60 protein-coding genes, 1 riboswitch and 1 other annotated feature (1 of these 62 only partly in view) are annotated in these 57,671 nt (G+C 37.3%); of the genes, 36 read left to right on the forward strand and 24 right to left on the reverse strand.

What is annotated here, in order from left to right; genetic code table 11:
- Nucleotides 1-1,492 carry the 5' portion of a phosphoenolpyruvate carboxykinase (ATP) gene (gene pckA, locus AAIE21_RS18635; RefSeq protein WP_343268146.1) on the reverse strand. 95 nt of this gene lie to the left of the window's left edge, so 1,492 of the gene's 1,587 nt are visible here — the first part of the coding sequence; its start codon is at nt 1,490-1,492; its stop codon lies beyond the left edge, outside the window.
- A 229-nt stretch (nt 1,493-1,721) separates the two neighbouring features.
- Nucleotides 1,722-1,844, forward strand: a riboswitch (SAM riboswitch).
- A gap of 165 nt (nt 1,845-2,009) precedes the next feature.
- On the opposite strand from pckA, the gene metK reads away from it, so the two are divergent.
- Complete coding sequence (gene metK, locus AAIE21_RS18640) at nt 2,010-3,209, forward strand: methionine adenosyltransferase (RefSeq protein ID WP_343268147.1); 1,200 nt, start codon at nt 2,010-2,012, stop codon at nt 3,207-3,209.
- Between the two features lie 177 nt (nt 3,210-3,386).
- Here the strand turns inward: metK and AAIE21_RS18645 are convergent, their stop codons facing one another.
- A complete protein-coding gene (locus AAIE21_RS18645) occupies nt 3,387-3,566 on the reverse strand; it encodes a hypothetical protein (protein WP_343268148.1) in 180 nt (59 codons plus the stop codon).
- A 418-nt stretch (nt 3,567-3,984) separates the two neighbouring features.
- Between AAIE21_RS18645 and AAIE21_RS18650 the strand changes: the two genes are divergently transcribed.
- Together AAIE21_RS18650 and AAIE21_RS18655 are read left to right on the forward strand one after the other, a co-directional pair.
- A complete protein-coding gene (locus tag AAIE21_RS18650; protein WP_343268149.1) occupies nt 3,985-4,494 on the forward strand; it encodes a MogA/MoaB family molybdenum cofactor biosynthesis protein in 510 nt (169 codons plus the stop codon).
- Nucleotides 4,491-5,099: a molybdenum cofactor guanylyltransferase gene (locus AAIE21_RS18655; protein WP_343268150.1), complete on the forward strand. Its 609-nt coding sequence runs from the start codon at nt 4,491-4,493 to the stop codon at nt 5,097-5,099. Before AAIE21_RS18650 ends, AAIE21_RS18655 begins: the two co-directional genes overlap by 4 nt.
- 82 nt (nt 5,100-5,181) lie before the next feature.
- Here the strand turns inward: AAIE21_RS18655 and AAIE21_RS18660 are convergent, their stop codons facing one another.
- The 3 genes from AAIE21_RS18660 to AAIE21_RS18670 form a co-directional block, all read right to left on the reverse strand.
- Complete coding sequence (locus AAIE21_RS18660) at nt 5,182-6,327, reverse strand: glycosyltransferase family 4 protein (protein WP_343268151.1); 1,146 nt, start codon at nt 6,325-6,327, stop codon at nt 5,182-5,184.
- A 12-nt stretch (nt 6,328-6,339) separates the two neighbouring features.
- Nucleotides 6,340-6,873 carry a phosphatase PAP2 family protein gene (locus tag AAIE21_RS18665; protein WP_343268152.1) on the reverse strand — a complete coding sequence of 178 codons (534 nt, stop codon included), beginning with the start codon at nt 6,871-6,873 and terminating at the stop codon, nt 6,340-6,342.
- 488 nt (nt 6,874-7,361) lie between these two features.
- Nucleotides 7,362-7,874: a gamma carbonic anhydrase gene (locus tag AAIE21_RS18670; protein ID WP_241815039.1), complete on the reverse strand. Its 513-nt coding sequence runs from the start codon at nt 7,872-7,874 to the stop codon at nt 7,362-7,364.
- 74 nt (nt 7,875-7,948) lie between these two features.
- On the opposite strand from AAIE21_RS18670, the gene AAIE21_RS18675 reads away from it, so the two are divergent.
- The 3 genes from AAIE21_RS18675 (at nt 7,949) to AAIE21_RS18685 (ending at nt 10,359) form a co-directional block, all read left to right on the forward strand.
- Nucleotides 7,949-8,752, forward strand: coding sequence for an alpha/beta hydrolase (locus AAIE21_RS18675; RefSeq protein WP_343268153.1), 804 nt, complete (start codon nt 7,949-7,951; stop codon nt 8,750-8,752).
- A gap of 36 nt (nt 8,753-8,788) precedes the next feature.
- The gene (locus AAIE21_RS18680; protein ID WP_343268154.1) at nt 8,789-9,850 is read left to right on the forward strand and encodes a tetraprenyl-beta-curcumene synthase family protein; all 1,062 of its coding nucleotides are present in this window, start codon (nt 8,789-8,791) and stop codon (nt 9,848-9,850) included.
- Between the two features lie 140 nt (nt 9,851-9,990).
- Nucleotides 9,991-10,359 (forward strand): PH domain-containing protein, encoded by a 369-nt coding sequence (locus tag AAIE21_RS18685; protein ID WP_343268155.1) that lies wholly within the window; start codon nt 9,991-9,993, stop codon nt 10,357-10,359.
- A gap of 133 nt (nt 10,360-10,492) precedes the next feature.
- On the opposite strand, the gene AAIE21_RS18690 is transcribed toward AAIE21_RS18685, so the two are convergent.
- From AAIE21_RS18690 to mnmL, 6 genes are all read right to left on the reverse strand, one after another.
- Nucleotides 10,493-11,800: a PepSY-associated TM helix domain-containing protein gene (locus AAIE21_RS18690; protein WP_343268156.1), complete on the reverse strand. Its 1,308-nt coding sequence runs from the start codon at nt 11,798-11,800 to the stop codon at nt 10,493-10,495.
- A 174-nt stretch (nt 11,801-11,974) separates the two neighbouring features.
- Complete coding sequence (locus AAIE21_RS18695; protein WP_343268157.1) at nt 11,975-12,655, reverse strand: aspartate/glutamate racemase family protein; 681 nt, start codon at nt 12,653-12,655, stop codon at nt 11,975-11,977.
- Between the two features lie 52 nt (nt 12,656-12,707).
- Nucleotides 12,708-13,400: an ABC transporter permease gene (locus tag AAIE21_RS18700; RefSeq protein ID WP_343268158.1), complete on the reverse strand. Its 693-nt coding sequence runs from the start codon at nt 13,398-13,400 to the stop codon at nt 12,708-12,710.
- On the reverse strand, nt 13,369-14,262 hold the full coding sequence (locus AAIE21_RS18705; protein ID WP_343268159.1) for an ABC transporter ATP-binding protein: 894 nt from the start codon (nt 14,260-14,262) through the stop codon (nt 13,369-13,371). The genes AAIE21_RS18700 and AAIE21_RS18705 overlap by 32 nt, the downstream gene beginning before the upstream one ends.
- 133 nt (nt 14,263-14,395) lie before the next feature.
- Nucleotides 14,396-14,968 carry a tRNA 5-(aminomethyl)-2-thiouridylate-methyltransferase MnmM gene (gene mnmM / locus AAIE21_RS18710; RefSeq protein WP_343268160.1) on the reverse strand — a complete coding sequence of 191 codons (573 nt, stop codon included), beginning with the start codon at nt 14,966-14,968 and terminating at the stop codon, nt 14,396-14,398.
- Nucleotides 14,965-15,924, reverse strand: coding sequence for a tRNA modification radical SAM protein MnmL/YtqA (mnmL, locus tag AAIE21_RS18715; RefSeq protein WP_343268161.1), 960 nt, complete (start codon nt 15,922-15,924; stop codon nt 14,965-14,967). The genes mnmM and mnmL overlap by 4 nt, the downstream gene beginning before the upstream one ends.
- A gap of 110 nt (nt 15,925-16,034) precedes the next feature.
- Here mnmL and AAIE21_RS18720 point away from each other — a divergent pair, with 110 nt between their 5' ends.
- The 13 genes from AAIE21_RS18720 to AAIE21_RS18780 all read left to right on the forward strand — a co-directional run bounded on the left by AAIE21_RS18720 (nt 16,035) and on the right by AAIE21_RS18780 (nt 29,817).
- Entirely contained in the window at nt 16,035-16,298 is a 264-nt protein-coding gene (locus AAIE21_RS18720) for a YtzC family protein (protein ID WP_000840862.1), read from the forward strand.
- A 15-nt stretch (nt 16,299-16,313) separates the two neighbouring features.
- Nucleotides 16,314-16,463 (forward strand): glycogen biosynthesis protein GlgD, encoded by a 150-nt coding sequence (locus tag AAIE21_RS18725; RefSeq protein ID WP_241815049.1) that lies wholly within the window; start codon nt 16,314-16,316, stop codon nt 16,461-16,463.
- A 136-nt stretch (nt 16,464-16,599) separates the two neighbouring features.
- Entirely contained in the window at nt 16,600-17,625 is a 1,026-nt protein-coding gene (locus AAIE21_RS18730) for a DUF418 domain-containing protein (RefSeq protein ID WP_343268162.1), read from the forward strand.
- 185 nt (nt 17,626-17,810) lie between these two features.
- Nucleotides 17,811-18,572 (forward strand): ABC transporter ATP-binding protein, encoded by a 762-nt coding sequence (locus AAIE21_RS18735; protein WP_343268163.1) that lies wholly within the window; start codon nt 17,811-17,813, stop codon nt 18,570-18,572.
- Between the two features lie 16 nt (nt 18,573-18,588).
- Nucleotides 18,589-20,451, forward strand: coding sequence for an FtsX-like permease family protein (locus tag AAIE21_RS18740; protein ID WP_343268164.1), 1,863 nt, complete (start codon nt 18,589-18,591; stop codon nt 20,449-20,451).
- 194 nt (nt 20,452-20,645) lie between these two features.
- Nucleotides 20,646-20,834 (forward strand): hypothetical protein, encoded by a 189-nt coding sequence (locus AAIE21_RS18745; RefSeq protein ID WP_343268165.1) that lies wholly within the window; start codon nt 20,646-20,648, stop codon nt 20,832-20,834.
- A gap of 133 nt (nt 20,835-20,967) precedes the next feature.
- Nucleotides 20,968-21,534 carry a tyrosine-type recombinase/integrase gene (locus tag AAIE21_RS18750; RefSeq protein WP_343268166.1) on the forward strand — a complete coding sequence of 189 codons (567 nt, stop codon included), beginning with the start codon at nt 20,968-20,970 and terminating at the stop codon, nt 21,532-21,534.
- Between the two features lie 43 nt (nt 21,535-21,577).
- Nucleotides 21,578-22,075 carry a cation:proton antiporter regulatory subunit gene (locus AAIE21_RS18755; RefSeq protein WP_343268167.1) on the forward strand — a complete coding sequence of 166 codons (498 nt, stop codon included), beginning with the start codon at nt 21,578-21,580 and terminating at the stop codon, nt 22,073-22,075.
- Between the two features lie 3 nt (nt 22,076-22,078).
- Nucleotides 22,079-23,302, forward strand: a complete 1,224-nt coding sequence (locus AAIE21_RS18760; protein WP_221783932.1) for a cation:proton antiporter — start codon at nt 22,079-22,081, stop codon at nt 23,300-23,302.
- Nucleotides 23,303-23,611: 309 nt separating this feature from the next.
- Nucleotides 23,612-24,763 (forward strand): MFS transporter, encoded by a 1,152-nt coding sequence (locus AAIE21_RS18765; protein ID WP_343268168.1) that lies wholly within the window; start codon nt 23,612-23,614, stop codon nt 24,761-24,763.
- A gap of 157 nt (nt 24,764-24,920) precedes the next feature.
- The gene (locus AAIE21_RS18770) at nt 24,921-26,114 is read left to right on the forward strand and encodes an MDR family MFS transporter (protein ID WP_343268169.1); all 1,194 of its coding nucleotides are present in this window, start codon (nt 24,921-24,923) and stop codon (nt 26,112-26,114) included.
- A gap of 52 nt (nt 26,115-26,166) precedes the next feature.
- Nucleotides 26,167-26,431 (forward strand) — a binding site (T-box leader).
- A 66-nt stretch (nt 26,432-26,497) separates the two neighbouring features.
- Nucleotides 26,498-28,906, forward strand: a complete 2,409-nt coding sequence (leuS, locus tag AAIE21_RS18775; protein WP_343268170.1) for a leucine--tRNA ligase — start codon at nt 26,498-26,500, stop codon at nt 28,904-28,906.
- Between the two features lie 146 nt (nt 28,907-29,052).
- Nucleotides 29,053-29,817: a hypothetical protein gene (locus tag AAIE21_RS18780; RefSeq protein WP_343268241.1), complete on the forward strand. Its 765-nt coding sequence runs from the start codon at nt 29,053-29,055 to the stop codon at nt 29,815-29,817.
- 308 nt (nt 29,818-30,125) lie between these two features.
- Here AAIE21_RS18780 and AAIE21_RS18785 read toward each other — a convergent pair whose 3' ends face one another.
- The 5 genes from AAIE21_RS18785 to AAIE21_RS18805 all read right to left on the reverse strand — a co-directional run bounded on the left by AAIE21_RS18785 (nt 30,126) and on the right by AAIE21_RS18805 (nt 34,930).
- Complete coding sequence (locus tag AAIE21_RS18785) at nt 30,126-30,554, reverse strand: pyrophosphohydrolase domain-containing protein (protein WP_336450477.1); 429 nt, start codon at nt 30,552-30,554, stop codon at nt 30,126-30,128.
- A 103-nt stretch (nt 30,555-30,657) separates the two neighbouring features.
- Complete coding sequence (locus tag AAIE21_RS18790) at nt 30,658-30,843, reverse strand: hypothetical protein (RefSeq protein ID WP_343268171.1); 186 nt, start codon at nt 30,841-30,843, stop codon at nt 30,658-30,660.
- Between the two features lie 124 nt (nt 30,844-30,967).
- Nucleotides 30,968-32,047, reverse strand: a complete 1,080-nt coding sequence (locus tag AAIE21_RS18795; RefSeq protein ID WP_343268172.1) for a Ger(x)C family spore germination protein — start codon at nt 32,045-32,047, stop codon at nt 30,968-30,970.
- Nucleotides 32,023-33,117, reverse strand: coding sequence for a spore germination protein (locus AAIE21_RS18800; RefSeq protein ID WP_343268173.1), 1,095 nt, complete (start codon nt 33,115-33,117; stop codon nt 32,023-32,025). The genes AAIE21_RS18795 and AAIE21_RS18800 overlap by 25 nt, the downstream gene beginning before the upstream one ends.
- 16 nt (nt 33,118-33,133) lie before the next feature.
- A complete protein-coding gene (locus AAIE21_RS18805) occupies nt 33,134-34,930 on the reverse strand; it encodes a spore germination protein (RefSeq protein ID WP_343268174.1) in 1,797 nt (598 codons plus the stop codon).
- Nucleotides 34,931-35,133: 203 nt separating this feature from the next.
- Here AAIE21_RS18805 and AAIE21_RS18810 point away from each other — a divergent pair, with 203 nt between their 5' ends.
- The 5 genes from AAIE21_RS18810 to AAIE21_RS18835 all read left to right on the forward strand — a co-directional run bounded on the left by AAIE21_RS18810 (nt 35,134) and on the right by AAIE21_RS18835 (nt 39,633).
- The gene (locus tag AAIE21_RS18810; protein WP_481858691.1) at nt 35,134-36,255 is read left to right on the forward strand and encodes a homoserine O-acetyltransferase family protein; all 1,122 of its coding nucleotides are present in this window, start codon (nt 35,134-35,136) and stop codon (nt 36,253-36,255) included.
- Nucleotides 36,256-37,027: 772 nt separating this feature from the next.
- Nucleotides 37,028-37,333, forward strand: coding sequence for a rhodanese-like domain-containing protein (locus AAIE21_RS18820; protein WP_000141217.1), 306 nt, complete (start codon nt 37,028-37,030; stop codon nt 37,331-37,333).
- Between the two features lie 93 nt (nt 37,334-37,426).
- Nucleotides 37,427-37,651 (forward strand): spore germination protein, encoded by a 225-nt coding sequence (locus tag AAIE21_RS18825; protein WP_343268176.1) that lies wholly within the window; start codon nt 37,427-37,429, stop codon nt 37,649-37,651.
- A 17-nt stretch (nt 37,652-37,668) separates the two neighbouring features.
- Entirely contained in the window at nt 37,669-37,983 is a 315-nt protein-coding gene (locus AAIE21_RS18830) for a hypothetical protein (RefSeq protein ID WP_343268177.1), read from the forward strand.
- Between the two features lie 432 nt (nt 37,984-38,415).
- A complete protein-coding gene (locus tag AAIE21_RS18835; RefSeq protein WP_343268178.1) occupies nt 38,416-39,633 on the forward strand; it encodes a YHYH domain-containing protein in 1,218 nt (405 codons plus the stop codon).
- A 56-nt stretch (nt 39,634-39,689) separates the two neighbouring features.
- Here the strand turns inward: AAIE21_RS18835 and narI are convergent, their stop codons facing one another.
- The 6 genes from narI to AAIE21_RS18865 form a co-directional block, all read right to left on the reverse strand.
- The gene (narI, locus tag AAIE21_RS18840; protein WP_343268179.1) at nt 39,690-40,388 is read right to left on the reverse strand and encodes a respiratory nitrate reductase subunit gamma; all 699 of its coding nucleotides are present in this window, start codon (nt 40,386-40,388) and stop codon (nt 39,690-39,692) included.
- Between the two features lie 17 nt (nt 40,389-40,405).
- Complete coding sequence (gene narJ / locus AAIE21_RS18845; RefSeq protein WP_343268180.1) at nt 40,406-40,936, reverse strand: nitrate reductase molybdenum cofactor assembly chaperone; 531 nt, start codon at nt 40,934-40,936, stop codon at nt 40,406-40,408.
- Between the two features lie 18 nt (nt 40,937-40,954).
- On the reverse strand, nt 40,955-42,430 hold the full coding sequence (gene narH, locus AAIE21_RS18850; RefSeq protein ID WP_343268181.1) for a nitrate reductase subunit beta: 1,476 nt from the start codon (nt 42,428-42,430) through the stop codon (nt 40,955-40,957).
- Nucleotides 42,420-46,103, reverse strand: coding sequence for a nitrate reductase subunit alpha (locus AAIE21_RS18855; protein WP_343268182.1), 3,684 nt, complete (start codon nt 46,101-46,103; stop codon nt 42,420-42,422). Before AAIE21_RS18855 ends, narH begins: the two co-directional genes overlap by 11 nt.
- Before the next feature lie 213 nt (nt 46,104-46,316).
- Nucleotides 46,317-47,009, reverse strand: a complete 693-nt coding sequence (locus AAIE21_RS18860; protein WP_336450461.1) for a Crp/Fnr family transcriptional regulator — start codon at nt 47,007-47,009, stop codon at nt 46,317-46,319.
- A 240-nt stretch (nt 47,010-47,249) separates the two neighbouring features.
- Nucleotides 47,250-47,921, reverse strand: coding sequence for an NAD(P)H-dependent oxidoreductase (locus tag AAIE21_RS18865; RefSeq protein ID WP_343268183.1), 672 nt, complete (start codon nt 47,919-47,921; stop codon nt 47,250-47,252).
- A 140-nt stretch (nt 47,922-48,061) separates the two neighbouring features.
- On the opposite strand from AAIE21_RS18865, the gene AAIE21_RS18870 reads away from it, so the two are divergent.
- From AAIE21_RS18870 to AAIE21_RS18880, 3 genes are all read left to right on the forward strand, one after another.
- Nucleotides 48,062-48,388 carry a winged helix-turn-helix transcriptional regulator gene (locus AAIE21_RS18870; protein WP_343268184.1) on the forward strand — a complete coding sequence of 109 codons (327 nt, stop codon included), beginning with the start codon at nt 48,062-48,064 and terminating at the stop codon, nt 48,386-48,388.
- A gap of 225 nt (nt 48,389-48,613) precedes the next feature.
- Entirely contained in the window at nt 48,614-49,627 is a 1,014-nt protein-coding gene (moaA, locus tag AAIE21_RS18875; protein ID WP_343268185.1) for a GTP 3',8-cyclase MoaA, read from the forward strand.
- Nucleotides 49,628-49,643: 16 nt separating this feature from the next.
- Complete coding sequence (locus tag AAIE21_RS18880; RefSeq protein ID WP_343268186.1) at nt 49,644-50,657, forward strand: molybdopterin-synthase adenylyltransferase MoeB; 1,014 nt, start codon at nt 49,644-49,646, stop codon at nt 50,655-50,657.
- A gap of 30 nt (nt 50,658-50,687) precedes the next feature.
- Here AAIE21_RS18880 and moaC read toward each other — a convergent pair whose 3' ends face one another.
- Nucleotides 50,688-51,179 (reverse strand): cyclic pyranopterin monophosphate synthase MoaC, encoded by a 492-nt coding sequence (moaC, locus tag AAIE21_RS18885; RefSeq protein WP_343268187.1) that lies wholly within the window; start codon nt 51,177-51,179, stop codon nt 50,688-50,690.
- 95 nt (nt 51,180-51,274) lie between these two features.
- Between moaC and AAIE21_RS18890 the strand changes: the two genes are divergently transcribed.
- The 5 genes from AAIE21_RS18890 (at nt 51,275) to AAIE21_RS18910 (ending at nt 55,007) form a co-directional block, all read left to right on the forward strand.
- Nucleotides 51,275-52,564: a molybdopterin molybdotransferase MoeA gene (locus AAIE21_RS18890; RefSeq protein ID WP_343268188.1), complete on the forward strand. Its 1,290-nt coding sequence runs from the start codon at nt 51,275-51,277 to the stop codon at nt 52,562-52,564.
- Complete coding sequence (gene mobB / locus AAIE21_RS18895) at nt 52,528-53,049, forward strand: molybdopterin-guanine dinucleotide biosynthesis protein B (protein WP_343268189.1); 522 nt, start codon at nt 52,528-52,530, stop codon at nt 53,047-53,049. Before AAIE21_RS18890 ends, mobB begins: the two co-directional genes overlap by 37 nt.
- Entirely contained in the window at nt 53,046-53,516 is a 471-nt protein-coding gene (locus AAIE21_RS18900) for a molybdenum cofactor biosynthesis protein MoaE (protein ID WP_343268190.1), read from the forward strand. Before mobB ends, AAIE21_RS18900 begins: the two co-directional genes overlap by 4 nt.
- A complete protein-coding gene (gene moaD, locus AAIE21_RS18905; protein WP_343268191.1) occupies nt 53,513-53,746 on the forward strand; it encodes a molybdopterin converting factor subunit 1 in 234 nt (77 codons plus the stop codon). Before AAIE21_RS18900 ends, moaD begins: the two co-directional genes overlap by 4 nt.
- 91 nt (nt 53,747-53,837) lie before the next feature.
- Entirely contained in the window at nt 53,838-55,007 is a 1,170-nt protein-coding gene (locus AAIE21_RS18910) for a nitrate/nitrite transporter (RefSeq protein WP_343268192.1), read from the forward strand.
- Between the two features lie 418 nt (nt 55,008-55,425).
- Here AAIE21_RS18910 and AAIE21_RS18915 read toward each other — a convergent pair whose 3' ends face one another.
- Entirely contained in the window at nt 55,426-55,920 is a 495-nt protein-coding gene (locus AAIE21_RS18915; protein ID WP_343268193.1) for a CarD family transcriptional regulator, read from the reverse strand.
- Between the two features lie 287 nt (nt 55,921-56,207).
- Between AAIE21_RS18915 and AAIE21_RS18920 the strand changes: the two genes are divergently transcribed.
- From AAIE21_RS18920 to AAIE21_RS18935, 4 genes are all read left to right on the forward strand, one after another.
- Nucleotides 56,208-56,444 (forward strand): DUF2553 family protein, encoded by a 237-nt coding sequence (locus AAIE21_RS18920; protein WP_343268194.1) that lies wholly within the window; start codon nt 56,208-56,210, stop codon nt 56,442-56,444.
- A 1-nt stretch (nt 56,445) separates the two neighbouring features.
- Complete coding sequence (locus AAIE21_RS18925) at nt 56,446-56,628, forward strand: sporulation protein Cse60 (RefSeq protein ID WP_343268195.1); 183 nt, start codon at nt 56,446-56,448, stop codon at nt 56,626-56,628.
- 137 nt (nt 56,629-56,765) lie between these two features.
- Nucleotides 56,766-57,194 (forward strand): SRPBCC family protein, encoded by a 429-nt coding sequence (locus AAIE21_RS18930; RefSeq protein WP_343268196.1) that lies wholly within the window; start codon nt 56,766-56,768, stop codon nt 57,192-57,194.
- On the forward strand, nt 57,195-57,518 hold the full coding sequence (locus AAIE21_RS18935; RefSeq protein ID WP_174100181.1) for an ArsR/SmtB family transcription factor: 324 nt from the start codon (nt 57,195-57,197) through the stop codon (nt 57,516-57,518). It abuts the gene before it with no gap.
- Nucleotides 57,519-57,671: the final 153 nt, after the last annotated feature.

Genomic DNA, 57,671 nt, shown 5'->3' on the forward strand with positions numbered 1-57,671 from the left:
TTGCTTTGTAAGCAGCTTGATCAGCCCATGTTTGTTCAGGCATTAATACTTCATCAGGTACACCTGGTACATGAAGTGGTACTTCAAGACCAAAGATGTCATGTTTCGCTGTTTCAGCGTTATCAAGCTCGCCGTTTAATGCTGATTGTACCATTGCACGAGTGTAACCTAAGTTCATACGCTTTCCAACGCCGTATTCGCCGCCAGTCCAGCCAGTGTTTACTAAGAATACTTTCGCATCATGTTTCTCGATCTTTTCACCAAGCATTTCAGCATAGCGAGATGCATCAAGTGGTAAGAATGGAGAACCGAAGCAAGTTGAGAATGTCGCTTGCGGAGATGTTACGCCGCGCTCAGTTCCAGCTAGTTTACTAGTGTAACCGCTTAAGAAATGGTACATAGCTTGCTCTTTATTTAATTTACTGATTGGAGGTAATACCCCAGATGCATCAGCAGTTAAGAAAATAATTGTATTTGGATGTCCTGCGACACTTGGTACTACGATATTATCAATCGCGTGAAGTGGGTATGCAGCACGTGTATTTTCTGTTAATGTAGTATCATTATAATCTGCAATACGTGTTTGATTATCAATTACAACGTTCTCAAGCACTGATCCAAATGTAATTGCATCAAAAATTTGTGGCTCTTTTTCATGAGACAGGTTAATACATTTCGCGTAGCAACCGCCTTCAATATTGAACACGCCGTTATCAGACCAACCGTGCTCATCATCACCGATTAATTTACGGTGTGGGTCAGCAGATAGTGTTGTTTTACCTGTTCCAGATAAACCGAAGAATAAAGCAACATCGCCTTCTTCACCTACGTTTGCAGAGCAGTGCATAGATAAAATATCTTGTTCTGGAAGTAAGAAGTTCATAATAGAGAAAATTGATTTTTTCATTTCTCCAGCGTATTCAGTACCACCAATTAATACGATGCGTTTTTCAAATGAAACCATGATGAATGCTTCAGAATTTGTGCCGTCGATCGCTGGATCTGCCTTAAAGCTTGGTGCAGAGACAATTGTAAATTCAGATTCATGAGTTGCTAATTCTTCTTCAGTTGGACGAATAAATAATTGATGTACAAATAAATTGTGCCATGCATATTCGTTAACAACTTGTAAAGGAAGACGATAGTTACGATCAGCACCAGCGAATCCTTTGAATACGAATAATTCTTCTTTTTCCTTTAAGTATTCTAATACTTTTGTATATAATTTATTAAAATGTTCTTCAGAAATCGGTTGATTTACGGGTCCCCAAGCAATCTTATCTGCAACCGAAACTTCTTTCACAATAAATTTATCTTTAGGAGAACGTCCTGTATATTTTCCTGTAGAAGCAGAGACGGCACCAGTAGAAGTTAATTTCCCTTCATTTCTCATTAGTACTTTTTCTACTAATTGTGGAACGCTTAGTTGAACCTGTGCATTGCTTCCGTTCAGTAATTCGTGTAATCCAATTTGGACATTCACAGTACTCATATTTATATACCATCCTTTTCATTTTAATGAAATATTTCTCGTAATCCCCACCAAGAGTATAACACAATCATATAAATAATGTATACTATTTATTTGTTTTTGTTTGTGTGAATGTATTATTTTCCTATTAATATTTCGTTCGACAAGAAACGCGAAAAACTTGTAGGAAAATGTGAATATTAATTGACAAATGAATATCATTTCTTTAGTATAGGTTGGGACGGATACTCTCTTATCCCGAGCTGGCGGAGGGACAGGCCCGATGAAGCCCGGCAACCTCACTTGTAACGGTAATAAACAAGTGAATAGGTGCTAAAACCTGTGCGAGGCGAACGGTCTCGAACGATAAGAGCGAAGGGCAAAAAGCAGTATGCAAGTAGCAAATTAAACCTTTCCTCTATAATAGGAAAGGTTTTTCTTTATACTTGTGTGGGAGAATAAATGAATGTCGCAGTTTGTGGCAAATTAAGGATGAGTTCCGTACAATATATACAATTACTGTAGGGAGGTTTACCACATGACAAAACAACGTCATCTGTTCACATCTGAGTCTGTAACTGAAGGACATCCAGATAAAATTTGTGACCAAATTTCTGATTCAATTTTAGATGCGATCTTAGCAAAAGACGCAAATGCACGTGTAGCTTGTGAAACAACAGTAACAACTGGTTTAGTATTAGTAGCGGGAGAAATTACGACTTCTACTTATGTAGATATTCCAAAGATCGTTCGTGAAACAATCCAAGGAATCGGTTATACTCGTGCAAAATACGGATTCGATGCAGAAACTTGTGCAGTTTTAACATCTATCGATGAGCAATCTGCTGACATCGCTATGGGGGTTGACCAAGCGTTAGAAGCACGTGAAGGTCAAATGACTGACGCTGAGATTGAGGCAATTGGTGCAGGAGACCAAGGTTTAATGTTTGGTTTCGCATGTAATGAAACAAAAGAATTAATGCCACTTCCAATCTCACTTGCTCACAAATTAGCTCGTCGTTTAACTGAAGTTCGTAAAGATGAAACATTAGAATACTTACGTCCAGACGGTAAAACGCAAGTTACAGTTGAGTATGATGAAAATGGTAAACCAGTACGTATCGATACAATTGTAATTTCTACACAGCATCATCCAGAAGTTACATGGGAACAAATCGATAGCGACTTAAAAGAGCACGTAATCAAAGCTGTAGTACCAGCAGAATTAATGGATGAAGAAACGAAATTCTTCATTAACCCAACTGGTCGTTTCGTAATCGGTGGACCACAAGGAGATGCTGGTTTAACAGGACGTAAAATCATCGTTGATACTTACGGTGGATACGCTCGTCACGGCGGCGGTGCATTCTCTGGTAAGGATGCTACAAAAGTTGACCGTTCTGCAGCATACGCAGCTCGTTATGTTGCGAAAAACATCGTAGCAGCTGGCCTTGCTGACAAAGCAGAAGTACAACTTGCATACGCAATTGGCGTAGCACAACCAGTATCAATTTCAGTTGATACATTCGGCACTGGTAAAGTATCTGAAGAAGTACTAGTAGAACTAGTTCGTAGCAACTTCGATCTTCGCCCAGCTGGCATTATCAAAATGTTAGACTTACGTCGCCCAATTTACCAACAAACAGCAGCTTACGGACACTTCGGACGTACTGATGTAGACCTTTCATGGGAACGTACAGACAAAGCAGCAGCTTTAAAAGAGCAAGCTGGTCTATAATATAGGAAGAAAAAGCTTTGCGCGAAGGCGCAAAGCTTTTTTTATTGATTAGTCATTTTCTTTGAGTATATATGAGCTAATTTCACGGCACATAATTGTGGAATCAAATTTAGGAAGCTAACCAATATAAATAATTGAGTTGGTGTTAAAGGTTTAAAATATCCACCCCAATGTTCATCATCCTTTCTTTTGACGTGCTTTCCCGGCACAAAATGCACTACATAATAGAAAGATTGTCGCAAATCCCCATCCACCGATTGCTGAATAAGGAACAGCATCCTTTAACGCCATCCCAGCACTGATGGAAGCGACAAACAGAAGGATAAATACCGTTGTAAGTTTTTGATATAGTTCCATGAATAAGCCCCCTAATTATGAAAATTTGTTTAGTTTGCATTAGATTGTTCCACGTGATTCAAAATCCAATTAAATAGGCGATTACGAGAGGGGTTGCTGTACTTGTTAAGGATGTGCGGTCAGAACTGCCGGGCATTTGGATAGAGAATTTTACAATAACGATATCTCATCCATAGGAAATAATTTGATAGCGGCTTAGATGAATGGAAAATGGGACTTGGTGCAAGTTGTTTTATATTGTTAAATACAATTCGAATTATGGATAAATACCTTTTTATGGTTATATATACTTATATTGTATCATGATGTTTTGTTCATTTGATACATAATTGTAGACATGTGATGTATTTCATATTTCATAAAGTTTCGATACGATATGATAAAATGATGAGTAGTTCATAAGAAGGAGCGAATAAAAATGAGCGTAATAGAACATAAAAAACAAGCGCCAAAAAAAGTGCGCTGTAAAATTATTACGGTGTCTGATACACGTACAGAAGAGACAGATAAGAGCGGTAAGTTGTTAAAAGAATTATTAGTAGAAGCAGGACACACGGTAACTGCTTATGAAATTGTAAAAGACGATAAAGAAAGTATTAGACAGGCTGTATTAAGTGGATATCACCAAGAAGATGTTGATGTTGTATTAACAAATGGAGGAACGGGTATTACGAAGCGTGATGTTACGATTGAGGCAGTTTCGGCATTATTAGATAAAGAAATTGTTGGATTTGGTGAATTATTTCGGATGATTAGTTATTTAGAAGATATCGGAAGTGCTGCAATGTTAAGTAGAGCAATTGGCGGAACAATTGGAAGAAAAGTTGTCTTTTCGATGCCGGGTTCTAGCGGAGCAGTTCGCCTTGCAATGAATAAATTGATTTTACCAGAGCTTGGACACATTACATTTGAGCTGCATCGACAATGAAAAAAATAGCAGGGATTATATTAGCAGGTGGTATGTCAAGACGCTTTGGTGAGCCGAAAGCCTTAGCAAGCTGGCAAGGGCATACTTTTATTGAACACATTGTTCAGGTCATGCAGACTACCGTGCAAGATGTAGTTGTCGTTAGTCATCCTGATATAAGAGAAAGAATTGTTACTTTAGTAGACGTTCCTGTTATAGAAGATATTCCTTCCTATAAAGGAGAGGGACCACTTGCGGGGATTGTATCGGGAATGGAACAAATAAAGGCGCAGTGGTATATCGTTTCGCCTTGTGATACACCGAATCTTTCAAATGAGTGGATTACAGCATTAATAGGGCAAATCAGTGATGAATATGAGGCAATCGTTCCAGTGATTGATGGAAAAAAACAGCCACTATTAGCGGCCTATCATGATCGTGTAAAAGAAAAAATATGCGCATTGTTACATGAAGAAAAACGAAGTATGGGACAACTTTTATCGCAGTGTAACGTAAAATATGTGATGGAAGTTGAATTGAATGTAGCGAAAGAATTGTTTGTGAATGTAAATACAAAAGAGGAATATGTCCGGTTACTGAATGAAAACAAGAACAAAAAGGTATGACATTATAGCGTCATACCTTTTTGTTCTTTTATGAATACGCTAGATGAGTTCGTTGCTGTATGTTTTGCGTTCAATTTTTCTATTATGCAAGTAGTTCGGCATTGTTTTGCTGAAGCACCTCTTCATATTGCATGTATAAGCCGTGGAAAATCTCATCCCAGTTTTGTGTAGCGGCGTAGGAACAGGCTGCTGTACCCATCTGTTTTCGCAGTTCGTTATTATTTAATAATTGATAAATAGATGATAAAAATGATTCCGAGTTTTTTGGTTCACAAAGAAAACCTGTTTTTCCATTTGCAACAATATTTTTTACCCCACCAGAATTTGCACCAAGTACTGGTGTGCCACATGCAAGGGATTCAAGGACGACATTGCCAAATGTTTCGGTGGCTGATGGAAAGACCATCAGGTCAGAGCATGCATAAGCTTCCGCTAAGTTTTTCCCTTGTAAATATCCTGTAAAGGTCACGTTAGTTGTTGGTACGGTTTTACGTAATTCCTTAGCAAGGGGGCCATCTCCAGCAATAAGCCAATGAATATCATCTGTTCGTTCTTTCAGTGTTATTTGAATCAATATACGAAGCGTCTCGATATCTTTTTCAGGAGCAATGCGGCCGGCGTAGGAAAGAATGTAGGGAGCAGTAATATTATATTTTTTTCGGAATAGGTCTTTATTGTAAGCAGGATGGAAGAGAGAACAATCTACTCCTCTTCCCCAAATATATAAATTTTGAAATCCTTTTTTTGTTAATTGCTGTAATATTTCAAGAGAAGGGACAAAGTTTTTTTGCATATGGCTATGAAACCATTTTAAATAATTCCATAACATATTGGAGAAAAATTCAATTTTATAATATTGCAAGTAGGCATCAAAGTCAGTGTGATAAGAACCGACAAGAGGGATATTTAATTTTTTTGCGTAATACATGCCGCATAGTCCCATGTTAAAAGGAGTAGCAACATGAATAATATCGGGTCTAAACTTGAGAAGTTCCCGCCTAATACGCGGAGTTGGAAAAGCGAATCGACATTCTGGATATAATATTTTCAACGGGATACTTCTCATTTTATTCACATTGGCTACGAAGTCATCTTCTGCCGTATGCTGCGGTGCAAATACGGAATAGGAAATATTTTGTTTTTGAAAATAACAGGTCAAACGATCTAATGTTTTTGCCACGCCGTTTACTTGCGGTGTAAATGTATCAGTAAATATAGCGACTCTCATCCAATCGCTCCTTTACATGAAAAGTGGAATGAATTGATAAAAAGAGATGATGCCAGAACATGTGCCAAGGCACATACCTACAAGTACATCTGATGGATAGTGAAGCCCAAGATAGATACGGGAAATTCCTACAATCATTGCTAATGGAAGTAAAAAGGCTGCCAAGTTTGTATCGTAACAAATAAATGGAACAACAATTGAAAAAATAGCTGTTGTATGACCAGATGGAAATGAATGATCTTGTAATGGATGCAATGGGTATTTCGCATCTTGAATTGTTAAATAAGGCCGTTTACGTGGGTACCACCTTTTTAAAATTTGCACAGGAATATGACTTATTGCTAATGAAAGAGCTGCTGCAATTGTGGCAGTGTGCAGAAGCCCTTTTGAAAAGATAAGAAAGCATAACGTGAGCGAGATCGAAAAGATTGCGCCACCGATATGTGTAATCGTGCGGAAAAAGATATTTAATGTTTTTTGATCAAAGTAACGGTTAATTCCTTTGAAAATGTAACATTCTATTTTATATAAGGAGCTGACCTTCATGAAACCTTTCCCCCTCATTTACATATATATTCAGATGCTATCTTCTATTTTAATAAGATTTTATTGAGGGAATAATAAGGTTTTGTAAAGAAAGTGTTAGAGTTTTAACGAAAAAAGCTGCCACTTTAGTGGCAGCAAGTATATAAATACAAATTGAAAAAATGACATAAAACTATTCTTTTTAGGTGGGAGAGAGCATCCGGCCATGCATAGAAGCGATCAGACCCTTTGCCTGCCCTATGCCAAGTTAAAACAAAGAGAGAAAACGAGCGTAGTTCACTTTTTGTTCTTCATAGCAGCAGATTATATGTCGAAAAATCAAAATGGATGTATCCCGCATTAACGGGCAGTAAGATTCCCACCTCAAGATTCAGAGAGAAACAAGGAAGATAGGTGGGAGATCAACTGCCCGTAAAAGCCCGATTGGTGAGGGCTAATAATCAGTGGGGGATGGCCCCCCACTGATTAAAGTTTCACTTTATATAGAACTATTTTTGCAGTGATTTATAGTACTGTCCTTTTTCAACATATTGTCTACGAATGCGTTCCATATCTTTTCGATCTTCATCTGTTAATTCGCGAATGACTTTTGCAGGACGACCGAAAGCGAGCGTATTAGGCGGGATTTTCTTTCCTTGTGAAACTAAGCTCCCAGCGCCGATAAATGCACCTTCGCCAATTTCGGCACCGTCTAAAATGATAGAACCCATCCCAATTAAAGCATCTTTTTTTAAGGTGCAGCTATGTAAAATCACTTGATGTCCAACTGTCACATCGTCTTCTAAAATAAGGGGGTACTGCGGACTTTGATGAAGTGTACATTGATCTTGCACATTTACTCTGTTTCCAATGATTGTTGGTGAGACATCGCCACGAATAACTGTATTAAACCAAATGCTTGATTCTTCACCAATTGTGACATCGCCTGTAATTGTAACGTAGTCAGCGATAAAAGTACTACTCGCAATTTTCGGATTTTTATCTTTATAAGGATATATCATGTAAAGCCTTCCTTTCCTAGAAACTAGTTTTAGTGTATCAAATTACAGAAAAGAGTGAAATGGAGGAGTTTCTTATGTGGAATTATGAAGCGGAAGAGGCAAAAGCTGTAATTGTAATTGTACATGGTGCGATGGAATATCACGGACGTTATGAAGCGCTAGCCGAAATGTGGAATCATTTCGGTTATCATGTTGTTATGGGAGATCTTCCGGCTCATGGAACAACTTCAAGAAATAGAGGACATATTGACTCGTTTGATGAATACATAGAAGAAATAAAATTATGGGCGAAAGAAGCGAGGAAATATCGGTTGCCTATTTTTTTATTTGGACATAGTATGGGTGGTCTGATTGTTATTCGGATGATGGAAGAAACGAAGAGAGAAGATATAGATGGTATCATATTAAGCTCGCCATGTTTAGGAGTCTTAGCTGCACCTGCTGCGCCGCTTCGTGCGATTTCAAAGGTGCTAAATATCCTCGCACCGAAACTTCAATTCCAAACAAACCTTACAGTAGAAATGTCAACGCGAAATAAAGAAATTCGGGATGCTATGGAGAATGATTCATTGTTCTTGCGCAAGGTGTCAGTTCGTTGGTATAGTGAATTGATAAAATCTATCCAGATCGCTCATGATAAAATAGATGAATTTCCAGACATTCCGCTCTTGCTAATGCAGGCATGTGAGGATAAACTTGTAGATAAAACACGTGTCCGTAAATGGTTTGATAACTTAAAGGTTAGTGATAAGGCGTATAAGGAATGGTCAAATTGTTATCATGAGCTATTAAATGAGTATGAGCGAGATGAAATTTTTAGCTATATCAAAGCATTTACTGAAATACATGTAAATAACATAATAGAAACAAATAAATAATGATTTGGACATTTAATAGAGGAGATGAAGGAAGAAGTGAACGTACCGAGTAATCCCATAACGCTCATGGCGAAAGTATACCGTGATGTGTTTCCGGCTGTACACCATGAGCTAGCGATGTGGAAAGAGCGTGCCTACCATATTCCGAATGATGAGCTTCATAACCAAGCAATTGCAAGTATTGAACATAAAACGTTTCATTGTGAAGGCGGTGGTATTTTAGCGCTGCTTGCAAATGAACACCGTGAGGATTGTATTCGTTTTATTGTGGCGTATCAGACGATTAGTGATTACTTAGATAATTTATGTGATCGTAGTACATCGCTTGATCCGAATGATTTTGCCGCACTGCATGAATCAATGATAACAGCACTAACACCTGAAAGTGAAGGAACGAATTACTATCGTTACCGTGATGATCAAGATGATGGTGGTTATTTAGATGAGCTTGTTGCAACATGCCAAGATGTGTTGCGAAAAACAAAGCATTATGACAAAATTGCTCCAATTCTTCACGAGCTTGCTTGTTACTATTGTGATTTGCAAATTCATAAGCATGTGAAATTAGAAGAAAGAGAGCCACGCTTGCAAACATGGTTTGAAGCTCATAAAGAAAATGTACCAGCGATGAGCTGGTTTGAATTTTCTGCATGTGCAGGATCCACACTTGGAATCTTTTGTCTCGTGGCATATGCGTTTCATGATGAATTACTTGATGAAGATATTGCAAAGATCAAGCAAGGTTATTTTCCATATGTACAAGGACTTCATATTTTACTTGATTATTTCATTGATCAAGAAGAAGATCGTATTGGCGGAGACTTAAACTTCTGTAGTTATTATGAAAATGAACAAGTCATATTAGAACGAATGAAGCATTTTGTGGAAGAAGCAGAAAGAAATATCGGTGACTTACCGCATGCGAAGTTTCATCGTCTTATTAGCCGTGGTCTCCTTGGAATTTATTTATCGGACCAAAAGGTATCAGAGCAAAAGAATATGCAGCAAATGGCACGACGCATTGTGAAATATGGTGGATTCACTTCACGATTCTTCTATTGGAACGGGAAGATGTATAGAAAGAAAATGGCGGAGTGATAGAGAAAGAAAAAGACGTGTATATGATGCACGTCTTTTTTGATTGGTTTTTGACGAGAATCCTCGCTGTACTTTGTTTTTACTTTATATTCCAATTTTAGGATAATTAAAATATAACCATTTCAAAAGGTGGTGGAAGCATGGGGAATGTATTAGATCAAGCCAAAGAGAGACTATTGGAAGATGAAAATATTGTATCGTACTTGCAATGTTCTTTAGAAACTTTCATATATCGGAGTGTCATGCGACCAGGTGTAATCGTTTTGACAAATAAAAGGCTCTTTTTCTGTGGACCTGATATTGCTGGAAATACATTATTTGAAGAATTTTCATTTGATAACATATCCACTATAAAGGTGAAAGAAGGTTTGTTTGGAACGAAAATTTCCATTCTGCACGGTACGGAGTGGATAAAGATAAAACATATTCAACGTGCAGATCCTAGTATGTTTGTTCGGAAGGTAGAAGAAATAATAGTGGCTGGAAGGAAGAATCACAATTATACATAATGATGAATAGAGCTGGTGCTCTAACAACAACGGATTATATAGTCTAAGTTGATAATGCTCATTGTTAAATTTGTGGAAGAAAGAGAAAAATGAAAAAAGCATTTGTACAAGATGAATTGTACAAATGCTTTTTTCATTTTTTTACCCGTATTTTAGAGTAAAGATATAGTGAAAATTCAACAATAAAAATAATAAGAACAGAGAAACCGAATAAAGGCATTACAATACCTAAAACAATCATAATAAGTATGAAGACAAATAGACTTTTTTTATCTTTTTGTTTTGGTGGTGCTCCTAGCTTACCTTGTGGTTTTCTTGCTAGCCACATTTTAACACCAAAATAAATGAGAAATAACAAGGATAAGGCTGTAAGTAAGCATAGTATTTTATTTGGCCATCCGAATAAATGTCCTTCATGAAGAGGGATACCATAGGAAAACCATTGTGCAAATAATCCATAGTCACGATAGTCAATTTTTGAAATAAGCTCCCCGCTATATTGATCAAAATATGCAGTAATCTCTTCATTTGGTGATACGTGCATTCCTGTAATACCAGAACCACTAGATTTCGAAACTGTGAATACTCCTTTTGAATTATTTGGCAATGAAATGACATACGGTTTTTCAATGTTAAGCTTTTTTTCTAGCTCATCGATTAAAAGTGTACTCTGCTCAGTAAAATCTGATTGTGGGAGAGTTTCTTGTCTAGTCGCCCATGGCAATTCTTTAAATTGAGACTCTGGTGGCGCCATATATAATTTTGGATATCCAAGTGATTCACTTGAAGTTGTGATATTATAAATTTGTTTCCCCATGAAAGCAGACCAAGGTAATCCTGTCAGTACTAAGAGGACGAGTGGAATTGTAAATACGATACCGATTATGCTGTGTAGTCGTTTTGAACGCTCTCTAGCATTTGCTATCGGAGTATTTTTGAAACGTTTTATACTCATGTACAAACCTGTAACAATTAGAAAAATGGTCCAGCAAGCAGCAAGTTCTACTAAGTAGTTTACAATAGTTCCACCAACTAGAAGGGAACTGTGTAATTCCCGCATTATACTGGCAAACGTTTCATTTGCGTTTTGATCTCCAACAATTTGATTATGGTTATCTAAATAAACATATTTTTGATCACCTGTATGTTCATTTTTCATTGTAAGTCTAGTATTATGTTCGTCTTTAAAATGAATAATTTTTGTAACGGTATAGTGAGGATACTTCTTTTCTGTTAGCGAAACAGATTCAGACATAGACAGAGATTCGGTTTGCTCACTATTTCCAAAATATAAATCTTTATAAATGAAATTTTCAACTTCCTCTCGAAACAGATATCCAATGCCGCTGAGTGATAAAGTAATGAGAAGTGGCGTAATAAATAGACCGGCGTAAAAATGCCACCTCCAGAAAATGTAGTGAAGCGAACGATTTAGTTTCATACTTTAATGCCCCTAACCTTCCATATATGAATAGAATATGTATTTAATATAGCGAGACTAGGTGTGATTACTTTGAAAAAATTGTGAAAAAAATAAAAAATCTTAGGGGAATAGGAAAAGACGTACAGCATGTGTACGTCTTTTTGTTCTTGGCGTATAGAATATGTATGTAATTTACAATTGATTTGCTAAATATTTATGAACAACCGCCTTAGCAAGACAAAGCGATGAATCCACAAAGTAAAGGTTATTTGTTCCTGTGTTTGATACAACATTTAAATCGGTACAAGCTATAATAACGACATCCACTGCTTCAGATAATTCTATACAAAGTGTATGCCATAATTCGTTTGCTTTATTGATGTTTCCTGTTTTTATGTTAGAAATAATTTGAGTGATCGTGGTTTGCCAGCTATTTTTATGTATATAGTCCATACCACGTTTTGTAATCCCATCTTGATATATGTCAGATTGAATAGTTGCATCGGTTGCTAAGAGAGCTATTTTTTTAACATGATTTGGTATTTCTTTTATCGTCTCATCTACCATGTTTAAAATGGGAACTGAAATCGAGTTTTGTAACTGATTCAAATATAGGTGAGCTGTATTACATGGCATGGCAATAAAATCGACACCTGTACTTTCAAGTTTCTTTGCACCAGTTATAATAGCCTGTTCCATAGCTTTATGATCGATCGGTCTATCGATATAAAAAGGTGTTGGACAAGAATAAATCATCATATGAGGAAAGTCCATATCATGTTTTGCACCGTATATTTTTTGGCATTGCTCAACGACTGTATCAACGAATGGACCTGTTGATCTTGGCCCCATTCCTGCTAGTATTCCGATCATTATTGTAATCCTCCTGATTGCATAATCTAAATTTAGAAATTCTTGTTTCCGTCTACATGTTCCTTCTTTTTCGTACAAGATAGAGAAAGAAACTCATTAAAACAAATGAATAGAAAAGAGCCCATGAAGTAAGCCATAGTGTATGGATAGCCAAGTTGTATTCATAAGAACCAAGCATCATAAAATCATTGATAGGCGGGAAAAACCATAATAATTCCGGCATGTCTTTTTTGAGACGAATGGATGCAATTGTAATCAGTAATACAAATGAAAGGCTAAGCCAAGCTGTACTTGCTTTTTTTATGATGTTTCGCGTAAATAGTATTGCAATGGAAATCCCAAGTATAGATAAAGAAAAGTGGGAAAGGAATCCCGTGATAAATAATGAGAGTGTCATTTTTTCGTTAAACATTTGAAAAGCAATAGGGTATATAACCGAAATTAGAGATAAAACTACGCAAATAAGAAGAACTGTTACATATTTACCAAGGTATAAAGTCTGTATGTTTTTTGTATGAGAAAGAGTAATTTGTTCTTGAACAGAATCTTCCGTATGAAACAGTGTAATCGTAATCCAAGCTGACAGTAAGTAGAGCGTAAGAGCAGTTTCTAAATACGTTGCAACAATTGGATTTGGTTTATAAGTATAAACAAAAAGTAAACTTACGATGTACATTGCGATTGGTGGAACATATTTATATGACTTTGTATAATCAAGAAAATTGTAACGAATGAGTGCGAGCATAGAAATCCTCCTCTCGCTTTAACAATTTAGGTTGTAATAATGTAACGGATGCATTGGTATGTAATAAATAGTGAAGTATATCATTTGTACAAGTCTTTTCAATTTGTAATTGAATGAGATTCTGTTTTGCGTCATATGTAACATGTACATATCCGGGTTGTTTTTGTAATTCTGAGATGGAAAATGTGTGTGGTATGGTCGCTTCTATGTAAATATGTTCTTTTTGGGTTATATCAGCTGCCAAAAGCTTGTCCTCTGCAATGGTATAATCAGCGATTGTTACAATTCGGTCGGCAAAGCTTTCTAAGAGTTGTTTTTCATGGCAAGTGAAGAGAATTGTGAGACCTTGTCGTTTCAATGTAAGTAATATATGTTCAACTTCTTTCTGAGATTTTGGATCAAGCCCAGAAAGTGGTTCATCTAAAATCAATATATCAACATTACTAAGGAGTGCTTGCATAATATTCGTTTTTTGTTTCATTCCTTTTGAAAAGTTTTTTATAACGGAATGATTGGCATGCTGTAAATGAAAAGTTTCTAATATCGAAGGAATTTTCGTTTGTAGATGTTTTTTCGATAGATCATGAATACGACCGAGATGATATAAATAATCTTCTAGCGTAAAACGAATATCTTCTGGAAAATGTTCTGGTACATATCCGATTTTCAAATTTGACGCTTTGTGGATTGTGCCTACCGTAGGATGAATAAATCCCGCGATGATTTTTAGTAAAGTGCTTTTTCCGGTACCGTTGCCGCCGATAATGGCAACTGCTTGTCCTTTTGGAATTGATAAATGGATGTTTTCTAGTATAAGTTGTTTGTCATATTTTTTTTGTATCTTCTTTAGTTCTAATAACAAAATGGTTGCCTCCTTTAACATCCATTATATGGTATGTTGTGTTCTTGGAACAGTAAAAAAGACGAGCAGCATGTGCACGTCTTTTAGTGATTTTTGTCTAGCAGTCCATATATTGAAAAAATCGCCGATATATTCAGCGCTTTTCAATCGCCACGATAAATGGCGGGTTGTTTTGCTGATTGATGAATCCGTAACGAAGTACGTGAGCTTGTTTTTGATCGAGTTCTTCAGCAAATTTCAATACCGCATCGCGCTCTACTTGTCCTTCTGGATGTCCATGATAAATGACAAGAACGATGATTCCTTCTGGTGCCATTACTTCTAATAATTGTTCAATAGCAGCTATCGTTGAGTTTGGTTTTGTCACGATATGCTTGTCACCGCCAGGAAGATAACCTAAGTTGAAAATGGCTCCAGTTACTTTTCCTTTTGCCTCTTCTGGCAATATCGCTAATAACGTATCATGACTATCATGGACGAGAACAGTTTGGTTTTCTAATCCTTTTTCTTTTAGGCGAGCGGCAGAACTATCAATCGCTTCACGCTGAATATCAAATCCAAACACTTTTCCGTTTTCTCCAATAATCTCTGCTAAAAAGCAAGTATCATGACCATTTCCGAGCGTTGCGTCTACGGCGTAATCTCCTTCTTTAACAGCTGTTTGCAAAAGCGTGCGTGCAAACGGCAAGACACGTTCTAATTTCATAATGGTTTCACCTCATTTGCATATTTTCCTTGCCAGCTTCCGCGGCGCATGAATTCCGCATCGATGGAATTTAATACTTCCCATTTATTTAAGCTCCACATTGGACCAATCATTAAGTCAGGTGGACCGTCACCTGTGATGCGGTGTACAATGACATCTGCTGGAATCATTTCAAGTTGGTCAACAACGAGACTTACATAATCTTTAAGAGAGAGGAATTCTAACTGACCTTTTTCATATTGCTTTACCATTGGCGTTCCTTTTAATAAATGAAGCAAATGAATTTTGATGCCTTGTACATCAAGTTTTGCGACTTCACGGGCAGTTTCCATCATCATGTCGTAGTCTTCAAGTGGGAGTCCGTTAATAATATGAGCGCATACTCTAATGCCATGTTTACGAAGTTTATTTACACCTTCCACGTACGTTGGATAATCATGAGCACGGTTAATAAGATTTGCTGTGCGCTCATGAACTGTTTGTAGTCCAAGTTCTACCCAAAGGTATGTGCGTTTATTTAAATCAGCTAAATATTCAACAACATCGTCAGGCAAGCAGTCTGGCCGAGTTGCAATCGAAAGACCGACAACGTCTTTTTCTGCTAAAAGTGGTTCGAATTTTTCTTTTAACACTTCTAATGGAGCGTGTGTATTTGTGTACGCTTGGAAATAAGCGATACACTTTCCATCCTTCCATTTCGAATGCATTTTTTCTTTCATTTCATGATATTGCGTTACGACATCGTCGCGGCGATCACCAGCAAAGTCACCAGAACCAGCGGCACTGCAAAATGTACAACCGCCGTATGCAACTGTTCCATCACGGTTTGGACAGTCAAAGCCAGCATCTAATGAAACTTTAAAGGTTTTTTCGCCGAACTCTTTTCGTAAGTGATAATTCCACGTATGGTAACGTTTATTGTCATTTGTATATGGAAAAGGGTTTTGAACCTTCATTACATATCCCTCCTAGTGCCTAAAATGAAACAAAATCCATTATAACATACTCATAAGGTCGATATGGAAGGGACACACTAAAGGAGAACTAAAGGCAAGGAGGCTATATAATGGCAGAGCGTCAATCACTTGAAGAATATATTACGCAAGCAGAGCAAGCAATTGAGTATGCAAAAGAGCAATTAGATATCGGGAGTAGACAAGAACATTACAATACAATGGAATATTCTGATGCCCAGTTACAATTAGAACAAGCGTATAACGATTTACAAGTTATGCAGCAGCACGCAAATGATGAACAGCGTGAACAATTAAATCGTGCACGTATGGCAGTTCGTCAATTGCAGCATCAAATGATTATTACACCGCACTAATAAGGAGTGATAGGAATGGCAAAGCGTTCAGATCAAAACAACCCAGAGCAAAAAACGCAAAATGGGCACAACGCAGAGTTTTCTAATGAACTTGATCCAGTCGTACAAGCGAAGCAGCGTAATCGTAAAAAGGGACAACCGCAAAGATCAAAACAATCAGAGTAAACCAGGTCGCAGTATGACCTGGTTTTATTTTGTGACCTTACAATAATGTAAGATTTCTGTAAGGTTAGGCGATAGGTGGAATCTTACTTTTCCAGTAGAGTAAAGGAGGATTAAAACTAACGCAAGGAGCTGTAGCATGGAAAAAAATATTACAAACAAACGAATTGATGAATTAGACTACATTCGTGGCTTTGCATTACTGGGAATTATTTTAGTAAATATTCTTGCACTACTTAATATTAAAACACCAGACCCAGACACAATTGATGCAAGCTACCAAAGATTTTTATACTTATTTGTAGAGGGACGTTTCTTCTCTATCTTCTCATTCTTATTTGGAGTAGGGTTTTATATCTTTATTACAAGAGCCATTGCGAAAGGGAAAAATGGATATGTTCTGTTTTTACGTAGGTTAGTGGCATTATTTGTTTTTGGTGTAATTCATCAAATGTTTCAGCCAGGGGAAGCTTTAGCAATTTATGCGGTTTGTGGATTAATTACTTTACCGTTTTATAAAGTAAACAAACGAATCAATTTAGTGATCGATCTTATTTTAACAATTGTTATTGGTATTTTTGGTGGTAAGACGCTGTTACCAATTCCGCTTATTTTATTGGGACTTGCAGCTGGACAGTATCGCGTATTTGAGAACATCAAAGAGAAAACAACACAAGTGGCTATTTTTACAGCAGTTATGTTTATTTTAAGTGTAATTGGTCTATGGTATCAGTACCAACAAGTACCTGCTTTACCTTTTGACAATATGATTTTAGGTGGAGTAGATGATCCAAATATAGAGCAGGCAAGTAAGTTTATGCTAGTTGGTATCGCGGTAGGACCGATTGTCTCCGCATTTTATGTTGGATTATTAATCCTATTGTTACAAACAAAAGTAGTACAAGCATTACTAGCACCATTAAAATATTACGGTCGGATGGCACTAACAAACTATGTTGGACAAACTGCGATGATTTTACTCGCAGGTAGCGTGTTTAACTTCACAGGAAACTTGACATATATCCAGACCTTATATGTGTGTATCGTAATTTATGCAATCCAAATTGTCTTCAGTGTTATCTGGATGAAATTTTTCAAAATGGGTCCATTTGAATGGATTTGGCGTGTGATTACGTATTGGGCGGTTACGCCTTTAAAGAAATAAAATAGAAGAAAACTGCTTCAGAAATGAGTTTGTTTTAAAAGGTTAATGCGATGAAAAGCTGAGCTTATATAAGCTCAGCTTTTTTATATTACAAAAATGTAAGGTAAATGTAATGTTAACCAATAGCAGATATCCTAGAAAAGGCGCAAAATAGGAAACGGAAAAACAAACGTAGGAGGATAACGATGAACAAACCAGTTGTAGACGTAAAAAACGTCCAAAAAGTGTACGGTAAAAAAGGCGAGAGCCAATCGCACGCCTTAAAAGGTGTATCATTTTCGATTCAAGAGGGTGAATTTGTTGGAATTATGGGACCATCTGGTTCTGGAAAAACAACATTATTAAATGTAATTTCAACGTTAGATAAAGCAACGGGCGGCGTTGTTGAAATTGCCGGTACGGATATTACAAAGATGAAGCAAGGGGAGCTTTCAGATTTCCGTTCTCAAAAATTAGGGTTCATCTTCCAGGACTTTAACTTATTAGAAAACCTATCAATTTATGAAAACATTGCATTGCCACTTTCTCTTCAAGGTGTTCCTTCAAGAAAGATTGGTCCAAAAGTAGAAAAGGTAGCGGAAATGCTAGGGATTTCAGCAATCCTGCAAAAGTACCCATCTGAAGTATCTGGTGGACAAAAACAACGTTCTGCAGCTGCACGTGCGCTTGTACATGAACCAGCGATTATTTTAGGAGACGAGCCAACAGGAGCGCTTGATTCTAAAAACGCAACAAGCCTTCTAGATGCGATGACAAACTTAAATGAAGAACAAGGTGTATCTATCATGATGGTTACTCATGATCCATATAGCGCAAGTTACTGTCAGCGTATTCTATTCATTCAAGACGGAGAGTTATACAAAGAAATTCACCGCAGTGGTACGCGAGAAGTATTCTATAAAGAAATTTTAGATGTGCTTGCAGATTTAGGTACACAAAAAGTATAAGAGAGGAGGTTCAGGCATGTTATTTAAGCTTTCTATGTCAGGACTAAAAAGTAAGTTGAAAGACTATATCGTCTTACTTGTTGGTCTTGTTATGTCCATTTCAATTTTTTATATGTTTCAAACGTTAGCATTGAATAAAGCATTTTTAGAATCTAATTCGGCTATTAAATCAATCACATTTGTCTTCCAAGCTGGTTCGTTCTTACTAGCAATTATTACATTTTTCTATATTTTATATGCGAACTCTTTCTTACTATCGCTTCGTCAAAAAGAGTTCGGTATGTATATGATGTTAGGGGCAAAGAAACATAAGATTACTTTGCTTATGTTTATGGAAACAATCATTATTGGAGTAGCATCTTTAGTAATTGGAATTGCGGTTGGTGTAGGACTTTCACAGGGAATAGGTCAATTGTTAATGAAGCAGTTAGAATTTGCAGGAAGCGGTTATAAACCATTTTATGTCCCATCGATGACAGTTACTTGCATTTTCTTCTTTGTGCTATTTGTATTGTCTGCTATTATGAACAGTATTAAATTATCACGTATTTCTGTGTTGCAACTTGTACATGCAGATGCACAAACAGAACGCGTTGCAGTAAAAGGAAAAATGACAGTTGTTGTAGCGTTTCTTGCTATTATTTTATTAGGTATTGGCTATGTTTCTATGGTTAACATGGACAAATTAAGAGAGATGGGAATTGTCATCGCCTTAATTACAACAACAGCAGGAACTTACATGCTATTTGGAGCGGCGCTACCGTTTATCATTAAAAAGCTAAAGAGCAATAAAAAGCGCAGTGAAAAAGGACTGAATGCTTTTACATTTGCACAATTAAATTTCCGCATTAATAGTTTAACAAAAGTACTAGCGACAGTGGCGATGCTAGTTGCGCTTGGAGCTGGAGCAATCTCTGGCGGTATGGCTTTTAAAAACAATGTTATGTTGATGGTGGATGGATTTTCTGTTTACGATGTAACCATTCATAATCAAACTGCTGAAGAAAAGAAAATACTAGACGGTATTACATTTAAAGAGAAAAACGAATACCGTTATAAAACAGATGATAAGTTTGTGTATTACTTAAACGAGGATTTAGAAAAAAATCGTCCTTTAGTCATGGATATAAAGCCAGGAAAAGATATTAAAGGATTAAAAGATGTGATGAAATATAAACCAGTATCTGAAGAGTTACCAGTAGGGGCAGTTTCAGATACGCATAATAATCCTGAGGCGAAAGAAATTCCAGAGGCATGGTTTGGAGCGCTCCGTACAATCGAACCATTCTATGTGCATCCTGGCCATACAATCAAAATTGTTGATAAAAAGATGTATGATAGCGTACAAGGTAAAGAGGGCGTTGCACTACTTGGAAAATCAGATAACTTCTTAACATATAAACAAGAATGGAAAAAACTTGACGAGTTGCAACTAGATAAATATAAAAATGTAAAAGAAGAAGGTTTACAAAGTAAACATGCACTGTATACTGGATTTTACACTGTTGCCAGCGGAACTGTATTCATGGGCTTCTTCCTCGGAATTGCTTTCCTAGCAATGATGGCAAGTTGTTTAATGTTTAAAATTTTATCTGGTGCATCAAGTGATATTACGCGTTACCAAATGCTTCGTAAGATCGGTGTCCGCCGTGAATTATTAACGAAATCAATATATAAAGAGTTATTCTTAGTATTCTTATTCCCGGCAATCGTTGGTATCGCTCACGTATTAGTTGGTATGAACATCTTTGGATTTATTTTAATTGATCCGTACTTCCGTATTTGGCTTCCAATTGTTATTTTTGTAGTCATTTACGCGATTTATTACTTCATTACAGTTCAATTGTATAAAGGAATTGTTCTTCCGAAAGAAGACTAAGAATTAGAAAATACCGAGCAGAGGGTGCTCGGTATTTTTTGTTTCCCATGGAAAATGTATGTGTTTTCAGAAAAATAATAAAAAAACCTTGTTATGTTACTTAATTATAGTATATTATATAATTAAGTAACATAAAGTTGATGTATAGGGAGGTGAGAAATGAAAAGTTAGAGAGATGAAAGGAGGAATTCTACTTGCGTAAAGAAGATGGATCTTTACTTGAAATAATAGGTTTAATGCTGAGATCAAAAGATGTTTTACTATTTTCGTTTTTATCTCTCATTATTTTTCTAGTTTCAACTTATTTTTATAATAGTAAATTTCCACATCATAAATATCCGGAATTTTTCGGGATATTAAAGTATGTTGCTCCAGTTGCGTAGTTTGAAAATTTAGGTAGCATGTGAAATCAAGAAATTATAAATGGATAATGCATGGAAATCTTCTAGCATGATAAGGTAAAATGAACAAGATAATTAGAAAATTTACCGATCATAAGATGAGGAGAATACATGTATGGAATGTGTAGAGGCGTTAACAGATATAAATCAAATTCAGGCTATGAAAACATATTTAAAAGAGCATTCCCAGCGAGATTACCTTTTATTTGTTATTGGAATTAATACTGGATTAAAGATTACAGAGCTACTAAACATGAAATTTGAAGATGTAATAAATGAAGATGGAACTGTTAAAGATTTTTACTCTCTTCCTGTGAAAGATGAAAAATTTAAACAAGATATTTATTTAAATACAAAAGTAAAAGAAGCGCTTTTGGATTACGTACAATCTTCTGTTGTAGAAAGAGGGAATTACGTATTCCAATCTAATAAAACAAAAAATCCAATTACGCGCCAACAGGCTTATCGTATTATTCATCGTGCGGCTGAAGCGATTGGAATTCCTGGTAAGATTGGAACGAACTCAATGCGAAAAACATTTGGATTCCATGCGTATAAAAGAGGAATAGCAATTGCGCTTCTTCAAAAACATTTTCATCATGCGACTCCATCAGAAACATTAAAGTATTTAGGAATCTCAAAAGATGAAAAGTTTAAAACAGAAATTGATGTAGATTTGTAAATAGGAAGAGCCTTAACTAAAAAAATTTTTAGGAGGCATGAATATGAACATTAGAGAAAGTGAACTTCCGGGTATCGGATGTAAATTTGAAGTCATAACAAAAGGTAATGAAAAAATGGTTATCGTTATTCATGATGATGGGCGAAGAGAAATGTATCATTTTGATACTGATCATGAAGAAAGTATTTCAAGTATTTCTCTTCGTGACTCTGAAGCGAGGCAAATCGCTGCCATATTAGGCGGAATGGTGTATAGACCGCAAGCTCTAGATACGATTGAAATGGCTTTTGAAGGATTATCGATTGAGTGGTTTAAAGTGGAGAATCATGCGCCAGCGGTTCAGAAAACAATTGGTAGCTTAGCTATTAGAAAAACGTATAACGTAACTGTCATTGCTATTTTGAAGAAGAATATGAAGAAATTTTTCAATCCAGGCCCAGATTCTATTATTGATGCTGGTGATATGTTGGTATTATCAGGAGAACGGCATGAAGTGAAAAGAATCATTAAGGAGTTACTTTCAGCAGGAGGTGATTCATAGTCGATGGATACTTTAATTTTTGAAGTTGGAACTGCGTTAGTATTAGTGGCGTTTGCAGCCATCCTTGCCGCAAGACTAAAGTTTTCGATTATTCCATTTCTCATTATCCTCGGGATGTTAGTGGGACCACATGCCCCAGATTTAGGAATTATAGACTTAAGATTCATTGAAAGTGGAGAAGTAATTGCTTTCCTAGGACGTATTGGTGTCATATTCCTCCTGTTTTATTTAGGGTTAGAATTCTCAATGAAAAAATTAATTAAATCAGGAAAATCAATCGCCATTGGAGGCACAATTCACATATCACTTAATTTCACATTAGGTTTACTTTATGGATATGTAATGGGTTTTCCTCTATTAGAAACATTAATTATTGCCGGGATTATTACAATCTCATCAAGTGCAATTGTAGCAAAAGTAATTGTTGATTTAAGAAGAACAGGTAATAAAGAAACAGAGCTAATATTAGGGATCATTATGTTTGATGATATCTTTTTAGCGGTATATTTATCTGTTGTTTCAGGCTTAGTACTCGGAGGTGCGACTTCATTTGTAGGAGCTCTGACATCTGTTTTAATTGCATTAGGATACATGTTGCTATTCTTTGTAATTGCTAGAAAAGCTACACCGTTCTTGAATAAAGTGCTGGATATTTCGTCTAATGAAATCTTTATTATCGTAATATTCGCTATTTTGTTCTTCGTCGCTGGATTCTCAGAAACAATCCATGTTGCTGAGGCGATTGGAGCTTTATTATTAGGGCTTGTCTTTTCTGAAACAGAGCATAGTGACCGCATTGAGCATCTTGTCGTTCCGTTTCGTGATTTCTTTGGAGCTATATTCTTCTTCAGCTTCGGTTTAAGTATAGATCCTTTTTCGTTAGGTGGAGCTGTTTGGCTAACTTTAGGAGCGGTTTTGATAACGATCATCGGTAACTTTACAGCTGGAATGATTGCTGGACGTAAAGCCGGGTTATCACATAAGGCTTCTACGAATATTGGGTTAACTCTTGTATCACGCGGAGAATTCTCCATTATTGTCGCTAATATTGGAATAGCTGGTGGCTTAATGGCAACAATTAAACCATTTTCAGCCCTATATGTTTTAATATTGGCATCGTTAGGGCCTTTACTAACGAAGGAATCTGCGAGAATATATTCTCTATTGGACAAAATATTTAAATGGAGCTCTAAAGAAAGTGCAAAACGGAAAAAAGAAGTTGGATGATTTTTTATAAGGGAACGATTCCAATGTTATAGAAGTTAGTTCAAAAAACTTTAAATTGGTAGGTTATTCATTCTTAAATGGATATTAAAGGCGGTTGCCAAGAATGATTATATAGAGTAGAATCCTGTATTAAAAGTGTTATTTTTAATACAGGATTTTTATTTTGAGTTAAAACGATATTTTGATATAGATTATAATGTGAACGAGAGAGGGTGATTCAATTGACTAAAAGACTAAGACAATTGAAAAACGTTTCGGTGATCTGGGCGCTTCTAAGTTAAAAACAATTTAGAAGCGAGGAATCACGATATGGAAAATCAAAAAAAATTTAATAAATCATTTCTGTTTTTATTTCTTAGTAACTTTTTCGTATTTATAGGGTTTGAAATGGTACTGCCCATTTTGCCAGCTTATTTAATAAGTGTGAATGCCAGTTCTATTCAAGTAGGTTTAGTTACAACGTTATTTACGATAGGTGCTGTATGTATTAGACCTTTAATCGGATATTATTTAATTGATAATAAAGGAAAAAATTTAGCTATTGGTGCAAGTGTAGCTTTAATGATTGTTACACTCATATATCCGTTTCTGAATGTTGTATGGTTGTTTTTACTCATACGAATTTTTCATGGAGTGGCTTGGGGTGTATCAACAACTGCTAACAGTACAATGGCTGTGGAGTTAATTCCTAAGGCGCGATTAGGAGAAGGAATGGGGTATTTTTCTATTTCAACAACGGTCGGAGCTATTATCGCACCGAGTATAGGGATTTTTATCTACGGATCTTTTTCCTTTGATATTTTAATTTGGTCGTCAGTAACGATTAGCTTGCTAGCAGCTATTATGCTTCAATTGGTTCATGCTCCCACTCCTGTAAAGAGAGAAAAGCAACCATTTCGTTTTTTTGATATGATTTTTGAAAAAGAGGTATGGTTCCAGGCGTTGCTAGCTGTTATTACAACACTTGGTTTTGGAGCAATTCTTACGTTTATCGTTCTATTTGGAAAACAACAAGGGCTAGAGCATATTTTTCTATTCTTTCTTATCAATGCAATTGTTTCAACTATATTACGTCCTTTTACAGGGAAATGGTATGATAAAAAAGGTCCATGGACGATTATTATTGTCTCTGCTATATTAGGATTTTTATCACTTGTCACATTGTCTTATGCGAAGAATGATTTGTATCTTATTTTTGCAGCGATTTTATTCGGTGCAGGCTACGGTACGGTTATGCCATGTTTACAAACGTGGGCGGTGCAAAAGGTTAGCGCAGAGAAAAGTGGAGCGGCAAATGCGACTTTCTTTTCAAGCTTTGACGTTGGCGTTGGGATTAGTGCATTTGTATTAGGAATTTTAGCGAAGTGGATGAGTTTAGAAATGATCTTCCGCATGGTTAGTATAAGCTTTATCGTTGTAGCTGTTTTGGTTTATATAGATTATGTAAAAGAAAAGAAATAAAGTTAAAGGAATCCGCCTCTCTATGTAGGGCGGATTTCTTTGTACAGGCTATTATCTGAATTTCACCAACTATTAATCAGTTGCCTTCCTATATAAAAACGACTACAATTTTACTGTTATATATAAGAACGAAAAAACTGAATAGGAGGGGGAAACTATGCCAAGGAAAGTATGGCTATTAGTAGCTGGGATGATTATTAATGTCACGGGTGCTTCTTTTTTATGGCCTTTTAATACCATTTATCTACATGATCACTTAGGAAAATCATTATCTGTAGCCGGAATGGTATTGATGATTAACTCACTTACTGGTGTAATTGGTAATTTACTCGGCGGTGTGTTATTTGATAAATGGGGCGGATATAAATCAATTTTAGTAGGAATTGTCATTACACTCATATCGATTTTAGGTCTTGTGTTTTTCCACGGTTGGCCGTTGTACGTTGTATGGCTTGCATTAATTGGATTTGGTTCTGGAATGGTCTTTCCATCGATGTATGCGATGGTTGGTACGGTTTGGCCAGAAGGCGGGAGAAGAGCATTTAATGCGATGTATGTTGGACAAAACGTCGGGATCGCTGTCGGGACGGCATGCGGTGGGTTAGTCGCTTCTTATCGTTTTGATTATATTTTCTTAGCGAACTTTATTTTATACTTTATTTTCTTCTTAATTGCTTTTATTGGATTCCGCGGTATGGAAGACAAAAAAGAGCAAAGTGTACAAACAGTGGTCGAAACGAAAAAAGGTTGGTCGCTTACACCGGGATTCAAGGCGCTTCTTATCGTATGTGTTGCTTATGCTTTATGCTGGGTTACATATGTACAATGGCAAGGTGCGATTGCGACACATATGCAAGAATTAAATATTAGTCTTCGCCATTATAGTTTATTATGGACGATAAACGGGGCGATGATTGTTTGTGCACAGCCGCTTGTAAGTATGATTATTCGTGCGATGAAGCGTTCTTTGAAACAACAAATTATGATCGGAATCGGTATTTTTGCAGTGTCATTTATCGTACTTAGTCAAGCACAGGAATTTACAATGTTCCTTGTTGCAATGGTGACATTAACAATTGGTGAATTATTTGTATGGCCAGCTGTACCAACGATTGCAAACATCTTAGCGCCAAATGATAAACTCGGCTTTTATCAAGGTGTTGTAAATAGTGCAGCGACTGTTGGGAAGATGTTTGGACCAGTTGTTGGCGGAGCAATTGTTGACTTATACAATATGGAAGTATTGTTTATCGCAATCATGGTAATGCTTGTAATAGCGCTTATTGCAACGAGTATGTATGACAAACGAGTAAAAGTAGAAGAAACAGTAGAAGAAAAAATTGCAGTTTAGTTTGACGGAACATGTAACATGTTTTAGAATATATTTAAATTAACTCATATTTTTAACAACAGTGAGAAGGAGTAGTAGTAATAGAAGCTGGTTTAGAGAGTTGACGGTTGGTGCAAGTCAATCCACGTTTCATTATGAACTCGCCTTTGAGTTGCAGTTGTGAACTAAAGTAGCAATTGCCGTTCATCCACGTTACGGATCTAAGCGAATGTATATATTAGTGCTTGTTCAAGCGATCTTTACCGGGCGTTTTGAACATCCTTTATTACATTAATTTAGGGTGGTACCGCGGGAATCTATAACCTCTCGTCCCTTTCTAGGGATGAGAGGTTTTTTGTATTTTAGGCGGTGAAAATAAATACAATTTGAATGGAGGATATCTCATGAGCTTTAATCATCAAGAAATCGAGAAGAAGTGGCAAGCGTATTGGGAAGAGAATAAAACATTCCGCACGCCAGATGAGACAGAAAAACCAAAATTTTATGCACTAGATATGTTCCCATATCCATCAGGAGCAGGCCTTCACGTAGGACATCCAGAAGGATATACAGCAACGGATATTTTATCTCGTATGAAACGTATGCAAGGCTATAATGTTCTGCATCCAATGGGATGGGATGCATTTGGTCTTCCAGCAGAGCAATATGCACTTGATACTGGAAACAGCCCAGCAGAATTTACAGAGAAAAACATTAACACGTTCCGTAATCAAATTAAAGCACTGGGTTTCTCTTACGATTGGGATCGTGAAGTAAATACAACAGATCCAAACTACTATAAGTGGACGCAATGGATTTTCTTACAGCTATTTGAAAAAGGCTTAGCTTACGTTGATGAAGTACCTGTAAACTGGTGCCCAGCACTTGGTACAGTACTTGCGAACGAAGAAGTAATCGACGGCAAGAGTGAGCGCGGTGGACATCCTGTTGAGCGTCGCCCGATGAAACAGTGGATGTTAAAAATTACAGCTTACGGAGATCGTCTATTAGAAGATCTAGAAGATCTTGATTGGCCAGAAAGCTTAAAAGACATGCAACGTAACTGGATCGGTCGTTCTGAAGGTGCGGAAGTACACTTCAATATCGATGGTACAGACGAGAAATTCACAGTTTTCACAACGCGCCCTGATACATTATTTGGTGCAACATACTGTGTACTTGCTCCAGAGCATGCGCTTGTTGCAGAAATTACAACTGCTGAGCAAAAAGAAGCTGTAGAAGCTTACATTAACTCTGTAAAAATGAAGAGTGATCTAGAGCGTACAGAACTTGCGAAAGAGAAAACAGGTGTATTCACTGGTGCTTACGCAGTTAACCCAGTAAATGGTGAGAAATTACCAATCTGGATCGCTGATTACGTTCTTGCGACTTATGGAACAGGTGCTGTAATGGCAGTTCCAGCTCACGATGAGCGTGATTATGAATTCGCATCAGTATTCAATCTTCCGATGAAGGAAGTTGTAAAAGGCGGAGACATTACGAAAGAAGTGTACACAGGTGATGGCGCGCACGTAAACTCAGCGTTCCTTGATGGATTAAATAAAGAAGAAGCAATTACAAAAATGATTGAATGGCTTGAAGTAACAAGCGCAGGAAATCAAAAAGTAACGTACCGTCTACGTGACTGGTTATTTAGTCGTCAACGTTATTGGGGTGAGCCAATTCCAGTTATCCATTGGGAAGATGGCACAATGACAGCTGTGAAAGAAGAAGAATTACCATTAGTTCTTCCGAAAACAGAGAACATTCGTCCATCTGGTACAGGTGAATCACCACTTGCAAACATTGAAGAGTGGGTAAATGTTGTCGACCCTGAGACTGGTAAAAAAGGTCGTCGTGAAACAAATACAATGCCGCAATGGGCTGGTAGTTGCTGGTATTACCTACGCTATATCGATCCAAACAACAGCGAAGCACTTGTAGATCCTGAGAAAGTAAAGCAATGGCTTCCAGTTGATATTTATATCGGCGGTGCAGAGCATGCTGTACTTCACTTACTATATGCTCGTTTCTGGCATAAAGTATTATATGATATCGGTGTAGTTCCAACGAAAGAGCCATTCCAACAACTATTTAACCAAGGTATGATCTTAGGTGAAAACAACGAGAAAATGAGTAAATCAAAGGGTAACGTTGTAAACCCTGATGACATCGTAGCAAGCCATGGTGCAGATACACTTCGTCTATACGAAATGTTCATGGGACCATTAGATGCTTCAATCGCTTGGTCTGAAAATGGTCTTGACGGAGCTCGTCGTTTCCTAGACCGCGTATGGCGTCTATTCGTTCAAGATAACGGTGAATTAAGTGGAAAAATTACTGATGCACCAAATAAAGAGCTTGAAAAAGCTTACCACCAAACAGTGAAGAAAGTAACAGAAGACTATGCAGAGCTTCGCTTCAATACAGCGATTTCTCAAATGATGGTATTCATCAACGATGCATACAAAGCTGAAACACTTCCGAAAGAATATGTAGAAGGTTTCGTAAAAATGATTGCACCAGTTGCACCGCACGTTGCGGAAGAACTTTGGAGTAAGCTTGGATACAGTGAAACAATCTCATATGCAAGCTGGCCAACATTTGATGAGTCTAAACTTGTAGAAGATGAAGTTGAAATCGTTGTTCAAGTTATGGGTAAAGTTCGTGCAAAACTAACAATGAAAAAAGATGCTTCAAAAGAAGAAATGGAACAACTTGCCCTTGAGGAAATTAAAGAACAAATTGAAGGGAAAACAGTTCGTAAAGTAATTGTTGTTCCTGGAAAACTTGTTAATATCGTTGCAAATTAATAGGAAAGAGCAGCCCTTATGAAAAGGCTGCTCTTTTTTTGAGACAATTGAAAAAAGAGCGGAATTCCGGCATAGACAAACACCTATTCTTCCATGTGAAATATGATAAAAAAGGTAGGCTAAATTGTGAAGAAGGGGTGAAAGAAATGAAAGGGATGGATAATAACGCACCGCATGGCTTTATGTCTGGTCAGGCAGCTGGTCATACGCAGATGTTAATGGGGGAAGCCGGGCAACAAGGATATAGTGGAATGCAGGCATGGGTGGGAGGAGCACCAGGAGGAGCGCAAGGCGGAGTTCCTGTAGGAGCACCAACTACATTTCCGGCATTTGTGGGCGGGGCGCAAACAGGCTTTCCTGCACCAGTTGGTCCGCAACCGGGATTCGGTGGTTTCCCTATTATAGGAGGAGGAGGAGGAACATTTCCACAAGTAATTCACGGTCATCAAGGCCACCACGATCATCATGGTCAACACCATCACCGCGGTCATCATCAAATTCACCCGCAGGCTGTTTTTCATCAAATGCATCACCAAGGCCAGTACGGTCACCAAGGCCACCAAGGCCATCAAGGTCATCAAGGCCATCATGGTCATCAAGGCCATCATGGTCATCAAGGCCATCATGGTCATCAAGGCCATCAAGGTCATCAAGGCCATCAAGGTTATCAAGGTCATCACGGTCACCAAGGCCATCACGGTTATCAAGGCCATGATGGTCATCAAGGCCATCACGGTCACCAAGGCCATCACGGTTATCAAGGTCAGTACGGTCACCAAGGCCGTCACGGTCACCAAGACCATCACGGTCATCATGGTCACCGCAGTCACCAAGGCCAACAACATCAGCAACATCAAATATGGTATAGCGGAGCTGGGAGTACTGCGGGGACAGGAGCAGCAGGACATTAATGGAATAAAGAACATGTTAAAAAATTCTCTTGGATGCAAGGGGATTTTTTATTTGGGTATAGTAAGAGTGAGGGGAGGTGCATTACATATGGGAAAAGGTAGAAGTAATAACGCTGGTAAAAAACAACCAAACTTTGATGATTCATCTAATTTCTCTAAACAAAGTCAGCCAACAGAAAAGAAGAAGAAATAAGAAAAAGGAGCTATCTTTCTATACAGATAGCTCCTTTCTCATAATATATCGGCGTTTCGATAAAAAAGACATAAAAATAAAGGCTGCCGGGATATTCCTAGCAGCCGGTTCAATGTTATTTTCCCACTTTTGCTAATGCTTCTTGGCGTTGACGCTCAATTTCAGCACGTAGTTGTGGTTCAGGTGCTTGCCAGCCCTCTGGTTTTAAAATTTTCCCATCGCCTTCACGGAAACGTGGTTTTCCATCAGGGAATAGCTTTGCCATATTGGCATTGTTTACAATTTCAAAGCCTTTATCAGGACGAACTCCCATTTCTGCAAATGTTCCAAATGCGAAATAAATAAGGTCAATTAACGCATCGTATTGATCTTCTACAGTACTTGCCTCTAAAAATTCCTCTAACTCTTCTTGCATAAAGCTTGCGCGAATTTTTGCACGTTCTTCCGTTAATTTTGTTGGTACATCTGTAACAGGATGTCCGAATACTTCGTGCATTTTTGCCACAAGTTCATATCCTTTATCTAAACCTTTTTCGTTCGTCATTGTTGTTTCATCCTTTCTTACTTTGTGCCGAGTTTCATTGTAACATAAGGAGATTATTTAATAAAAAGAACATCCTATATAAAATAAGATGTTCTCTCTATCTCTACTCTTCTTTCTTTATCAAAAATGACAAAACAAGGTCAATCCCAAACATCCCCACAAGTAGCATTGGTACGACAACAAGTAAATAACGTGTAAATGAAACATTTTTTAAATATGTATGAGCAAATAAAAAGACGCTGAGAAATAGGATGCCGTATAAAATAGGCTTTACTAACTTTTTAGACATAAGCTCCCCCGTAAATATCTTTTTTCTCTCTGTAAGTAATATAAAAAACTCCTCTCTCCGTTGTACCATGCCGGAGAGAGGAGTTCAATCATAATCTTACATTGTGAGGAAGCAATATTTCACATTATTCGATTACACCTGAGTTTGTAATATCAACCTCATATTTTACTGTAATAGGAATATCTTTATACATTTTTTTCCACTGCTCTAATTTGAATGGTCGATAGTTTTGTCTATATTTAGCTCCAAGTCCAAGTGGATCAACATCTAGAGATTTAAATTTTTTGATGAGTTTTGCAGCTGTAGCATTTAATTGCTTTTCAACTTCTTTTGATATTTTTTTTGTGTTCTTTTTATTGTCTAGATTTATTTGTTTCGAAAGTTCTAGAATGCGTGCATTCATTTTGACTTTAATTAAAAAGGAAGGTTTGCCGTCTTTTATATTTACAATGTACGTTGGTTTGGAATGTATATTATTGATCATTGCATATCCATTATCACTTTTAAATTCGTGCGAATCTAACCGATGTTTTTCCAATAACCCTTTAAATACAAACATATCTTGATGATCAATTTTTCCAACATACTTATCCTTTTTTAAAAGTCCAATGCCAGTAATTTTGATTTTGTCTTTACTCTTTTTTAGGATAGGCATATAAGAATCTTGTCCTTCACGATAATAACGAAATGCACCTAAGTATAAGTTATCTTTTGGTAAAGGACCTGTATTCATGTTATGCTCTAACAATTTTTTTATATAAATAGCAACATTAGCTGAAGTTGTATATTTTCCTGTTAATAGCTCTAGTCCATCTCCCTCTAATATTCCAATATACAATGAGTTCCCGATATTTACATCACGAAGAAGGGTATCAAAAGTGGCAGACATTCCTTTTTTTGCAATTCTTGTAGTAAATAAAGCAATGCGCATTTGTCCGCTTGCAAATGGTTGAGGAGATTCCAAAGAAGTATCAGCTTTTACTTGTTTAACGGCGTTTCCTGTTCCTTCAAAGACCTGTACTTTATTTCCTTTTTGCTGCACGGGGCAAACGGATGTTACCTTTACTTTATTATTTTTTGCTGTATCAAAAACGACCCCTTGAATTAGCTGAACATCATCAATAATATTTTTTTGTAAACAGCCTGTTATGGTAAACAGACAGATACAAGAAAGAAGCGTTAGTTTTCTCTTGATTTTTTCCATTTTTTTTTCACCCACACAATAAGAAATAAGATTGGGATGTAAATATAAATAAGCCAAAAGCTAATTTTTGAAACATAACTAATAAAATCGTTGATATCGTGCCTGTTTGTTAAAAGGTGAGACACAATAACTGTAATGAACATGAAGGAAAGTAAAATGTATTTTTGCTTTACATGAAAGATTTCACGCATTCCTCTTGTAGCTGCCCATAATGGGAGGATAAAGCTTGTGATAATTACAAGGGCATAGCCAGAGATTGCAATGTATTCTAGTCGTTCGATAAAGGGTAATTTAATAACCTGTGTCATCGACAGCTGAGACCAAATCATTTTTGATAACTGTTTTTCGCTAAAAAAAGTGAATGCCAAAATCGTGCTAAATAAATATAAAATATTAGAAAACAATGCACCATATTGTGCGAACTTGTGAGACTTCTCGGGATTTTTCACAAATGGGTATATCATAAGAAGGATTTCAAAGCCTGACATACTATAAATTGAAAATTGAGAAGCTTTTAAAATATCTCCAAAAGAATGCGAAAAAACAGGAAGTAAATTTTCCCAATGTGCATATTTCAGAATGAAGAGACTAAGGAGAATATAACCGAATGTCCCACCAACAGAAACGACACAAATGCCAGTAATTACACGAAATCCTGATGAGATGATGTAGTAACTTAATAAACATAAAAATACTGTGAACATCCAAGTAGATCCGGTAGGAAACATCCATACTTGAACAATCTCAACATACGTTCGAACAACGGATATGCTTACAGTGAAAAAATAAAGCATAAATACAATACTAATGCCATTACCGAGCCACTTTCCAAAAGTTTGTTGATGAAGGTCTATTAAGTTTCCTTCAGTATTTTTTAATAAGTAATACATCATCCAAACGAGAATGTGAATGAGGATTCCTGTGATGAGAACACCAATCCAAGCGTCGTAGCCCGCAACTTTGGCAATAATGCGTGCAAACCCGAGAACGCCAGCGCCGAACTGTGCACTATGAACTAAGAATAAAACAAATATAGGAGATATTTGATATTTTGTTTTGATTTTACTCATATGTGCACCTCGTTCCTTATTCATCAAAATCAGATGTATGTTTTGTTGAGATTCCATTTGCTGATTTTTTTACGTGTTGCGGCCTTGCTTGAATATCTCTTGTATCAATCATAGACAACGGAAATCGAATCCAAGAGTCTTTTAGTGCTTGTTGCCTTGCTGGATAAAACAGTGCGAATGGTTTCCGTAAAGAAGAAAGCCTAAATAGATGAGTAAATAAAAAGATAAACCCAAGTGAAACTCCTAATAGTCCGCCTAATTCCGCAAATAAAAGGAACGGAAAGCGTAGCAAGCGAACTGCATTACCCATTTTATAAATCGGTGTGATAAAGGAAGCCAATGCGGATAAAGCAACAATAATTAATAAAATGTTACTGGTTAATCCTGCTTGCACAGATGCTTGTCCAATTACGATACCACCTACAATACCGAGCGTTTGTCCTACTTTCATTGGCAGTCTAGCTCCAGCCTCTCGAAGTAAATCAATAGCAAGCTCTAGAAAGAGAGCTTCTATTAAAGGTGGGAAAGGAACTTGCGCTCTTGATAAAATTAATGTTTCGAGTAAATCGCTTGGAATTAATTCGTAATGATAACTTAAAATGGCAACGTATAGAGGCGTTGCACAGATGGAAAATAGAACAGCGATAAGCCGTAAAAATCTTGAAAACGTAGCGTAAAGCCAAGAAACATTGTAATCCTCTGGTGAAACGAAAAAATCAAAGTATGAAACAGGAGTGAGTAAGACGCTTGGTGAGCCATCCACAAAAATAGCGATTTTTCCATCAATTAATGCGGTCGTTACTCGGTCTGTACGTTCTGTATTAATAAATAGTGGGAAGATTGATTTTTCTCCCATCAATTCCTGGATGTAAGAACTATCGTTGATTTGATCGTATTCAATTGTACGAAGTGATTCTTCTAAATAATCAACACTGTCTTTTTCAGCAAGGTTCTCTAAATACATCATGACAACTTTTGTTTTAGAGAATGTCCCAATGATAACTTCTTTTGTTTGTAGTGCTAACACTGGAAGGCGTTTACGTACTAAGTTAATATTGGTATCAATATCTTCTACAAATCCCTCTTGTGGACCAACAACTGTAGATTCATTTAATGGAATAGATGGCGCGCGATAATTATCAATTGTGATATTCGCTAGTATACATTTTTGATCTTGTTCGTGTAGTTGTACAATCGCATGTCCTTTTAAAACCATATCTTCAATTTTTTGAAGATCATTTGTAATCGTAATTCCGCTCATTGGAATATGTTCTTTTAATTCTTCTAATGTAGAGCATGTCCGCTCTAATAAAGCTGGCATTAAATATTTTTGTAATTTTTCACCATCAAGTGATGGGCGGTAATAAGAAATCCAGTACGGCATTGTTTCATCATCTGATGTATGATAACTTACAAAATCACTAGACGCTTTTAAGTTTTCTAATAAATCTTGAAGAGAGTGAGCCTTTTCTTTCTCAGGTTTACTGAAATCATAAATGCTATTGCTACTATTATTTTGTGTTTGCTCGTCTTGTTTAGTAGTTTGAGCAGATTGATGTTGTTTATTTTGTATTTGCTCGTCTTGTTTAGCAGGTTGAGCAGATTGATGTTGTTTGCTTTGTATTTGCTCGTCTTGTTTAGCAGGTTGAGTAGATTGATGTTGTTTGCCTTGCGTTTGATTGTCTTGTTTAGTAGTTTGAACAGATTGATGTTGCTTGCCTTGTGTTTGTTCCTCTTGTGCAGTAGTTTGATTCTGTTCTTTTAAGTCTGTTTTATTTGATTCTTTTTTCTTTCGGAACCATTTCCATATCATACGTATTCCCTCTTTAGCTCATGTAAGATAATGTTAGTTTATGGCGTATTTTGTATATTATGCACATATTTAGGGGGAAACGAAAATCCTTTTTGTTAAAAGAAGGGTTTCTTTTGGAAACGTATAATTGTTTTGGTAAACGGGCCCGGATTTGTTACGGAAGATTGATATATAATGACGTATTTACAATGGAGGAAAAGTTTATGCTATATGTGAAAAAAGAAAGCTTTCATTTAAAAGAGTTTACATTTGAAAATGGCATAAAGATTCCTGTTCAGCTTGGATATGAGACATACGGTAAATTAAATCAGGAAAAATCAAATGCGATTTTAGTCTGTCATTATTTTAGTGCCACGAGCCATGCGGCGGGAAAATATACGGAGCAAGATCTTATTCCTGGTTGGTGGGACGGACTGATTGGACCGGGGAAAGCAATTGACACAGATTACTATTTTGTAATATGTACTGATAATATTTGTAATGTACAAGTGAAAAATCCTTATGTGATTACAACGGGACCAAAATCAATCAACCCAATAACAGGCTTGGAATATGGGATGGAGTTTCCGGTATTTACATTTTTAGATGTAACACGTGTGCAACATGAATTAGTGAAGGATATGGGAATTACAAAATTGCATGCGGTAATAGGACCGTCAGCTGGTGGAATGATTGCGCAACAATGGGCTGTGCATTATCCGCATATGGTAGAGCGGCTGATTGGTGTCATTACGAATCCACAAAATCCGGTTGTAACATCAGTTAATGTTCTGCAAAATGCAATTGAATCTATTCAGTTAGATCCGAAGTGGAATGATGGGAATTATGGGGATGAACAACCGACGAAAGGGTTACATTTGGCAGGAAAGATGATGTTTATAAATGCATTTGATGCTCATTATTATGAAACGACATTTCCGCGTAATAGCATAGAAACAGCAGATTATGAGGGTTTCTCAACACAAGCATCATTCGAAACAAATATAAATAAATTAACATTGCAAAATATTGCTTTTGTAGACGCTAATTCATGGATGTATACAGCAAAAGCGACATTATTACATGATATTGCACGTGGTTTTTCTTCTTTAGAAGAAGCAATTTCTCAAATAGAGGCAGATGTGCTTATGATTCCATGCAAGCAAGATTTACTGCAACCTGCTCGCTATAATTATAAAATGGTCGAGATGCTTCAGAAACAAGGAAAGTATGCAGAAGTTTATGAGATTGAAAGTATAAATGGCCATATGGCCGGTGTATTAGATGTTCATTTATTCGAAAAGAAAGTGGATGAGTTTTTAAAGAGAAGGGTTTCTGTAATGTGAAAAGGCATATAAACCCTATCTTTTTAGCTGGAAGAGAGGATCCGGCCATGGATAGAAGCGGTCAGTGCCTTTTTAGCTTCCATGCCAAGTGAAACCAAAAAGAGGAAAAAAGTGTAGGTCTTTTTTTATTTTCATAGCCTGAAAGTAGGGGCTAGTAAATCAACATGGACTTACGAGTTGAAAAGGCATATAAACCTTATCTTTTTTAGCTAGAAGAGAGGATCCAGCCATGGATAGAAGCGGTCAGTGCCTTTTTAGCTTCCATGCCAAGTGAAACCAAAGGGAGGAAACGAGTGCAAGCTTTCTTTTGTTTTTCAACATATAACAAGGTGTGAAAAAAGGTGCGAGCGGTTAAGCAAGCACCCTTTTTAGAAGATTTTTAAACGGAAGACATATGCACCAATGCACAATCCAAGACAAGCTATACTAAGTAATAAGTAAATGAATGATCGTTCTTGAGAGGATTGTGTAGGTTTTCTTTTGTTAAATATACCGAGTGAAATGATAGAAAGAATTAAAAAAATGAGACCTATAAAGAAAAGAAAAAGTGTCATTTCGATCGATTCCTTTCGTAAAACAAGTATATTGAGAATACAATGTGAGTGTTGTGTTTGTAAAGGGGAGAAAATTATAAAAGGGTTGAAAAAGAATAAGACTATGAAAAGTTTCGATTCTTTGCGTTCGTACTTTTGCATGCTAAAATTGGTGATGAATAGATGAGTAGGGGAAAAATGTACTACTTAAAGTTTAATTATATAAGGAGGAACGATATATGACAGAAGTAAAAACAATTACAACAGAAGAAGTGCAAGAGCGTTTAGAAAACGGAGAAACGTTATTTTTAGTAGATGTACGTGAAGATGAGGAAGTAGCACAAGGAAAAATTCCAGAAGCTGTACATATTAAAATGGGGGATATCCCGAACAAAGTAGATTTCTTTGATAAAGAAAATGAATACATTTTTATTTGTAGATCAGGAATGCGCAGTGAAAATGTGTGCCATTATTTAAATGAACAAGGATTTAAAACAGTGAATATGGTCGGCGGCATGCTGCAATATGAGGGTGAAATTCAATAATTCATTCTAAAAACTTGAAACGTGTTTGTTTCAAGTTTTTTTCTTTTGCATACATTGTACAAAAGAACCATTTTCTTAAAAGGGAGGTTACTTATGAGCGCATTTCTCCGTAAGATTAAAATTATAAATAATCGAGGAGCGGTAAATGTAGGAGATTGTTATAGTATCGAGCCATTTGCTGTAGCGAAAATATATGCTGGATCTGGTGGCTCCAGTGTTGCTACTTTCTTGAATGGGAAACGCATGCCAGCAGTGGTGCCAAGGGGGGCTGTATTTATTCCTCCGTTAGAAACGAGTGAATTAACATTAGGTTCGTAAAGAAAGGTTGATTGGTAATGCCGGCAAATATTAAAGAATTTGTGATTGTAAATAACTATGGAAATTTATTTACAGGAGATAATTTAAAGGATGCTTCATTTACCGCATCAAAGACATATAGTGGAGCATCCGGACCAACTTGTATTGATGTTGTGACAGTAATTGGAACAACAACGAAGGTTTGTTTACAGCCAGGGGATACGGTAACAACAACATATACGAGAGGGACACCAGCAGGAACTGATACAAATAATGGTCCAAGTGTGAGCCAAGTTGGTACTATGCAAGCTGTTCCGAATACAGATGATTTTGATTCAGCACCAGGTTTATAGGAAAACCTCCTGCCAAAAGCAGGAGGTTTTTCACATACTTATCACATATCATCGTTTTCGTCTGCTTCGTTTACAAGGAAAACAGGATAACGACATGAGAGGATACTCGCAACGATTTTTATATATTGCGCAAATTTGTTTTAATGATAGGAAACAAGTAGAATCCATTGTGTTAAAAAATGGGAAAATGAATTTGGTAAAAACTACTACTTTGTAATATGAAATGTAGACGAGACAGACAAGGTACCTTGTCCATATCATTTTTGACAAAGAAGCTATTGTTATAATCGAATAATTTTGTAGAGAAATCATTCAATAGATAAAGAATAGGATGGCCTAATATATGAAAATTAATCTTTATTAATATCATTCAGTTATCATATAATAATGCTTGATAGAGACATAGATAGGGAGAAAAGGGGATGGGAATTTATGAAAAAGAACATGAAAATTTTAGCGATGGCAGTTGGTCTAACAATTATGGGGTCAACGACAGCTGCCTATGCGAGTCCTGGTGGGTTGGATAAAAATGGTGGACATACTTGCCGCACAAACTGCGGGAAATATGGACTTGCGACAGAAGAATATCATTATCATAACAATTGGAAACAAGAGAATGGAAAGTGGTATTTCTATGATCGAGAGGGAACGAAAGCTAAAGGTTGGAAAGAAATTAATGGCACATGGTACTATTTTAGTGGTAATGGCCAAATGGCAGTCAATACAACAATTGATGGTTACATAATCGGTGCTGACGGTAAGATACAACAAGGTAACACAGTGCAGACAGGTTGGAAACAAAATGGATCTGTATGGAATTATTACAATGCAAACGGTGTGAAGCAAACAGGTTGGCAAGCGATTAATGGAGCATGGTACTACTTCAACGGAAGCGGAGCAATGCAAACAGGTTGGCAGCAAATTGGTGGCGTATGGTACTATTTCAATAGCAATGGAGCAATGCAAACAAACTGGCAGTCAATTGGCGGCGTATGGTATTACTTCAATGGAAGTGGAGCAATGCAAACAAACTGGCAGTCAATTAATGGAGCATGGTACTATTTCAATAGCAACGGGGCAATGCAAACAAACTGGCAGTCAATTGGCGGCGTATGGTATTACTTCAATGGAAGTGGAGCAATGCAAACAGGTTGGCAACAAATCGGTGGTGCTTGGTACTACATGAGCGGAAGCGGAGCAATGCAAACGGGTTGGATTCAGGATAATGGAAAGTGGTATTTCTTAGAAAGTAACGGTGTTTGGAATCCGAATGCTGTACATGTGGACAACCTTTCACAATATGAAGGTTTCTGGAGTGATGTTAACGTATCGGATATAGATGATTGGAAAGACATTCCTACTCATATGAGTGCAAGGATTCAGTTCATATCTGGAAATAAGGCATCAGTTGGAGTAGGTTACATGGCAAGTGGGGCTTCAAGATATGCTGATGTGAATGGAATTGTAACATTTAAAAATAATAAAGCAGTCTTGAATTTTGATGATGATGGATGGGCACATTCTGGTAAAATCGAATTTACATTAAAAGATAATAAAGTATACTTAAATATTTCAATCAACTCGAGGGGGAGTAGTGCATGGGGACTCCCGGCAGGTCAGCATACTTTAGTTTACAAACAAGCAGAATAGTAGATTAAATAAAACAGCACCGTATCATTGGAAAATGGATAGGTGCTGTTTTTCTGTTACATTTTTACTTTACTAGCGTCGACAGGTTGTCTTTTTCGATAAATAACATAACTACGTCGTAAATATTTCACAGGAACGCTAAAGACATGGACAAGTCTTGTAAATGGCCACGTTGCAAAGAGTGCCATCGCTGCAATGATATGGATTTTAAACCAAAGAGGTATTTCTGCCATATATTCTGCTTTTGGTTGGAAAATGAAAAGACTGCGGAACCATGGGCCAATTGTTGTACGATAATCAAATCCTTTTGCATCAATATTGAAAAATGTAGAGGATAGACCTGCTAACATTACGATGAACAATAGGACAAGGGCTACATAGTCTCCTTTTGTACTTGTTGCGATAATACGTTTTACTGTAAAGCGGCGGTACATTAAAATCACTAATCCAACAATAGAAGCAATCCCTGCTGGAAGGCCGAAGCTGATAGCAACCATGTGATACATATGCTCAGAAATACCGAAAGAGCTGTATACAGATTCTGGTATTAATATGCCCATAATGTGTCCACCGATTACGAACATAATGCCAAAGTGAAATAGCAAGCTTCCGATTCTGAGCATTTTCTTTTCTAATAGTTCGCTAGATTTTGAGGTCCATCCAAATTGATCATAGTTGTATCTGAAAATGTGTCCGCCGATAAAGATTGCGAAAATGATATAGGGAAATAGCACCCATAAAAATTGATCCATCATTTGTAAGGCACTCCTTTCTAATTCGCTTGCACTCCCCAGGCATCGATAGCAAGAAGAATGGCAGCAAGAATTGGTTCATACATACAATTTGCTTCTTTTAACTGCCCGTGCAATGCTTGTATATTTTTCGTGTATTTACTCATAATCGGTTCGCTATCTTCTTCATTTGCGTTTGCAAGAAACTCAAGTAGAAGCGGTAAATAATCAGGTAGTTCTTTATCAGTTACGGCAAAACCAGCTTTTTGATAGTGCTGTTTTAACTCTAATAATTCAATACCGCGCTCTCTTTGTTCACCTGTGTTCATGTAGGTGAGATACATATTTGTTTTCTTTCCAAAGTCGAATGTATATACGTAAGAATCAATGAGTTGATCGTCTGTTTTTTCTAGCGCTTGTTTTATAAACGTTGTAAGGGATGTTCGGATTTTTTCCTGTTCAATCGTTTGAATCTCTTCCTGTAATTCTAGTAAAGCTTCTCTCCAACCTAGTTCAGGATAGGAGAGAAGAAAGGAAGAACAAGAAAAAGCGGTTTGTAAACTTTGTTTCATAATTGTTTCCTCCTTCGTTTAAGAGATTGTCATACAAGAACCTGGGCCACCTGCGAAGGACAGGCCGCAGCTTCCTTGCTCACTATATAAATCTGCAACTTGTTCACGATGAGATGTAGGGATGACGAAGCGATCTTTATATTTTGCGATGGCAAGAAGGCGATACATATCTTCTACATCTTCTTTCGTTAAGCCCAAGTTTTTTAAGACAGCCGCATCTGGTTCTTTATTAATTTGCAGTGCTCTCATATGTGTTCGCATGACAGCCATTTTTTTCAATGTAAGACGAATGTGTGATTCATCGCCTGCAGTCAGTAAGTTCGCTAAATATTGAATTGGAATACGCATATTATCGATAGCAGGAAAAATTTCTTCTGCCTGCCAGTTGCTTCCTTTTCCTTCCACCATGTTCATAATTGGACTAAGCGGTGGAATATACCAAACCATCGGCATTGTTCTGTACTCTGGATGAAGAGGAAGGGCGATTTTCCAATCAATAATCATTTTATAAATTGGTGATTCTTGAGCAGCTTTAATCCATTCTTCAGGAATACCTTGTTTTTTTGCTTCAGCTGCTACTTCTGGATCGTTTGGATCTAGGAAAACAGTAAGCTGAGATTCATATAAATCTTTTTCGTCTTCTACTGAAGCCGCTTCTTGTACTTTGTCAGCGTCATATAACATAACTCCGATATAACGAATACGTCCTACGCATGTTTCAGAGCAAATCGTTGGCATACCAGCTTCAATACGCGGGAAGCACATTGTACATTTTTCTGCTTTATTTGTTTGCCAGTTGAAATACACTTTTTTATATGGGCAAGAAGATACACAAAATCTCCATGCGCGGCATGCATTTTGGTCAACAAGGACAATGCCATCTTCCTCACGTTTATACATCGCACCAGATGGGCAAGAAGAGACGCAAGATGGGTTCATACAATGTTCGCAAATGCGAGGGAGATACATCATAAAGACATTTTCAAAGTCTGTTTTAATCTCTTCTTCCATTTTCTTAACATTCGGATCTTGCAAGCCTGTTATATGTCCACCTGCTAAATCATCTTCCCAGTTTGGTCCCCATTCAATTTTATCGATAAACTCGCCAGTAATTGCTGACTTCGGGCGAGCTACTGGCTGATGTTTACGTTGCGGGCTGTTTGTTAATGTTTCATAATCATAGTTCCAAGGTTCAAAGTAATCATCGATAGTAGGTTGATCTGGGTTATGGAAAATGTTCATGAGGCGTTTCATTTTTGAACCAGATTTTAGCTGGATTTCACCATTTTTTAATTCCCAGCCACCTTTATATTTTTCTTGATCTTCCCATTGTTTTGGATAACCGATACCTGGTTTTGTTTCCACGTTGTTGAAATACATATATTCAGCACCTGGACGATTCGTCCAGGTGTTTTTGCACGTTACGCTACAAGTGTGGCAGCCGATGCATTTATCTAGGTTCATTACCATTCCGACTTGCGCTTTAATCTTCAAGCCAATCTACCTCCTTCAGTTTGCGGATTACGACGTTTAAGTCACGCTGATTACCAGTTGGACCATAGTAGTTAAATCCATAGCTTAATTGACCGTATCCACCAATCATATGTGTTGGTTTGACATGAATGCGGGTTGGGCTATTATGTGTTCCTCCACGATTGCTTGTTAATTTTGTACCAGGCACGTTAATGTGACGGTCTTGTGCATGGTGCATAAAGGCCATTCCTCTTGGTATGCGGTGTGTTACAACGGCACGCGCTACAACAACGCCGTTACGGTTAAAGCATTCGATCCAGTCGTTATCAGCAACGCCAGCTTCAGCTGCGTCATCTTTGTTCATCCAAACAGTTGGACCACCGCGGAATAACGTTAACATCGGTAAGGAATCGAAGTACATACTATGAATCGACCATTTATTGTGCGGCGTTAAATAGTTCAGCGTAATTTCTTTTCCTTCTACTTCAGGACGTGATTTACGGAACGGTTTATGCTGCAGAATTGGCTTAAATGTAGCCATTGTTTCACCGAATTCCTTCATCATATCGTGATCTAAGTAGAATGATTGTCGTCCAGTTATCGTTCTCCAAGGGATAAGACGCTCGACATTTGTTGTAAATGGTGAGTAACGACGTCCACCTTTTTCAGAACCAGTAAAGGCAGGGGAGGTAATTACCGTTTTTGGCTGCGCAGTAATTTGTTCGAATGTGAAGCATTCTTCTTCACGTTCTTCCGCTAAATCACGCAATTTTAAATCTGTTTGTTTTTCAAGAGCTTCCCATGCTTTTACAGCCATATGACCATTCGTTGTAGAAGAAAGAGTTAACACTGCTTCAGCAGCATTGATGGCTTCTTTTATGTCAGGGCATCCTTTTGCGATAGAATCAGTGCGAATCACGCCTAATCGACTCTTTAATTGTTCATATTCTTTTTCTGCTGACCAGGAAATCCCTTTCGTACCAATTGGCTGTTTTCCGGCGTTTGGTCCAAGCGCGGTCATCTTGTCATAAATCGTTTTATAATCGTGTTCCACAACATGAATTTGCGGCATTGTTTTTCCTGGAATTGGTTCACACTCGCCTTTGCTCCAATCTTTAATTTGCCCAAGCGGCTGTGCTAATTCCTGCGGTGTATCGTGAAGAAGTGGTGTTGCCACGACTTCTTTCATTGGCTCAAGGTCAAGCTCTGTAGCTAAATCCGAAACAGCTTTAGAAAGGGAGGAGAAAATATCCCAGTCAGAGCGAGCTTCCCATGGTGAACCAATTGCTGGATTAAATGGATGTACGAACGGATGCATATCTGTACTACTTAAATCGTGTTTTTCATACCAAGTTGAGGCAGGAAGGACGATATCAGAATACAGTGCTGTTCCGGCCATACGGAAATCTAAGTTGATCAGTAGATCAAGCTTTCCTTCTGGTGCTTCTTCATGCCACTTTATTTCCTCTGGTCGTAATGAATCGCTATCGTCGTTCATTAATCCGTTTGTTGTACCTAATAAATGTTTTAAGAAATACTCGTGTCCTTTACCGGAACTTGAGATTAAGTTTGCGCGCCATACGAATAAGTTGCGCGGGAAGTTATTTTTGTTATCAGGGTCTTCAATTGCAAATTTAAGTTCTTTTTCTTTTAGCTTTTGTGCAACATATTTTCCGATTTCTTCTTTTGTTGTTGCACCACTAGCCACTGCTTCTTTATATAATTCAATTCCATTCTTCTCGAATGTTGGATAAGAAGGTAACCAGCCAAGACGAGCAGCTAACACATTGTAATCACCGTGATGTTGATAACGTGAGTTGCCAACTATTGGCGATGCTAAGTGTCCAACTGGTGTATCTTCATAGCGCCATTGATCTGTTACAAAATAGAAGAAGGATGTACCGTTTTGTAGTTTCGGTGGACCTTGCCAGTCTTTTGCCATGGCGATGGTTTGCCAACCTTCTGCTGGTCGTAATTTTTCTTGCCCAACATAATGAGCCCAGCCGCCGCCGTTTACACCTTGTGCACCAACGAGAAGAACAAGATTTAGAACTGCGCGGTAAATCGTATCAGAGTTAAACCAATGGTTAATACCAGCGCCGACAATAATCATCGAGCGTCCATTTGTATCAACAGCATTTTGAGCAAACTCACGCGCGATTTGAATAATAAGTTCACGTTTTACTCCGGTCATTTTCTCTTGCCATGCTGGTGTAAATGGCATATCATCATTAAAATCTTTCGGCTCTTGCCCGCCAAGTCCGCGGTTAACACCGTAGTTTGCTAGCGTTAAGTCGTACACAGTTGTAACGAAAATGTCACCTTCTGGTGTAGTGATTTTTTTCACTGGAATTGTACGTTCTAATACTTTGTTCCCATCATCAGAGAAGTACGGAATTTGTACAGTTCCAACAGCATCTTCCATACCGAGTAAGGAAAGGCGTGGATCAATTTTTTCGCCGGTTTGTTCATCTTCTAAACGCAAGTTCCATTTCTTTTCGTTATCCCAGCGTGAACCCATTGTGCCATGAGGTGTTGCAAAATCTTTCGTGTTATCGTTCCAAAGAACGGGTTTCCATTCGCCAAGCTTTGTTTCACGGCCGATATCATTTGCGTTTAAGAAGCGATCTGCAACGAATTGATCTCCTTGTTGTTTTAATGTGACAAAGAACGGGAAATCAGTATATTGTTTTGCGTAATTTGTGAAGTATTCCACTTGTTTATCCACATAAAATTCTTGTAAAATGACGTGACCCATTGCCATCGCAAGCGCACCGTCGGTACCTTGCTTTACGCTAATCCAATCATCGGCAAACTTTGTGGATTCCGCAAAATCAGGACTTACGGAAACAACTTTCGTTCCTTTATAGCGCACCTCCGCTAAGAAGTGGGCATCGGGCGTTCTTGTCATTGGTACGTTTGAACCCCATGTCATAATGTAACCAGAATTATACCAATCACTACTTTCAGGTACATCCGTTTGATCACCCCAAATTTGCGGAGAAGCTGGTGGCAAATCAGCGTACCAATCGTAGAAGCTAAGCATAGGACCGCCCATGAGCTGCATAAAGCGGCTACCAGCGGCATGACTTAGCATTGACATGGCTGGAATTGGCGAGAAACCAACATTTCGGTCTGGACCATATTTGATTACCGTATAGAGTAAAGAAGCGGCAACAAGTTGTAATACTTCATCCCAATTTGCTCTGATGAATCCACCTTTACCGCGTGCCCCTTTATAAGTACGTGCTTTTTCAGGATTTTCCACAATGCTTTTCCAAGCGTCTAGTGGTGATTTGTGATTTTGTAGTTCTTCTTGCCACATATTCCAAAGTACGCCACGTACATATGGATATTTCACGCGAAGTGGACTATAAATGTACCAAGAAAAACTTGCTCCGCGCGGACATCCTCGTGGTTCAAAGTCTGGCATATCAGGGCCGGTTGATGGATAGTTTAGCTCTTGACCTTCCCAAGTTACAATTCCGTCCTTTACGTAGATGTTCCAGCTACAAGAGCCAGTACAGTTTACACCGTGTGTAGAACGAATTACTTTATCGTGTTGCCAGCGTTTTCTATACACGTTTTCCCATTCGCGATCTTCATATGTTTCTTGTGTATGATTGTTGTTATAGCGATCTATTGGAGAAAAATATTTTAAACGTTTCATTAATGCTGAAGGTTTCTTTTTCATACTGTTCACTCCTTTATTACGTCTCTCTTGCTTACTTTCAATATAAGAGACCTGGGCAAATAGAGATGTGATATCTATCACAGTTCAACAGATTGTCAAAAATCAGATTTATAACATTTTTTGGGAAGTTGTGACATTTTTCACATCGAAGAGTGATTTTTTTTTGTAGAGTAAAGGAGAAAGAAAAAAAGAGTAGCATCTCAAATAGAGAGGCTACTCAATACTACAAACAGAGGCAGGACAATCTTCACAAGCAATTTCGCATTTTAAAAATTGTAAATTATGAATCGTGATTTTTCCTTTATGAATAGAAATAATTCCTTGTTTTTTTAAATCATTTAACATACGGTTGACACTTTCACGTGAGGTTGCACAGAAATTCGCAAGCTCTTGATTTGTTAAAGGTAGATCGATAAGGATGCCGTTTTCTTTTAATACGCCATAACTATTCGTCATACGAATAAGAGTCGAATAAAGAGCACCTTTTTTACCATGTAATACTAAATCACGGAATTTCGTTTGCATTCTTCTTAAATGCTCACTAATCCATTTCATAAATTCAAAGGCAAGGGCTGGTTTTTCAAGTAATGCCTTCTCTAAAGCATCTCGTTTAATTACGCCAACCTCAACATTTTCAAGGCATTTCGCATTTAATAAATACTTTGCATTGTCCGTAAATAATGTTAATTCTCCGATGATATCGTGCGTTGAACAAATGCGAAGTGTTAACTCCTGTCCGTCAGCACTAATTTTACTAATCTGCACTTTTCCAGAGCGAACGATATAGAGTTCTTTTGCCTCCACACCCTCTTGGAAAATATAACTTCCTTTATTAATCTGCATTTTATATTCAACAGATGCAAGCAATTCCTTTAAATCTTCTGATAATGCCGTACGGTTTGTCACAGCAATCACCTTTCTTTTAAAAGCAGTCTACTTCTTATTTTGGATGTAAACATGATGAAAATGCAAGAAATATCTTTTAATTATAGGTGATAAGTTCATATTTAGCTGTGAACAAGCGCACTTTTCGTGCTGAAAAAAAGCAATTCGATAAAAAATATCGATTTTGCGACAAATAACGAAAAAAACAGGAGTTTGCTGGCTCCTGTTTTCCAATATCCTCAAAAAAGTACACTCTTTACATTATTTAATCCATTCTACAATCATATCCATCGTTTGACGAGTTTTATCACGTTTTGGTTCTTCTAAGCGATAACCGAAAGCAACTAAAACAGACACCCCGAATGTATCATCTGAAATAATTCCTTCTTCTTTTAAAATCGCATCTACTTTTTCTTGCTGGAATCCTTCAATAGGGCAAGAATCAATCCCGATTTGGGCAGCGGCAGTCATCATATTCCCAAGAGCGATGTAAGTTTGCTTAGAAGCCCAATCAAACATAGCACGGTCGTTTTCTAATAATTGAAAATCAGATTCTTGAAATTCCTTATAAAAATCACGTTTCATTGTTATTACTTCCTCTGGGAGCTGCTGAATGTTTTGCATAAAGTTAGAAATATAGGAAGAGTTATAAATCATTTCTTCTTTTTTACGAGCTAATATAACGACAAAGTGACTTGCTGTTGGTAATTGTTTTTGAGCACCCCAAGATACAGGAAGAAGCTTGTTACGAATATCTTGATTTTGAATCACAACAAATTTCCAAGGTTCAAAACCAAATGAACTTGGAGAAAGTCGGCCAGTTTCTAAAATGAAATGAAAATCTTCATCAGAGATTTTTTTATTTACATCAAATTCTTTACATGCATGTCTAAATTGATAAGCTTTTAAAATTTCTTCTTTTGTATGTTCCATTTAAACAACCACCTTTTAATAATCTGCTTTTTTATAGTAAGTTGATTACAAAATTGATTCTACAATAGTAAAATAAAAGATGTAAGTACGCACATTTTTAGCATATAGTATCAATTTGTATACTAATGGAGAGTGACAAAATGGAACAGAAAGATATAAATCGTTGTTCAGTAGAAGTAACATTAGATGTAATCGGTGGGAAATGGAAAGGGGTTATTCTATTTCACTTAATGAATGCCGAAGTGATTCGTTTTAATGAATTTGTACGATTGATGCCTGGCATCACACAGCGCATGCTAACGAGGCAGCTTCGAGAACTAGAGGCAGCTGGAGTAATTCACCGTGAAGTATATAAAGAAGTTCCGCCAAAAGTGGAATATTCTTTAACGAAATTTGGAAAATCCCTTACACCAATTATCACACTTATGCGTGAGTGGGGAAATGAGTATCGTGCGCAAATAAAGTAATTGTAACTGAAATGTGAATAAAATTTGAACGAATTTGTGAAGAATTTTTGAATGAAGAAGTCGATGTGAGAAATATCACAACGTACTTTCTTCTTCTTTTTTATGATGGAGGCAACTAAAAAACATAGAAAGTGAATAAAGAACTTGAGCAATAACATCGCAGTTTGAAAATATATTATAATAGAATGAAGACAGATAGAATTTAGCAGAAAAGGAGGGATGACGATGCGCGAGAAGATTACAGATTCTTTGCAGCGTCCGCTTCAAGATCTACGCATCTCTGTCATTGACCGTTGTAATTTCAGATGCACATATTGTATGCCAGCTGAAGTATTCGGACCTGATTATGCATTTTTGCAAGAAGAATTTTTGCTTACATTTGATGAAATTGAACGATTAGCAAAATTGTTTGTAGGCATGGGTGTAAAGAAAATTAGGCTTACAGGCGGTGAACCTTTACTACGTAAAGACTTGCCAAAGCTTATTGCAAGACTTGCGAAGCTAGATGGCTTAACAGATATTGGACTGACAACAAATGGAATTCATTTAACAAAGCAAGCAAAGGCGTTAAAGGACGCTGGATTACACCGAGTGAATGTTAGTTTAGATGCGATAGAGGAAGATGTATTTCGCAAAATTAACGGCCGGAATATTAGTACAAAACCTGTGCTGAAAGGGATTGCCGCAGCAAAAGAAGCTGGACTTGATGTGAAAGTAAATATGGTCGTGAAAAAGGGAATGAACGATAGTCAAATTCTTCCGATGGCCACTTATTTCAAAGAACAGGGAATTTCGCTCCGCTTTATTGAGTTTATGGACGTTGGCAGTACGAATGGATGGAATTTTGAACAGGTCATTACGAAACAAGAATTGATTGAGAAAATCAATCAGGTATATCCAATTGAACCTGTAGATCCTCATTATTTTGGAGAAGTTGCGAAGCGTTATCGTTACGTTGGCAGTGATACAGAAGTTGGATTTATCACTTCAGTTTCTGAATCGTTCTGTTCTTCTTGTACGAGAGCTCGAATTTCGGCAGATGGTAAATTTTATACGTGTTTGTTTGCGACGAAAGGAACAGATTTAAGAAGCTTGCTTAGAGAAGATATTTCGGATACAGATTTATTAAAGGTCGTGCAAAATGTATGGGAATATCGACAGGATCGGTATTCTGATGAGCGAACGGAAGAAAGCGCAAATAATCGTCCGAAAATTGAAATGTCTTATATCGGAGGATAAGAAAGGGGTGGGACATGTGCAGGAGCGTTATTCAAGACAAATGTTATTTTCTGGGATTGGCGAAGCGGGACAAAGGAAAATAAGAGAAAAGCATGTACTTATTATCGGTGCAGGTGCACTAGGAGCAGCTAGTGCAGAGGCGCTTGTTAGAGCGGGAGTTGGAACACTGACCATTGCTGACCGTGATTATGTTGAGTGGAGTAATTTGCAAAGGCAGCAGTTATATACAGAAGAAGATGCAAAGCAGTACAAGCCAAAAGCAGTTGCAGCATTCGAACGTTTAAGGCAGATTAATTCTGAAGTAGAAATCGTACCTATCGTAACAGATGTAGCGGTGCAAGAAATGGAAGAGTTAATTAAAAATGTAGATTTAATATTAGATGCGACTGATAATTTTGAGACACGTCTTCTTATTAATGATGTTTCGCAAAAATACAATATTCCTTGGATATATGGAGGATGCGTTGGAAGCTACGGCGTCACATATACAATTCTTCCGGGGAAAACACCATGTTTCCGTTGTCTAATGGAGCATCCATCAAGCGGTGTGACATGTGATACGGCGGGAATTATACAGCCAGCTGTACAAATAGTTGCCAGCCATCAAGTGACAGAAGCACTTAAAATATTGGTAGAAGATTTTGGAGCGCTTCGTGAAACAATGCTATCATTTGATCTTTGGAACAATCAGCATATGGCATTTAAAGTGAATAGGCAGAAAAAAGATACGTGTTTATCTTGCGGAAAGCTGCGCACATACCCTAGCTTAGCGTTTGAATTACAAATGAAAACAGAACTGTTATGTGGGCGAAATACGGTTCAAATCCGTCCAGGATTGCCGCAAATGCTTAACTTAGAAGAAATTAAAAAGCGCTTACAAAAAAGCGTAGATGTGCAAACAACACCGTATTTATTATCATTCTTTGTTGATGAATATCGTTTTGTTTTATTTACAGATGGCAGAGCGTTTATTCACGGAACGAATGATATGACGGTGGCGAAAAGGTTGTATGCGAGATATATAGGTTGAACCTAAAGGGAATCCTTTAGGTTCAAGGGATTAGGACTGCGGATTTCTAACGTAGTCTCCGCTCTTCCCACCTGTTTTTTCAAGTAAATATGTCTCGCCAATAATCATACCTTTATCAACAGCTTTACACATATCGTACACGGTAAGAGCAGTTGCAGAAGCGGCTGTTAAAGCTTCCATTTCAACGCCCGTGCTACCTTCTGTTTTGACTTTTACTTCAATGAGTAAACGATATTGTTCGTTCGCCATTTCCCAGTCGAAAGAGACATCTACTCCTTTTAAAAGTAAAGGATGACACATCGGAATAATATCAGAAGTCCGTTTGGCAGCCATAATACCGGCGATTTGTGCAACGGCTAATACATCGCCTTTACCAATTTCGTTTTGAGAGATTTTATCATAAATTTCTTTCGTAACTAAGATGCTAGAGCGAGCGATCGCTGTTCGTACAGTAGTTTTTTTATCGCTAATATCGACCATTTTGGCACGGCCTTGGTCATTAAAATGAGTAAATGAAGACATGGAATTCCTCCTTGAAGTAATTGCTATTATGATTAGCATTGTACAATATAAAGTGTAACCAAGATGTGATATTTTGCAAATATGGGGTGAAAAAGATGTTAGAAAAACGAGTACCAATTTCAGTTGCAGAAGCAGTAGCAAGGGTTATGAACTATGCTCAGCAAGGCGGGATAGAAACAGTTTCTATTACCGAAAGCTACGGAAGAATTTTGGGAGAAGATGTTATGGCAGATCATGATGTCCCTCATTTTGACCGTTCTCCCTATGACGGATTTGCGATTCGAGCGGAAGATACAAAAGAAGCAAGTCAAAATCATCCAATTGAATTTGAAGTAATCGGAGAAATTGGAGCTGGTTCTGTTTTTACAAATGAAGTAAAGGCCTTCGAGGCGGTTCGAATTATGACAGGGGCAGCCATTCCAAAAAATTGCGACGCAGTTGTTATGTTAGAGCTTACGGAAGGATTTGAAAGAAACGGAAAAACATATATGAAGTTAAAACGTTCTTTTAAAGCAGGTGATAATGTTTCGTTTAAAGGTGAAGATGTAAAACAAAATCAAATACTTGTGAAAAAAGGTGCGAAGATTACCCCTGGTGTAGCGGCGCTTTTAGCAACGTTTGGCTATAGTTTAGTAAACGTTATAAAACAGCCTGTAGTTGGGATTGTAACGACGGGAAGCGAGCTATTAGAAGTACATGAACCACTTCAACCAGGAAAAATAAGAAATAGTAATTCTTATATGATTGCAGCTCAAATTACTAGAGCTGGCGGGAAAGTCAAATATTATGGGCAACTTGCTGACGATTTAGAAGCTTGCTATGAAGCTGTAAAAGCGGCACTGGATGAAGTGGATATATTAATTACAACGGGCGGTGTTTCGGTAGGTGATTATGATTACTTGCCTGCGATTTATGAAAAATTAAGTGCCAATGTTCTTTTTAATAAAATCGCAATGAGACCAGGTAGTGTAACGACTGTAGCTGAAGTAAGTGAGAAATTGTTATTTGGATTATCAGGTAACCCGTCTGCTTGTTATGTCGGTTTTGAGTTACTCGTTCATCCAGTTATTCAAACATTTCTTCATGTGAAAGAGCTACATGCATATCGAGCGGATGCAATTTTAAAGAAGGATTTTCCAAAGGCAAATCCATTTACGCGATTTGTAAGAGGAAAAGTAGAGTTTATCAATGGACAATTGCAAGTAACTCCAGTTGGACTCGATAAATCAAGTGCGATTTCCTCACTTGCGGATAGTAACGCTTTAATTGTACTACCAGGAGGAACAAGAGGATTCGAAGCAGGAATGAAGGTTTCTGTGTTACTGCTAGAATCGAACGAAGGAAGTGAGTGGCCGTGGGCAGAACCGCTCCAATCTTACAAATAGTTGGCTATCAAAATAGTGGCAAAACGACGCTCACAGAGAAATTAATTCAAGCTTTTTCAGATAAAGGCATGAAAGTTGCCACAATTAAGCATCACGGACATGGTGGCTATCCTGAGGTACCACAAAAGGATAGTGAACGTCATAGATGGGCAGGTGCTGTTGTGAGCAGTGTAGAAGGAGCTGGATTACTATCGCTTTCTTCTTTGCGGGATAAGTGGCCTTTACAAGAGATCATTCGACTATATGAGTTTTTTGAAGTAGATCTCATTTTAATTGAAGGATATAAAACAGAAAATTATCCCAAAATAGTTTTGCTTCGTTCGATGGAAGACATTTCTTTATTAAATAAAGTGGAAAATGTGATGGCAGTTATCACATGGGATGACACCATACAAAGTTTAGGAGAAACATATAAAGCATTTCATATAACAGAGGAAGCAGCTTATATGGAATGGTTTGTACAAACGGTAAGGGGTGCAAGATGACACAGACGTATTATGAAGTAATAGATACACCAATTTCAATTGAAGAGGTTACAAAGAAAGTGATTCGCCGTGAATGTGGTGCTGTGACAACTTTCATTGGTACGGTAAGAGAGTTTACGAAAGGGCGCCGTACATTATATTTGGAATACGCAGCTTATAAGACAATGGCTGAAAAAATGCTCGCCAAAATTGGGGAGGAAGTAAAAGAGAAGTGGCCTGAGACACATGTTGCAATCACACATCGCATCGGTACACTTCAAATTTCTGATATCGCAGTTGTTGTTGGTGTATCAACGCCGCACCGGAAAGCTGCGTATGAAGCGAATGAATACATCATGGAACGCATTAAAGAAATTGTTCCAATTTGGAAAAAAGAATTTTGGGAAGATGGAGATTCATGGATCGGTGATCAATTAGAAAAAACACCGTATCCAGACGGGGAACCTGGAAAGGGGATGAAAAAATGATTCAAGTATTATTATTTGCGCATTTACAAGAAGAAGCAGGAACAAATGAGCTGAAAATAGACTGTGAAAATATTACCGTTGCCGAATTAAAGGATATGATTACGAAAGAACATCATATTGAAGTTTCAGAGCAAATTATGGTCGCTATCAATGAAGAATATGCAAATGAAGAGGACAAAATACAATCTGGTGATGTTGTAGCATTGATTCCGCCAGTGAGTGGTGGTTGATTTTTTCCAGTCTAATCACGGAAATCTGTGATTAGACTGGAGGGAATTAATATATATTGTGAAATAATGAGCAAAATAGGAGGCGAAAAAGATGAGAAGTCCGAATTTTCAATTAGGTTTACAAACTTCTAATCTTGTTATTGGTTTTATGGTATGGGTGATTTTATCTTCGTTAATGCCATTTATTAAAGTGGATATTGCATTAACAGTAGGACAAATTTCCCTTGTTACAGCAGTACCTGTTATTTTAGGTTCAGTGCTTCGAATTCCAATTGGTTATTGGACCAATCGTTACGGCGCGAGAAAATTATTCTTTATAAGCTTTGTCATTTTATTATTCCCTGTCTTTTATATTAGCATTGCGAACTCTATGATGGATTTAATTATCGGTGGTTTATTTGTAGGGGTTGGCGGGGCTGTGTTCTCGGTAGGTGTCACGTCCTTGCCGAAATATTATCCGAAAGAGCGTCACGGTTTTGTAAATGGTATTTATGGTGCAGGTAATGCCGGAACCGCAGTTACCTCATTTTTAGCACCGATCATCGCTACTTCGTTTGGCTGGAGAGCTACTGTGCAATCCTTTTTAATCTTACTAGCCGTTTTTGCTCTTCTTAACTTTTTATTAGGTGATCGCGAGGAGCGAAAAGTGAATACACCATTAATGGAACAGTTAAAAGGTGTATACAAAAATGAAAAACTTTGGTTCCTATGTATTTTCTATTTCTTAACTTTTGGATCGTTTGTTGCCTTTACAGTATACTTACCGAACTTTTTAGTATCTCACTTTGGATTAGAAAAAGTAGATGCAGGTATGCGAACAGCTGGCTTTATCGTATTGGCAACGGTTATGCGCCCGATTGGTGGTTGGCTTGGTGATAAATTTAATCCATTTAAAATTTTAATCTTCGTATTTATTGGTCTCACATTATCTGGGATTATTTTATCATTTATGCCAAGTATGAACGTATATACATTTGGTTGCTTACTAGTCGCATTTTGCGCTGGAATTGGAAATGGAACAATCTTCAAATTAGTACCAATGTACTTTTCTGAGCAAGCAGGGGTTGTAAACGGACTTGTCGCAGCTCTAGGTGGTTTAGGAGGATTTTTCCCGCCGTTAATTTTAACACTACTATTCCAACTAACAGGTCATTATGCAATTGGATTTATGGCACTGTCAGAAGTAGCGCTTGCTTGTTTAATTATTACAGTGTGGATGTATAGTCAAGAGAAGCTGTTAATGATGTTGAATCATAAATAGAGGAAATGATTGTACGGTTTATTAAAAAAAGATAGAAAAAAGCAGCATGACTCTAGTTTTTGTACTAGAGTCATGCTGCTTTTTATGTTGGTTTGAAGGGAAGAATACGAGGTGATCTGTACTCGTTTTTTCACTTTAAATGGGGCAGAAAGAGATATGTCGGTTTTCAATTTGTATGTATATCTATTTTGATTCTTAGCATACCAGTCACTGCTATGAAAATAAAAGGAGATTTCCACTCATTCTCTCCCTTCGTCTTCACTCGGCATGGGGCTAAAAAGGGCACTGACCGCTTCTATGCATGGCTGGATCCTCTCTTTCACCTAAAAAGAAAGCTTTTATATCGGGTTTTTAATTTATATTTATGCAAAAAAAAATAGCGGTCAGCTATTTTAAATTTGAATATATATTTTTCATGTTAATGACTGATTGTGTCTTGAAGGAAATCAGTTGCTTGATTTTCTGAAACATTTTGCACAAGTGCAACTTCACTAATTAAAATTCGGCGTGCGTTGTCTAACATTTGTTTTTCGCTCGCATTTAATGCTCGTTCTTTATTGCGGCGAATTAAATCACGAACAACTTCAGCACCATCTGAAAGATTCCCGTTTTTCATTTTCTCCATGTTCATGGTATATCTTTGTTTCCATGAGAGTGAGTGGTCAGCTTCACCATTATGAATGTCAACTAATACATCGTTTAATGTATTTTTGTCGACAACGTAACGTATGCCTGAATTTTCTACTTTATCCATAGGAATCATCACTTGCATATCGCTAATCACCATGTGTATCACGCAATACTGACGTGTTTTTCCTAACACTTCTTTATCCTCAATTGCTTCGATTATTCCTGCTCCGTGCATAGGGTAAACAATTTTATCGCCGATTTGAAACAAATCATCCACCTCCATATGTGGTAACTATATGTAATGATAACACATATGAAGAAAAATATCAAATTTATTATATTACCATATGTTATATATGTGTGTCAATGGTTTTGGAGTGGTTTTTTTATCGCGTTTTTAGACGGGAATTAATCACACCTTTTGTTGAAAGAGCTGTATGTGAAATGGGGTGAGTATTCTTAGAAATGTCCGGAGAAAAATAGGGGCATATCCACTCATTTTTAATCATAAAATGTAAAATTGTTAATACAATATACCTAAATCCGTTCTTTTTAAAGGAGGGAGAGAAGGTGGGGCGCACAATTAAAATTGATATTACGAATAAGGTAGTAGCAAAATTTAGAGCAAATTATTTGGAATTATATACGAGTAAATTTATGATAGGTAAGTTTTATGTCTATACTGAAGACAAGAAATATGTGTTAGAAGACGGATATATATATGAAGATGGTAAGTTTTATCGCATCATAGATACGCACCGTGGCAATAATCAAGCGGCGGAGGGCTGCGATCTAGGATGGTGTTAAAATGATTCGAGTCAAGATGTTTGATGAAAGTCATGAAAAGGACTTGGAAGACTCCGTAAATGTGTTTTTGAAGAAACTAAATGAAGAACAGCTTGTAGATATTAAATATCAAGTTGGTGTATCCATTAATGACGATGAAAATCAAATTTATTGTTTTTCGGCGATGGTTATATATAAAACATAAAAAAGGGCTGCAGAGTCAGCTCTTTTTTTGTTTTTAAGTAGGGATTATATAAGTTGACATGAAACTAAAAGGTGTTATATTATGAAAAACGAAACCAAAAGGTGTTGTATTTTAACGCCTTATAAAGGAGACATAGTATGAAGCAGCAAAATACATTACAAGATATTAAACAAACAGTTATTTTTGAAGCGCCTATTCAAAAGGTATGGAATGTAGTATCTACTGCAGAAGGAATTGCATCTTGGTTTATGCCAAATGACTTTGAACCAAAAGTAGGGCATGAATTTCATGTACAATCACCTTTTGGTCCATCACCATGCAAAGTGTTAGAAATCGATGAGCCTCATCGTTTATCGTTTTCATGGGATACAGATGGCTGGATCGTTTCATTTATTTTAAAAGATTTAGGAGATAAAACGGAGTTCACTCTTATTCATGGCGGATGGAAACAGTCTGATGAGACGATTTCGAAAGCGAACGAGAAAGCTTCTGTTATTCGTGATAGAATGGCCGGTGGCTGGGTAGCGATTGTAAATGAAAAACTGAAAAAGGTTGTTGAAGGGTAAATGTCCTCATCAGCAGCGAAATATGATGTTTTTCAAGCAATTGCTGATCCAACGCGCCGAGAAGTACTTAAATTATTAACAAAAGAAGAATTACCGATTTCTAAAATAACAGATCATTTTCCGATGAGCCGTACAGCTGTAGCGAAACATCTTCATATTCTTTCAGAAGCGAAATTAGTAAGTGGAAGAAAAGTTGGGAGAGAAAGGATATATCGCTTGCAGCCTGAACCGTTAGCAGAATTACAAGAGTGGCTTTCGTATTATGAGCAGTTTTGGAACAATAAATTGTCCATGCTGAAATATGTGGTGGAAAATGAAGAGTGAGTGCGAGCATATATTGTTGAGCGATCGATATATATAAATACGGATTGAAAGACCAACATAAAACTATTCCTTTTAGGTGGTAGAGAGGATCCGCCGGTGGATAGAAGCGGTCAGTTCCTTTTTTAGCCCCATGCCATGTGAAAACAGAAGGAG

Source organism: Paenibacillus sp. 102, from assembly GCF_039549175.1.
GTDB lineage: Bacteria > Bacillota > Bacilli > Bacillales > Bacillaceae_G > Bacillus_A.

Coding starts and splice junctions, on each gene's coding strand:
- metK (WP_343268147.1), top strand. CDS start 2,010: ATGACAAAACAACGTCATCTGTTCACATCTGAGTCTGTAACTGAAGGA.
- AAIE21_RS18645 (WP_343268148.1), bottom strand. CDS start 3,566: ATGGAACTATATCAAAAACTTACAACGGTATTTATCCTTCTGTTTGTC.
- AAIE21_RS18650 (WP_343268149.1), top strand. CDS start 3,985: ATGAGCGTAATAGAACATAAAAAACAAGCGCCAAAAAAAGTGCGCTGT.
- AAIE21_RS18655 (WP_343268150.1), top strand. CDS start 4,491: ATGAAAAAAATAGCAGGGATTATATTAGCAGGTGGTATGTCAAGACGC.
- AAIE21_RS18660 (WP_343268151.1), bottom strand. CDS start 6,327: ATGAGAGTCGCTATATTTACTGATACATTTACACCGCAAGTAAACGGC.
- AAIE21_RS18665 (WP_343268152.1), bottom strand. CDS start 6,873: ATGAAGGTCAGCTCCTTATATAAAATAGAATGTTACATTTTCAAAGGA.
- AAIE21_RS18670 (WP_241815039.1), bottom strand. CDS start 7,874: ATGATATATCCTTATAAAGATAAAAATCCGAAAATTGCGAGTAGTACT.
- AAIE21_RS18675 (WP_343268153.1), top strand. CDS start 7,949: ATGTGGAATTATGAAGCGGAAGAGGCAAAAGCTGTAATTGTAATTGTA.
- AAIE21_RS18685 (WP_343268155.1), top strand. CDS start 9,991: ATGGGGAATGTATTAGATCAAGCCAAAGAGAGACTATTGGAAGATGAA.
- AAIE21_RS18690 (WP_343268156.1), bottom strand. CDS start 11,800: ATGAAACTAAATCGTTCGCTTCACTACATTTTCTGGAGGTGGCATTTT.
- AAIE21_RS18695 (WP_343268157.1), bottom strand. CDS start 12,655: ATGATCGGAATACTAGCAGGAATGGGGCCAAGATCAACAGGTCCATTC.
- AAIE21_RS18700 (WP_343268158.1), bottom strand. CDS start 13,400: ATGCTCGCACTCATTCGTTACAATTTTCTTGATTATACAAAGTCATAT.
- mnmM (WP_343268160.1), bottom strand. CDS start 14,968: ATGAAATTAGAACGTGTCTTGCCGTTTGCACGCACGCTTTTGCAAACA.
- mnmL (WP_343268161.1), bottom strand. CDS start 15,924: ATGAAGGTTCAAAACCCTTTTCCATATACAAATGACAATAAACGTTAC.
- AAIE21_RS18720 (WP_000840862.1), top strand. CDS start 16,035: ATGGCAGAGCGTCAATCACTTGAAGAATATATTACGCAAGCAGAGCAA.
- AAIE21_RS18725 (WP_241815049.1), top strand. CDS start 16,314: ATGGCAAAGCGTTCAGATCAAAACAACCCAGAGCAAAAAACGCAAAAT.
- AAIE21_RS18730 (WP_343268162.1), top strand. CDS start 16,600: ATGGAAAAAAATATTACAAACAAACGAATTGATGAATTAGACTACATT.
- AAIE21_RS18735 (WP_343268163.1), top strand. CDS start 17,811: ATGAACAAACCAGTTGTAGACGTAAAAAACGTCCAAAAAGTGTACGGT.
- AAIE21_RS18740 (WP_343268164.1), top strand. CDS start 18,589: ATGTTATTTAAGCTTTCTATGTCAGGACTAAAAAGTAAGTTGAAAGAC.
- AAIE21_RS18750 (WP_343268166.1), top strand. CDS start 20,968: ATGGAATGTGTAGAGGCGTTAACAGATATAAATCAAATTCAGGCTATG.
- AAIE21_RS18755 (WP_343268167.1), top strand. CDS start 21,578: ATGAACATTAGAGAAAGTGAACTTCCGGGTATCGGATGTAAATTTGAA.
- AAIE21_RS18760 (WP_221783932.1), top strand. CDS start 22,079: ATGGATACTTTAATTTTTGAAGTTGGAACTGCGTTAGTATTAGTGGCG.
- AAIE21_RS18765 (WP_343268168.1), top strand. CDS start 23,612: ATGGAAAATCAAAAAAAATTTAATAAATCATTTCTGTTTTTATTTCTT.
- AAIE21_RS18770 (WP_343268169.1), top strand. CDS start 24,921: ATGCCAAGGAAAGTATGGCTATTAGTAGCTGGGATGATTATTAATGTC.
- leuS (WP_343268170.1), top strand. CDS start 26,498: ATGAGCTTTAATCATCAAGAAATCGAGAAGAAGTGGCAAGCGTATTGG.
- AAIE21_RS18780 (WP_343268241.1), top strand. CDS start 29,053: ATGAAAGGGATGGATAATAACGCACCGCATGGCTTTATGTCTGGTCAG.
- AAIE21_RS18785 (WP_336450477.1), bottom strand. CDS start 30,554: ATGACGAACGAAAAAGGTTTAGATAAAGGATATGAACTTGTGGCAAAA.
- AAIE21_RS18790 (WP_343268171.1), bottom strand. CDS start 30,843: ATGTCTAAAAAGTTAGTAAAGCCTATTTTATACGGCATCCTATTTCTC.
- AAIE21_RS18795 (WP_343268172.1), bottom strand. CDS start 32,047: ATGGAAAAAATCAAGAGAAAACTAACGCTTCTTTCTTGTATCTGTCTG.
- AAIE21_RS18800 (WP_343268173.1), bottom strand. CDS start 33,117: ATGAGTAAAATCAAAACAAAATATCAAATATCTCCTATATTTGTTTTA.
- AAIE21_RS18805 (WP_343268174.1), bottom strand. CDS start 34,930: ATGATATGGAAATGGTTCCGAAAGAAAAAAGAATCAAATAAAACAGAC.
- AAIE21_RS18810 (WP_481858691.1), top strand. CDS start 35,134: ATGCTATATGTGAAAAAAGAAAGCTTTCATTTAAAAGAGTTTACATTT.
- AAIE21_RS18820 (WP_000141217.1), top strand. CDS start 37,028: ATGACAGAAGTAAAAACAATTACAACAGAAGAAGTGCAAGAGCGTTTA.
- AAIE21_RS18825 (WP_343268176.1), top strand. CDS start 37,427: ATGAGCGCATTTCTCCGTAAGATTAAAATTATAAATAATCGAGGAGCG.
- AAIE21_RS18830 (WP_343268177.1), top strand. CDS start 37,669: ATGCCGGCAAATATTAAAGAATTTGTGATTGTAAATAACTATGGAAAT.
- AAIE21_RS18835 (WP_343268178.1), top strand. CDS start 38,416: ATGAAAAAGAACATGAAAATTTTAGCGATGGCAGTTGGTCTAACAATT.
- narI (WP_343268179.1), bottom strand. CDS start 40,388: ATGATGGATCAATTTTTATGGGTGCTATTTCCCTATATCATTTTCGCA.
- narJ (WP_343268180.1), bottom strand. CDS start 40,936: ATGAAACAAAGTTTACAAACCGCTTTTTCTTGTTCTTCCTTTCTTCTC.
- AAIE21_RS18855 (WP_343268182.1), bottom strand. CDS start 46,103: ATGAAAAAGAAACCTTCAGCATTAATGAAACGTTTAAAATATTTTTCT.
- AAIE21_RS18865 (WP_343268183.1), bottom strand. CDS start 47,921: ATGGAACATACAAAAGAAGAAATTTTAAAAGCTTATCAATTTAGACAT.
- AAIE21_RS18870 (WP_343268184.1), top strand. CDS start 48,062: ATGGAACAGAAAGATATAAATCGTTGTTCAGTAGAAGTAACATTAGAT.
- moaA (WP_343268185.1), top strand. CDS start 48,614: ATGCGCGAGAAGATTACAGATTCTTTGCAGCGTCCGCTTCAAGATCTA.
- moaC (WP_343268187.1), bottom strand. CDS start 51,179: ATGTCTTCATTTACTCATTTTAATGACCAAGGCCGTGCCAAAATGGTC.
- AAIE21_RS18890 (WP_343268188.1), top strand. CDS start 51,275: ATGTTAGAAAAACGAGTACCAATTTCAGTTGCAGAAGCAGTAGCAAGG.
- AAIE21_RS18900 (WP_343268190.1), top strand. CDS start 53,046: ATGACACAGACGTATTATGAAGTAATAGATACACCAATTTCAATTGAA.
- moaD (WP_343268191.1), top strand. CDS start 53,513: ATGATTCAAGTATTATTATTTGCGCATTTACAAGAAGAAGCAGGAACA.
- AAIE21_RS18910 (WP_343268192.1), top strand. CDS start 53,838: ATGAGAAGTCCGAATTTTCAATTAGGTTTACAAACTTCTAATCTTGTT.
- AAIE21_RS18915 (WP_343268193.1), bottom strand. CDS start 55,920: ATGGAGGTGGATGATTTGTTTCAAATCGGCGATAAAATTGTTTACCCT.
- AAIE21_RS18925 (WP_343268195.1), top strand. CDS start 56,446: ATGATTCGAGTCAAGATGTTTGATGAAAGTCATGAAAAGGACTTGGAA.
- AAIE21_RS18930 (WP_343268196.1), top strand. CDS start 56,766: ATGAAGCAGCAAAATACATTACAAGATATTAAACAAACAGTTATTTTT.
- AAIE21_RS18935 (WP_174100181.1), top strand. CDS start 57,195: ATGTCCTCATCAGCAGCGAAATATGATGTTTTTCAAGCAATTGCTGAT.